48 protein-coding genes (1 of these 48 running past the window's edge) are annotated in these 57,671 nt (G+C 72.4%); 16 read left to right on the top strand and 32 right to left on the bottom strand.

Annotated elements, in window-relative coordinates:
* Positions 1-1,046, top strand: the final stretch of a protein-coding gene (locus FLV34_RS11470) for a DUF6596 domain-containing protein (RefSeq protein WP_260617375.1). 1,135 nt of this gene lie to the left of the window's left edge; the window shows 1,046 of its 2,181 coding nt (coding positions 1,136-2,181); its start codon lies beyond the left edge, outside the window; it ends in the stop codon at positions 1,044-1,046.
* Here the strand turns inward: FLV34_RS11470 and FLV34_RS11465 are convergent.
* From FLV34_RS11465 to leuA, 4 genes are all read right to left on the bottom strand, one after another.
* Entirely contained in the window at positions 976-1,653 is a 678-nt protein-coding gene (locus FLV34_RS11465) for a phosphatase PAP2 family protein (RefSeq protein ID WP_142649413.1), read from the bottom strand. The two genes, FLV34_RS11470 and FLV34_RS11465, sit on opposite strands and share 71 nt — an antisense overlap.
* A 108-nt stretch (positions 1,654-1,761) precedes the next feature.
* On the bottom strand, positions 1,762-3,084 hold the full coding sequence (locus FLV34_RS11460; protein ID WP_142649414.1) for an APC family permease: 1,323 nt from the start codon (positions 3,082-3,084) through the stop codon (positions 1,762-1,764).
* Positions 3,085-3,155: 71 nt separating this feature from the next.
* Complete coding sequence (locus FLV34_RS11455) at positions 3,156-5,954, bottom strand: LuxR family transcriptional regulator (RefSeq protein ID WP_142649415.1); 2,799 nt, start codon at positions 5,952-5,954, stop codon at positions 3,156-3,158.
* 102 nt (positions 5,955-6,056) lie between these two features.
* Positions 6,057-7,790, bottom strand: a complete 1,734-nt coding sequence (gene leuA, locus FLV34_RS11450; RefSeq protein ID WP_187280609.1) for a 2-isopropylmalate synthase — start codon at positions 7,788-7,790, stop codon at positions 6,057-6,059.
* Between the two features lie 357 nt (positions 7,791-8,147).
* On the opposite strand from leuA, the gene FLV34_RS11445 reads away from it, so the two are divergent.
* From FLV34_RS11445 to FLV34_RS11435, 3 genes are read left to right on the top strand one after another with little or no spacing between them, the layout of a single operon-like run.
* Positions 8,148-9,035, top strand: coding sequence for a UbiA family prenyltransferase (locus FLV34_RS11445; RefSeq protein ID WP_187280608.1), 888 nt, complete (start codon positions 8,148-8,150; stop codon positions 9,033-9,035).
* A gap of 42 nt (positions 9,036-9,077) precedes the next feature.
* Complete coding sequence (locus FLV34_RS11440; RefSeq protein ID WP_168066190.1) at positions 9,078-10,166, top strand: sensor histidine kinase; 1,089 nt, start codon at positions 9,078-9,080, stop codon at positions 10,164-10,166.
* On the top strand, positions 10,163-10,873 hold the full coding sequence (locus FLV34_RS11435) for a response regulator transcription factor (RefSeq protein WP_147943044.1): 711 nt from the start codon (positions 10,163-10,165) through the stop codon (positions 10,871-10,873). Before FLV34_RS11440 ends, FLV34_RS11435 begins: the two co-directional genes overlap by 4 nt.
* Before the next feature lie 123 nt (positions 10,874-10,996).
* On the opposite strand, the gene FLV34_RS11430 is transcribed toward FLV34_RS11435, so the two are convergent.
* The 12 genes from FLV34_RS11430 to FLV34_RS11375 all read right to left on the bottom strand — a co-directional run bounded on the left by FLV34_RS11430 (position 10,997) and on the right by FLV34_RS11375 (position 27,520).
* Positions 10,997-11,959, bottom strand: coding sequence for an aldo/keto reductase (locus FLV34_RS11430; RefSeq protein WP_147943043.1), 963 nt, complete (start codon positions 11,957-11,959; stop codon positions 10,997-10,999).
* A 183-nt stretch (positions 11,960-12,142) separates the two neighbouring features.
* Positions 12,143-12,961, bottom strand: a complete 819-nt coding sequence (locus FLV34_RS41360; RefSeq protein WP_222709473.1) for a cupin domain-containing protein — start codon at positions 12,959-12,961, stop codon at positions 12,143-12,145.
* A 13-nt stretch (positions 12,962-12,974) separates the two neighbouring features.
* Entirely contained in the window at positions 12,975-14,282 is a 1,308-nt protein-coding gene (locus FLV34_RS11420) for an MFS transporter (protein WP_205830592.1), read from the bottom strand.
* Positions 14,279-15,499: an ATP-grasp domain-containing protein gene (locus FLV34_RS11415; protein WP_147943042.1), complete on the bottom strand. Its 1,221-nt coding sequence runs from the start codon at positions 15,497-15,499 to the stop codon at positions 14,279-14,281. The genes FLV34_RS11420 and FLV34_RS11415 overlap by 4 nt, the downstream gene beginning before the upstream one ends.
* Positions 15,500-15,804: 305 nt before the next feature.
* Positions 15,805-17,298 carry an MFS transporter gene (locus tag FLV34_RS11410; protein ID WP_147943041.1) on the bottom strand — a complete coding sequence of 498 codons (1,494 nt, stop codon included), beginning with the start codon at positions 17,296-17,298 and terminating at the stop codon, positions 15,805-15,807.
* Positions 17,299-17,331: 33 nt separating this feature from the next.
* Positions 17,332-18,810, bottom strand: a complete 1,479-nt coding sequence (locus FLV34_RS11405) for an FAD-dependent oxidoreductase (protein WP_142649423.1) — start codon at positions 18,808-18,810, stop codon at positions 17,332-17,334.
* A complete protein-coding gene (locus FLV34_RS11400) occupies positions 18,807-20,984 on the bottom strand; it encodes a molybdopterin oxidoreductase family protein (protein ID WP_147943040.1) in 2,178 nt (725 codons plus the stop codon). Before FLV34_RS11400 ends, FLV34_RS11405 begins: the two co-directional genes overlap by 4 nt.
* 33 nt (positions 20,985-21,017) lie before the next feature.
* Positions 21,018-22,100 carry a 3-deoxy-7-phosphoheptulonate synthase gene (gene aroF / locus FLV34_RS11395; protein ID WP_142649425.1) on the bottom strand — a complete coding sequence of 361 codons (1,083 nt, stop codon included), beginning with the start codon at positions 22,098-22,100 and terminating at the stop codon, positions 21,018-21,020.
* A gap of 189 nt (positions 22,101-22,289) precedes the next feature.
* On the bottom strand, positions 22,290-23,981 hold the full coding sequence (locus FLV34_RS11390) for a class I adenylate-forming enzyme family protein (protein WP_142649426.1): 1,692 nt from the start codon (positions 23,979-23,981) through the stop codon (positions 22,290-22,292).
* Positions 23,982-23,986: 5 nt separating this feature from the next.
* Entirely contained in the window at positions 23,987-25,078 is a 1,092-nt protein-coding gene (locus tag FLV34_RS11385) for a prephenate dehydrogenase/arogenate dehydrogenase family protein (protein ID WP_147943039.1), read from the bottom strand.
* Between the two features lie 2 nt (positions 25,079-25,080).
* Positions 25,081-27,156, bottom strand: coding sequence for an aminodeoxychorismate synthase component I (pabB, locus tag FLV34_RS11380; RefSeq protein WP_142649428.1), 2,076 nt, complete (start codon positions 27,154-27,156; stop codon positions 25,081-25,083).
* Between the two features lie 55 nt (positions 27,157-27,211).
* A complete protein-coding gene (locus tag FLV34_RS11375; protein ID WP_142621117.1) occupies positions 27,212-27,520 on the bottom strand; it encodes a chorismate mutase family protein in 309 nt (102 codons plus the stop codon).
* 350 nt (positions 27,521-27,870) lie between these two features.
* Between FLV34_RS11375 and FLV34_RS11370 the strand changes: the two genes are divergently transcribed.
* Complete coding sequence (locus FLV34_RS11370; protein WP_222709472.1) at positions 27,871-29,151, top strand: acetyl-CoA carboxylase biotin carboxylase subunit family protein; 1,281 nt, start codon at positions 27,871-27,873, stop codon at positions 29,149-29,151.
* A 93-nt stretch (positions 29,152-29,244) separates the two neighbouring features.
* Here FLV34_RS11370 and FLV34_RS11365 read toward each other — a convergent pair whose 3' ends face one another.
* A complete protein-coding gene (locus FLV34_RS11365) occupies positions 29,245-31,881 on the bottom strand; it encodes a discoidin domain-containing protein (RefSeq protein ID WP_147943038.1) in 2,637 nt (878 codons plus the stop codon).
* Between the two features lie 439 nt (positions 31,882-32,320).
* On the bottom strand, positions 32,321-33,505 hold the full coding sequence (locus FLV34_RS11360) for an ROK family protein (RefSeq protein WP_147943037.1): 1,185 nt from the start codon (positions 33,503-33,505) through the stop codon (positions 32,321-32,323).
* A 187-nt stretch (positions 33,506-33,692) separates the two neighbouring features.
* Here FLV34_RS11360 and FLV34_RS40360 point away from each other — a divergent pair, with 187 nt between their 5' ends.
* Entirely contained in the window at positions 33,693-33,845 is a 153-nt protein-coding gene (locus FLV34_RS40360) for a hypothetical protein (protein WP_187280607.1), read from the top strand.
* Positions 33,846-33,881: 36 nt separating this feature from the next.
* On the opposite strand, the gene FLV34_RS11355 is transcribed toward FLV34_RS40360, so the two are convergent.
* The gene (locus FLV34_RS11355; RefSeq protein ID WP_147943036.1) at positions 33,882-34,451 is read right to left on the bottom strand and encodes a TetR/AcrR family transcriptional regulator; all 570 of its coding nucleotides are present in this window, start codon (positions 34,449-34,451) and stop codon (positions 33,882-33,884) included.
* 81 nt (positions 34,452-34,532) lie between these two features.
* Between FLV34_RS11355 and FLV34_RS11350 the strand changes: the two genes are divergently transcribed.
* Positions 34,533-35,468, top strand: a complete 936-nt coding sequence (locus FLV34_RS11350) for an NADP-dependent oxidoreductase (protein ID WP_147943035.1) — start codon at positions 34,533-34,535, stop codon at positions 35,466-35,468.
* 9 nt (positions 35,469-35,477) lie between these two features.
* Here the strand turns inward: FLV34_RS11350 and FLV34_RS11345 are convergent, their stop codons facing one another.
* The 3 genes from FLV34_RS11345 to FLV34_RS11335 are packed head-to-tail and all read right to left on the bottom strand — an operon-like array spanning position 35,478 to position 39,961.
* The gene (locus FLV34_RS11345; protein ID WP_261985735.1) at positions 35,478-36,554 is read right to left on the bottom strand and encodes a nitronate monooxygenase; all 1,077 of its coding nucleotides are present in this window, start codon (positions 36,552-36,554) and stop codon (positions 35,478-35,480) included.
* Positions 36,555-36,563: 9 nt separating this feature from the next.
* Positions 36,564-37,943, bottom strand: coding sequence for a 3-carboxy-cis,cis-muconate cycloisomerase (gene pcaB, locus FLV34_RS11340; RefSeq protein WP_142649433.1), 1,380 nt, complete (start codon positions 37,941-37,943; stop codon positions 36,564-36,566).
* Complete coding sequence (locus FLV34_RS11335; protein ID WP_147943034.1) at positions 37,943-39,961, bottom strand: FAD/NAD(P)-binding domain-containing protein; 2,019 nt, start codon at positions 39,959-39,961, stop codon at positions 37,943-37,945. Before FLV34_RS11335 ends, pcaB begins: the two co-directional genes overlap by 1 nt.
* A 109-nt stretch (positions 39,962-40,070) precedes the next feature.
* Here FLV34_RS11335 and FLV34_RS11330 point away from each other — a divergent pair, with 109 nt between their 5' ends.
* Positions 40,071-41,009 (top strand): LysR family transcriptional regulator, encoded by a 939-nt coding sequence (locus FLV34_RS11330; protein WP_142649435.1) that lies wholly within the window; start codon positions 40,071-40,073, stop codon positions 41,007-41,009.
* 7 nt (positions 41,010-41,016) lie between these two features.
* Here the strand turns inward: FLV34_RS11330 and FLV34_RS11325 are convergent, their stop codons facing one another.
* On the bottom strand, positions 41,017-41,664 hold the full coding sequence (locus FLV34_RS11325) for a DsbA family protein (protein WP_142649436.1): 648 nt from the start codon (positions 41,662-41,664) through the stop codon (positions 41,017-41,019).
* 163 nt (positions 41,665-41,827) lie between these two features.
* Here FLV34_RS11325 and FLV34_RS11320 point away from each other — a divergent pair, with 163 nt between their 5' ends.
* Positions 41,828-42,604: an isocitrate lyase/phosphoenolpyruvate mutase family protein gene (locus tag FLV34_RS11320; RefSeq protein WP_147943033.1), complete on the top strand. Its 777-nt coding sequence runs from the start codon at positions 41,828-41,830 to the stop codon at positions 42,602-42,604.
* A 14-nt stretch (positions 42,605-42,618) separates the two neighbouring features.
* Here FLV34_RS11320 and FLV34_RS11315 read toward each other — a convergent pair whose 3' ends face one another.
* Positions 42,619-43,053 (bottom strand): TIGR03668 family PPOX class F420-dependent oxidoreductase, encoded by a 435-nt coding sequence (locus FLV34_RS11315; RefSeq protein ID WP_142649438.1) that lies wholly within the window; start codon positions 43,051-43,053, stop codon positions 42,619-42,621.
* A 71-nt stretch (positions 43,054-43,124) separates the two neighbouring features.
* Between FLV34_RS11315 and FLV34_RS11310 the strand changes: the two genes are divergently transcribed.
* Positions 43,125-43,544 carry a ClpX C4-type zinc finger protein gene (locus FLV34_RS11310; RefSeq protein ID WP_168066194.1) on the top strand — a complete coding sequence of 140 codons (420 nt, stop codon included), beginning with the start codon at positions 43,125-43,127 and terminating at the stop codon, positions 43,542-43,544.
* A gap of 9 nt (positions 43,545-43,553) precedes the next feature.
* Here the strand turns inward: FLV34_RS11310 and kynU are convergent, their stop codons facing one another.
* Positions 43,554-44,792 carry a kynureninase gene (gene kynU, locus FLV34_RS11305; RefSeq protein ID WP_142649440.1) on the bottom strand — a complete coding sequence of 413 codons (1,239 nt, stop codon included), beginning with the start codon at positions 44,790-44,792 and terminating at the stop codon, positions 43,554-43,556.
* Positions 44,793-45,054: 262 nt separating this feature from the next.
* Between kynU and FLV34_RS11300 the strand changes: the two genes are divergently transcribed.
* Together FLV34_RS11300 and FLV34_RS11295 are read left to right on the top strand one after the other, a co-directional pair.
* Positions 45,055-45,810 carry a GntR family transcriptional regulator gene (locus tag FLV34_RS11300; RefSeq protein WP_142649441.1) on the top strand — a complete coding sequence of 252 codons (756 nt, stop codon included), beginning with the start codon at positions 45,055-45,057 and terminating at the stop codon, positions 45,808-45,810.
* 124 nt (positions 45,811-45,934) lie between these two features.
* Entirely contained in the window at positions 45,935-46,147 is a 213-nt protein-coding gene (locus tag FLV34_RS11295) for a hypothetical protein (protein ID WP_079314365.1), read from the top strand.
* A gap of 101 nt (positions 46,148-46,248) precedes the next feature.
* On the opposite strand, the gene FLV34_RS40355 is transcribed toward FLV34_RS11295, so the two are convergent.
* Positions 46,249-47,442, bottom strand: coding sequence for a hypothetical protein (locus tag FLV34_RS40355; RefSeq protein WP_187280606.1), 1,194 nt, complete (start codon positions 47,440-47,442; stop codon positions 46,249-46,251).
* 154 nt (positions 47,443-47,596) lie between these two features.
* Between FLV34_RS40355 and FLV34_RS11285 the strand changes: the two genes are divergently transcribed.
* Positions 47,597-48,127, top strand: a complete 531-nt coding sequence (locus FLV34_RS11285; RefSeq protein ID WP_142649442.1) for a gamma carbonic anhydrase family protein — start codon at positions 47,597-47,599, stop codon at positions 48,125-48,127.
* Here the strand turns inward: FLV34_RS11285 and FLV34_RS11280 are convergent.
* Positions 48,033-48,992, bottom strand: coding sequence for an endonuclease/exonuclease/phosphatase family protein (locus tag FLV34_RS11280; protein ID WP_222709471.1), 960 nt, complete (start codon positions 48,990-48,992; stop codon positions 48,033-48,035). The genes FLV34_RS11285 and FLV34_RS11280 overlap by 95 nt on opposite strands.
* A gap of 47 nt (positions 48,993-49,039) precedes the next feature.
* Positions 49,040-50,284 (bottom strand): mannosyltransferase family protein, encoded by a 1,245-nt coding sequence (locus FLV34_RS11275; RefSeq protein ID WP_142649444.1) that lies wholly within the window; start codon positions 50,282-50,284, stop codon positions 49,040-49,042.
* A gap of 338 nt (positions 50,285-50,622) precedes the next feature.
* Between FLV34_RS11275 and FLV34_RS11270 the strand changes: the two genes are divergently transcribed.
* Positions 50,623-52,071 (top strand): hypothetical protein, encoded by a 1,449-nt coding sequence (locus FLV34_RS11270; RefSeq protein WP_187280605.1) that lies wholly within the window; start codon positions 50,623-50,625, stop codon positions 52,069-52,071.
* 803 nt (positions 52,072-52,874) lie between these two features.
* Here FLV34_RS11270 and FLV34_RS11265 read toward each other — a convergent pair.
* Entirely contained in the window at positions 52,875-53,156 is a 282-nt protein-coding gene (locus FLV34_RS11265) for a metal-sensitive transcriptional regulator (RefSeq protein WP_142649445.1), read from the bottom strand.
* Between the two features lie 75 nt (positions 53,157-53,231).
* Here FLV34_RS11265 and FLV34_RS11260 point away from each other — a divergent pair, with 75 nt between their 5' ends.
* Positions 53,232-54,308: a PP2C family protein-serine/threonine phosphatase gene (locus FLV34_RS11260; RefSeq protein WP_205830594.1), complete on the top strand. Its 1,077-nt coding sequence runs from the start codon at positions 53,232-53,234 to the stop codon at positions 54,306-54,308.
* A gap of 109 nt (positions 54,309-54,417) precedes the next feature.
* Positions 54,418-54,810 carry an STAS domain-containing protein gene (locus FLV34_RS11255; RefSeq protein ID WP_221889957.1) on the top strand — a complete coding sequence of 131 codons (393 nt, stop codon included), beginning with the start codon at positions 54,418-54,420 and terminating at the stop codon, positions 54,808-54,810.
* On the opposite strand, the gene FLV34_RS11250 is transcribed toward FLV34_RS11255, so the two are convergent.
* The 3 genes from FLV34_RS11250 to FLV34_RS11240 all read right to left on the bottom strand — a co-directional run bounded on the left by FLV34_RS11250 (position 54,722) and on the right by FLV34_RS11240 (position 57,395).
* Positions 54,722-55,285, bottom strand: a complete 564-nt coding sequence (locus FLV34_RS11250; RefSeq protein WP_142649447.1) for a hypothetical protein — start codon at positions 55,283-55,285, stop codon at positions 54,722-54,724. The genes FLV34_RS11255 and FLV34_RS11250 overlap by 89 nt on opposite strands.
* A gap of 149 nt (positions 55,286-55,434) precedes the next feature.
* Positions 55,435-56,514, bottom strand: a complete 1,080-nt coding sequence (locus FLV34_RS11245; RefSeq protein ID WP_142649448.1) for a glycosyltransferase — start codon at positions 56,512-56,514, stop codon at positions 55,435-55,437.
* Positions 56,511-57,395: a hypothetical protein gene (locus FLV34_RS11240; RefSeq protein WP_142649449.1), complete on the bottom strand. Its 885-nt coding sequence runs from the start codon at positions 57,393-57,395 to the stop codon at positions 56,511-56,513. The genes FLV34_RS11245 and FLV34_RS11240 overlap by 4 nt, the downstream gene beginning before the upstream one ends.
* Positions 57,396-57,671 lie beyond the last annotated feature (276 nt).

Raw genomic sequence — 57,671 nt, 5'->3', positions numbered from 1 at the left:
CCGTACGCGGGGACCTGCTGGCCCGGCTCGGCCGGCACGACGAAGCCCGTGCGGAGTTCGAACGCGCCGCGTCCCTCACCCGCAACACCGCCGAACGGGCGGTGCTGCTGCGCCGCGCCGCGACGTGCGCCGAGAACGCCGAACCCGCGAATTCACTGTCCGCAAGGGCCGCAGGGCGGCAGACGGCGGGCGGGGACGTCACCCTCGGCGGGGCGATGACGCTCTTCCTCACCCGGCCAGGTCTGAGCGCCGACACCGTCCGGTCCTACAACCAGACTCTGACGCGGCTGTGCCGGCACCTCGGCGAAGACGTCCCGCTGCGCGACGTGACGTCCGACCGGATCACCGAGGTCTTCGCCGCGGCGTGGGGCACGGCGGCGGGCGCGACCTGGAACCGGCACCGCGCGGCGCTGCGGTCGTTCGCCGCGTGGGCGGCCGAGCGCGGCTGGGCCGCCGCGGACCTCGCCGCCCCGCTCGACCGGCGGCCCGAACCCCGTGGCCGCACCCGCCCCATCGACCGGTCGCGCCTGGAGAGCCTGTGGGAGCGGCAGGACCTCCCGCTGCGCGAGCGCACACTCTGGCTGCTGCTGTACGAGAGCGCGGCCCCGGCGGAATGGGCGCTCTCGCTCAACGTGGAGCACCTCGACCTGCCCGGCATGCGCGGCGAGGTGAAGGCCAGGGGTCACTGGCTGCGCTGGCAGTCCGGCACGGCCGCGCTCCTTCCCCTCCTCGTCGGCGACCGCCGCCGTGGCCCGCTGTTCCTCGCCGACCGCAGGCCGGGGCCGGGCCGCATGCCGGCGGCGGCCGACCTGTGCCCCCACACGGGCCGGGGCCGCCTGTCGTACGAGCGGGCGGAGTATCTGTTCAAACGGGCCACCGCGGAGCTCGACCCGGAGGGCGGCGGCTACACCCTCCACCGCCTGCGCCACTCGCGCCTGGCCCACCTCGGCGAGGACGGCTGGTCGGCGCCGATGCTCATGTCCCTGTCCGGCCACGCCAGCGCCCGCACCCTGCACGGGTTCGTCCGGGTGGCGGGCGGCCCGTAGCCACCAGCACCGCCAGCGCCGGGCGCCGCCGCATCGCGGAGATCAGCGCGGTCGCCGGGCTCCGCAGGGCCGGCAGGACCACCGGCGCGACCAGCGCGCCGAGCAGCAGCCCCGCCGCCACGTCGTGGGGATAGTGCACGCCGACGAAGACCCGGGAGAACGCCTCCAGCAGCGCGAGCACCGGCGCCACCACCGCCACAACGCCGCGCCACAGGACGGCCGGCCCGACGGCCGCCGCCGCGGCGAACGTCGCGTGGTTGCTCGGCAGCGACCAGTCGCCGTACGGCGGGCAGGTCGCCACCGTGACCACGTCGGTGAGGTCCCAGCAGGGGCGGTGCAGCCGCAGCACGCTCTTGACGCCCTCGCTCGCGAGGTAGGCCGTCACCACCGCGACCGGTGCGAGCAGGGCGAGCGCCATCGTGCGGTCGTCCCCGCGCCGCGCCCGCCACCAGCCGAAGACGAGGAGCGCGAAGAGGATCACGGGGACGGCGTCCGTCGCGACCGCCGCCGCGTCGCGCACCCACCCGGGGGTGTGCAGGGCGAACGCCGTGATCTCCCGGTACCACTCCGCGCTGATGTCCGGAACGTCCTCGATCTGGTTCCCCACCGGTTCCCTTTCGTGCCGCTGCCCGCCGTGCCGTCCGGCCCCTAGACCCTAGAGACCGGACGGCACGGCGGGCACTCTCGGAAGGTCGCCGGTGACCCTCCACTTTCGTCAATGGTCGGGCTGCTCACCCCCGGGTACGGCCTCCTCCCTGCGGACGAACCGCGCGTACGCCAGGGCGGCGCCGCCGACCAGCAGCGGCCAGACGAGGTAGACGCCCGACGCGGCGACCAGCAGGGCGACCGCCACGAGCGCGAGCAGGGCGGCGGCCCTGGCCCGGCCGCGCGGCAGCAGCCGGATCGCGGCCGCCACGCCGATCGCGTAGACCACCACGAACGACCCGTTGGTCATCAGCACCAGCGGCCGGATGCCCGTCCCCGCCGCGTACACGACGGCGAGCGCCAGGAAGGACAGCACGGCGACGACCGTGAGGCTGCGCCGGGGCACCTCCCCCGCGACGCTGCCGCGGGACAGCCAGCCGGGCAGGGCGCCGTCGCGCCCGAGGGCGGCGCCGAGCTTGGCCGCACCGGCCCAGTACGCGTTCATCGCGCCGAGCGTCAGCAGCAGCGCGGCGGCGGCGGCCAGCAGCCGGGCGTTGCCGCCGAGGCCGAGGGCCAGCAGGTCGCCGAGGGGCGCCCGCGCACCTCCGGCGGCCGGGCCGAGGACCGCGACCGTGGCGAAGGCCACCGACAGGTACAGGACGCCGACGAGCACGACGGCCGCCGCGGCGGCCCTGGGCAGGTCCCTTGACGGCCTGCGGAAGTCGGCCGCGAGGTGCGTGATCGCCTCCCAGCCGGCGAAGCTCCACACGAGCAGGGCCGCCGCCGGGGCGATGGCCGTCCAGCCGTTCGGGGCGAACGGCCGCAGGTTGGCCAGGTCGGCGTGCGGGAGCGACAGCGCCACGGCGACGACGAGCAACGCGACGAGCAGCCCGGCCAGCCCGAGCTGGACCCGGCCGGTCACCCGCAGGCCGGAGGCGTTCGACACGGTCACGACCGCCATCAGGCCCGCCGCGGTCAGCGTCGCGGTGCCGGTTCCGCCGCCCACCGCCGCGGCGACGTACTCGCCGCCGAACAGGGCCGCGGCGGCGGCGCTCGGCGGGATCGCGAAGTAGAAGCACCAGCCGACGACGACCGCGGCCCGGTCGCCGAAGGCGAGGCGGGCGTAGGTGGAGACGCCGCCGGAGTCCGGGTGGCGCGCGCCGAGCGCGGCGAACGCCGCGGCCAGCGGGGCCGACAGCACGACCAGGCCGAGCCAGGCCAGCAGCGACGCCGGTCCGGCCGCCTGGGCGGCGAGCGCGGGCAGGGCGATGACGCCCGTGCCGAGCACCGCGCCGACGTACATCGCGGTGCCCTGGGCCGCAGTGAGACGGCCCGCCGGTGGGGCGGCCGATGTGGCGGCAGGGGTGACAGGTGTGACGCTCGTCTGAGTCATGCGCGTTCACCTTCCAGTCAGGGAAGTGGCCGGCCGGGGGTCTCCCGGCCGGCCGAGGGCGTGGAGCGGTCTCAGGCGGAGGTGCTGAACTCGAGGCTGGCGGGCAGGTCGGAGCGGCGGGTGACGTTGAGCTTGCGGTAGATCCGGGTCAGGTGCTGCTCGACCGTGCTGACCGTGATGTAGAGCTTGTCGGCGATCTCGCGGTTGGTGTATCCGACCGCGGCGAGCGCGGCCACCCGGCGCTCGGCCTCGCTGAGCGTGGACGGGCCGCTCTCCGTGCGGGGCGGCTCGGCCGGCTGCCCGGGGCTGCCCTGGGTGAGCGCGTTGACCAGCGGGATGGCCTCGCACTCCTCGGCGATCCGCTGCGCCTGCCTGGCGACCGTACGGGCGCGGCGCAGCTCCCCCACCGCCTGGTAGGCGTCGGCGAGGTCGGCCAGGGCGCGGGCCAGCTCGTACTGGTCGCCGCTCGCCTGGAGCATGTCGGCGGCGCGGCGCAGCAGCGGGGGACGCTGCCGGGGCTCGCTCGCGGCGGCGGTCAGCCGCAGGCCGGTGCCGCGGGCGCGGACCGGGCCGGGGGCGCAGCGCGCCACGTGCTCGTCCAGCAGCGGCCGGGCCCGCTCCGCGCGGCCCATGCCGATCAGCGCCTCGGCCGCGCCCGTACGCCAGGAGACCAGCCCCGGCGAGTCGAGGCTCCAGGAGCCCATCAGCTCGCCGCACGTCTGGAAGTCGCGCAGCGCCATGCCGAGGTCGCCCGTCGCGAGGTGGTAGCGGCCCCGCGCGTTCAGGTAGTGCAGGCCGTATCGGGTCTGCAGCATGGCCTCGGGCACGGGCTGGTTCACGAGCTGCACGGCCTCGTCGAGCCGGCCCATCGCGGTCACGGCCGTCAGCAGCACCGACAGCGGGGCGCCGACCGCGACCCCCCAGCTCGTCGGCGGGATGAGCCGTACGGCCGTCTGGGCGAGGCCCTCCGCGCCCTCGAGGTCGCCCTGCCGCAGGCTGATCTCGGCACGCAGCGCCGCGAGGCGGGCCTGCCTGCTGGGGGCGCGCCGGCTGGCGGCCTCCTCGAAGAACAGGTCGCACCAGGGAGCGGCCAGGTCGGGCCGCTCACCATAGATCAGCGCGAGCAGGGCGCACTCGACGGCGTCCATCGACATGTCGTCGAGGCGGGAGCTGCGCAGGATGCGCTCCACGTCGGCGAACGTCTGCGGGTGCGGGCCCTTGGTGAGCACCGACGCGAGCGCGGTGGCGGCCTCCAGCCGGCCGATGACCGGCGCGGACGGCGGCGCCTGCGTGCTCATGTCGGTGACCCTCGGGAGGTGCGCCAGGAACGGTGTGTAGGAGCAGCGCAGCCACGGCCGGGCGGCACGGATCTCGGCCACCGTCTCCGCGTCCATGATCGAGCCGATCCGGCCCAGGTGGTCGAGCACGTCGCGGGCGTCGTCGAACCTGCCGTGCCACAGCAGCGCCTTGGCCAGCACGACCGCGTCCGAGCCGCGCAGGTGGCCGCGGTGCATGGCGTCGGTGAGCTCATCGAGATGGGCGGCGGGGGCGCTGGGGTTGAGCCGCCACTCCGCCCGCACCAGCGTCGTCTTGATGGTGGCGCGGCGCTGGTCGTCGGTGCAGGCCCCGTCGGCCAGGCGCAGGTAGTCGACGGCGGGCTCGACGCGTCCCTCGCTGAGCGCCTGCCGGGCCGCCTCCTCCAGGATCGGTACGGCCCAGGGCCCCCCGTTGTGCTGGGCGGCCAGCAGGTGCTCGGCGATCACGGCGGCCGGGGCGCCCTGGCCGTAGGCCAGCTCGGCGGCCCTGCGGTGCAGGTCGGTCCGCTCGTGCCGGTCGAGGTCGGCGAGCACGGCGGCGCGCGCCTGGGGGTGGCGCAGGTGGAGGTCGGCGCCGACCAGTCCGGCGTTGTGCAGCGCGTTGAGCGCCTGGACGACGACGCCGGCGTCGAGGTCGAGCAGCCGGTCGAGGTGGCCGGGGTCGCCGGCGACGGCCAGGCCCCGGGCGACGCGGGCCGCGAGCGGATGGCCTCGGCGCAGGCACGACTGCACCGCCTGGCGATAGGCGTCGCCCGTGACGATCTCGTCGATCGCGGCGTCCGTCTCGCTCGGCGCCGGGGCTCCTCCGGCGTCGGCCGCGGCGAGGTGGTCCTCGATGAGCGCGCCCACGAGCAGCGGGTTGCCGCCGCTGACCGCGTGCCAGTCCGCGGCGAACCGCCGGGCGACGTCGTCGCCCACGATGTCGGCGGCCATGATCTCGACACCCTCGCGGGACAGGGCCGACAGCGGGAGGCGGCGGCAGTGCGGCTGGCGCAGCAGCTCGGTCTGGAACAGCGACGGGGCGTTCCACGTCTCCTCCGACTGGCTGAAGATCGCCAGGATGTGGGCGAAGCGCAGCCGGCGGGCGAGGTAGGCCAGGCAGAGCTGCGAGGCGCGGTCGGCGTGCTGGATGTCGTCCACCACGATCATGAGGGGGTGCCGCTCGGCGAGTTCGAGGAGCACCATGCACAGGGCGTGCACGATGTGGGCGTCCACCTGGTCGACGTAGTCGGCGAGCGGGTCGGCCGACATGGCGCAGCGGGCGCCCTCGCGCAGCAGGTTGCGGGTGCGCTCCTCCTCCTCGGGGGTGAGCGGCGCGTTGTGCAGGATCTGCGACAGCACGGCCAGCGCCAGTCCCGACTCCGACTGCGAGCAGGTCGCGGTCAGCGGCAGGGCGCCGTGCTCCAGCGCGTCCTCGACCAGCGTGTTGAGCAGTGCGGTCTTGCCCGTCGCGACGGGCCCGCCGACGATCGCGATCTTCCCTCTGCCGGTGACGGCGTCGGCCAGCATGTCCTCAAGGGAGGCCAACACCTCTTCCCGCTCAACCAGGGCCATAATGAGCCTCCCGAATTTCGTTCGTTTCCCGGCCGCACGGCCGGGTTTCACAATTGCCGTGACTTGCTGTTAACCTTCTATATTTGGTCTAGATTTGGCCGATCAGCCGACCAGCGTCATTCGAGCGGAAACGCTCTCGCCGGCCCGCTCCGCCGCGCCTTCCGCGTTCGATTCGCCCGCGCGGGCCAGTGCCGAGCGGACGGCCGCGAAGGACGCGGCGACCACGTCGTGGTCGAGGCCCACACCCCAGACCTGCCGTCCGTCGATCACGCACTCGGCGTAGACCGCGACCTCCCGGTCCTCCGCGCTGCCGGCCGCGGCCTCCACGCCGGTGCGGTGGACCATCTGCACGTCCACGTTCCAGACCGCCAGCCGGGCGCCCAGGGTGCGGATCGCGTCGGCCCGCGACCCGGCGATGTCGAAGCGCGCGCCGTCGATGTAGAGCGTGGTCTGCAGCGGCCGTCCGCCGAGCCCGAGCGGCACGGTGATCTCGGTCCGCGACAGGTACTCCTGGTCGAACAGGTCGCGCACGACGGCCGGGGTGATCTCGCCGCCCGTGCCGTCCGCGTGGGCCTGCACGACGCGGGCGAACTCCGCCTGCAGGCTCTTGGGCAGGTTCAGCCCGTGCCAGGCGCTCAGGATGTAGGCCACGCCGCCCTTGCCCGACTGGCTGTTGATGCGCACCACGGCCTCGTACGTGCGGCCGACGTCCTTGGGGTCGATCGGCAGGTACGGCATGCGCCACGGCAGGTCGTCGACGCTGACGCCGGCCTCGGCGGCCTCCACGGCCAGTGCGTCGAAGCCCTTCTTGATGGCGTCCTGGTGGGAGCCGGAGAAGGCGGTGTAGACGAGGTCGCCGCCGTACGGGTGGCGGGGGCTGACCTGCATCTCGTTGCAGTATTCGACCGTGCGCCGGATCTCGGTGATGTCGGAGAAGTCGATGCCGGGGTCGACCCCGTGCGTGTACATGTTCAGGCCGAGCGTGACCAGGCAGACGTTGCCGGCCCGCTCGCCGTTGCCGAACAGGCAGCCCTCGATCCGCTGGGCGCCGGCCAGCAGGGCCAGCTCGGAGGCGGCCACGCCGGTGCCCCGGTCGTTGTGCGGGTGGATCGACAGGCAGACGTGCTCGCGGCGCGACAGGTTGCGGTCGAGCCACTCGATCTGGTCGGCGAAGACGTGCGGGAGCGACCGCTCCACCGTCGTCGGGAAGTTGAGGATGATCTCCCGGCCCTCCTCCGGCTGCCAGACGTCCATGACCGCCTCGCAGACCTCGAGGGCGAACTCGGGCTCGGTCTCGTTGAACAGCTCCGGCGAATACTGGAACCCCAGGTCGCAGTCGCCCAGGGTGGCCTCGGCGTACTTCATCATCAGGCGGGTGCCCTCGACGGCGAGGTCGCGGCACTCGTCACGCGTCATGCCGAAGACCACCCGGCGGAAGAGCGGGGCCGTCGCGTTGTAGAGGTGGATGTTGGCCCGGGGCGCGCCGGCCAGGCTCTCCACGGTCCGCCGGATCAGCTCGTCGCGCGCCTGCACCAGGACCGAGATCCGCACGTCGTCGGGGATCCGGTCCTGCTCGATCAGCATGCGCACGAAGTCGTGGTCGTCCTGGCTCGCGACCGGGAACCCGACCTCGATCTCCTTGTAACCCATCCGTACGAGCAGGTCGAACATCGCGAGCTTGCGCTCCGGGCTCATCGGGTTGACGAGCGACTGGTTGCCGTCGCGCAGGTCGGTGGACAGCCATCGCGGGGCGGCCTCGATCGTCCGGTCCGGCCAGCGCCGGTCCGCCAGGCGGACGGGGGTGAAGGCCGAGTAACGGGAAGGAGAGCTGCTCATGAGGAATTCCTTTCTCATCCGGCGACTTGCCACCGAATTCGCGACCGACCGTTTATCCGAAAGCTGTCCGCGAATCGCGTCTACTTCCTTCCGGAAGCCCGTCCAAATTGCCGGTGATTCGCTGACCGGTACGCTGCCGAAGCTACAAGCGCCCTGGTCAAGGGGCAAGAGAGAAGCAACTAGAGTGCGCCCCGGATCACCCGTACGATCGGTAGGGGTATCGAAAGTTGTAGTCCCGGTACAACCTCCCGGGCAGCCCTCTTAACGACCCCCTGAATCGGACACATACTCCGGGACATGTCGATCAGCAGAGCAGCATTCCCGGCCATTTCGATTTCGCCTTTCCGAATCCTCGGAATGTGTCTGACCGAGGCGCGCCCGTCCGTTCTGGCGATCTTCTTCCTGCGGTTCGCCGCCGGCGCGGCCCTGGACGCCGGGCTCGCCCCCGCCGACCCGTTCCGCCTCGTGGCGGGGGCCCTGGTGTGGCAGTTCGCGATCTTCTTCGTCTACCTGTTCAACGGCGTGATGGACGTGCGGGAGGACCGTGTCAACGGCTCGCGCCGGCCGATCGCGCGCGGCGACCTCGACCCCGCCCAGGCCCGGGTCATCGCCTGGGCCGCCGCCGCGGCCGCCCTGCTCGGCGCGCTGCTGCTCGGCGGGCCGATGATCTGGCTGGTCACGGCGGTGCTCGTGCTCGGCTACCTCTACTCGGCGCCGCCCTTCCAGTTGAAGAAGTGGTCCAGCGCCACGGCGGTGATCGGCGGGGGGGCCGGGGTGCTCTCCTACTGCGCCGGCTACACCTCGTGCGGGGCCGGCCCCTCCGGGCGGGAGGCGATCGCGCTGCCCGCGTTCGCCGTCGCGGCCTCGCTGTGGATGGGTCTGGTCGGCTCGCCGGCGAAGGACCTGCCCGACATCGCGGGCGACCGCTCCGCCGGGCGCGTGACGTTCGCGGTGAGCCGCGGAGAATGGCCGGTCAGGCTGCTGCTGTCGGCGGTCGCCGCGTCTGTCGCGCTCGCTTTCTGCGCGGTCGCGCTGCTGTTGCGAGTGCCACTCGGCTTCGCGCCCGTCGCGATGCTCACCGGCGCCTCACTGCTCGTCGTGGTGACGCTTACTCCGCTTTCCCAGGGGTCCCGGATGCGCCGCCGCCTGCCGTACCGGGCGTTCATGACAACGCAATACGCCGTGCATTTGGCCGTCCTTCTCCCACTGGTGTCACAATTCTTATTGTCTGGGCGTGCGGCTTAGTCCAGGATGGAGGCACTCGTCCGCTTCCTCTCGGAGGGTCCATTGGCGGGAGACGGAGAACTCGGACCGGCGGTCCCGGACTTCGAGGCATTCCTTGAAGCGCATCGCTCCGAGATTCTGGAAGCGTACGCACGGAACCTCGCGGCCCTGGACAGCCCGATCAGCCGCGACCCGATCGCGCTGCGGCAGGCGATGGCGAACGCGGAGCAGATCCTCGACGACGTGGCGGAGACGCTGCGGGCCGGCACCATCAAGGTGGGCGACTCCCACAAGATGATCGCGTGGGAGGTGGGTGCGACCAGGGCGGCGAGCGGGGTCCACCCGGACGAGTCGCTCCGCGCGGCGTCGGTATGGTTCCAGGCGGTCGTGACCTGCCTGATGGAGCGGATGCCCGGCGACGCCGAGTCGATGCGGCTGCTCACGCTGGTCGTCCTCGGGCTGGAACGCAGCATCACGACCCGGATCAGGGAGGCGTCGGCCAGCTACTCCAGCTTTCTGCTCGACAAGGTCCACGAGGCCCAGGTCGAGGAGCGCCGCCGGATCGCCAGGGAGCTGCACGACCGGCTCGGGCACGGCCTCAGCGTCGCCCACCGGCAACTGGAGCTGTACGATCTGCACCGGGCGACCAAGCCGGCGACGGCGACCGCCAAAGTGGAGACCGCCCACCAGGCCATCCTGGAGACCATGCAGAACCTGCGTGCGGTCACCAGCGAACTGCACCCGCAGGAGCCGCTCAACAGCCTCGAGAAGGCCCTGCTGTACTACCTCGAGACCGTGGACATGGACGAGGTGGACATCCGGCTGCGGGTCAGCGGGGACGAGACATGGGCCTCCCCCACGGTGCGCGACGAGTCCTTCCTCATCCTGCGTGAGGCGACGAGGAACGCGCTCAACCACGGCAACCCCACCAAGGTGCTGATCCGGGTCGCCTTCGCCCCTCACGAGCTGCGGGCGTCGGTGGAGGACAACGGACTGGGCTTCGACGAAGGAGGCCGCCGCTCCGACGGGGTGGGCCTGATGTCGATGCAGGAACGGGCCGCGATCATCGGAGGGACGACCACCATCACCAGCAGGCCGGGCCACGGCACGCACGTCGAGCTGTACGTGCCCTTCTCGGGGCTAGGCACATGAGCGAATCGGACAAAATGATCAGCATCGCCATCATCGACGACCACGCGCTGTTCAGGGAGGGTCTACGCGAGATCCTGGAGACCCAGGAGGACTTCGAGGTCGTCGGCGAAGCGGGCGACTCCGAGGGAGCGGTGGCCCTGGTCGAGCGGGAGCACCCCGACGTGGTCCTCCTCGACGTCGAGATCCCCGGCGACGACGCCACGCAGACCGTGACCCGCATGCGCGCGATCTCGCCCGAGTCGCAGATCATCATCCTCAGCATGTACGACGGCCCGCAGCTGCTGAGCCGGCTGCTGTCGGCGGGCATCCGCGGCTACCTGCTCAAGAGCGTGCACCGCCAGGAGCTGATCTCGGCCGTCAGGAGCGTCAGGGACGAGCCCGACCGGCTCGTGCTCGCCGTCTCGCGCGACTCCTTCGCCCAGGGGCAGGGGGGCGGATCGAAGGTGGTGCTGACCGACAGGGAGCGGGAGATCCTCGAACTCGCCGCCCAGGCGCTGAGCAACTACCAGATCGCCACCCGGCTCACGCTCACCGAGGCGACGATCAAGAGGCACCTGCACAACATCTTCACCAAGCTCGGCGCGGTCTCCCGGATCGACGCGGTCAACAAGGCGCTCGCCGCCTCGCTCATCTCGCCGCGCCGCGACCAGCCCGCGCCCCGCCCCCGTCCGAACACCCCCGTACGGGGACAGCGCTCGTTCCCCTGAGTCTTTGAACCCCTGAGCCTCTGAACCCCTGAGTCCCTGAGCCTCTGAGCCCCTGCGCCACGGCCCCCGCCGCGGCCCCGGCAGGGGGTGACCTGTCCCTGAGGTGAGCTGACAGGGGCGAGCTCACTCCTCCCGCAGCGGATACGTCCCTGCGAGGCGGGCCTTGACCGGCTCGGGCAGCAGGATGCCGGTCGCGGTGAGGTTCATCTCCAGATGGACCAGGTCGCGCGTGCTCGGCACCGGAACGATGTCGTCGCCGCGCGCCAGCAGCCAGGCGATGGCCAGCCGCCCGATGCCGATGTCCATGTCGGCCGCCACCCCCTGGGCGTCGCGCAGCCGCTGCAGCTCCGCCTCCAGGTTCTCCTGGGAGAAACGCGGGTCGAGGCGGCGTACGTCTCCGGGGCCGAGCTGCACCGGCGAGGTGATCCGGCCGGTCAGGAAGCCCCGGCCGAGCGGCCGGCCGGCGACGACGCCCATCCCCAGCTCGCGCGCCACCGGCAGCACCTCCAGCTCCGCCCGGCGCTGCCACAGGGAGTACTCCACTGCGACGGCGGCGACGGGCCGCGCCGCGTGCGCGCGCCGCAACCGGTTTCCGTCGACGCCGCGAACGCCGATGTGCGCGATCTTCCCCGCGTCCTGGAGGCGGCCGGCCACGCCCATCGTCTCCTCGATCGGCGCGCCGGTGGCGCCGGGGTCCACCACGAACAGGTCGATCTGCTCCATCCCCAGGCGGGCCAGAGACGCGTCGCAGGCGCGGCCGAGGTCCTCGGGGCGGGACACGTGGTCTCGCCCCTCCCAGTGGCCGGCGCCGGTCCGTCCGGCCGCGCGGCCGTATCCGGGGCCATGGGGCGCCGCCGCGATCAGGGCCTCGTCGCGCCGGTGGGCGACGGCCTTGCCCACCAGGCGCTCGGCCTCGCCGTCGGCGTCGATCAGGTCGATCAGCGACACGCCGCCGTCGAGCGCGCGCATGACGACCCGCATCGCCTCATCGTGGTCGACCGGGCCGTACGCGCCGGTCAGCGCGGTGCAGCCGAGCCCGAGGCTCGTGGAGACCAGGCCCTGCCCGCCGAGGTTCACGCGTCGCATGACGCCGCCCGCGTGCCGGGTCGCGGTGACAGATTGATTGGTTTGGATATCGCTTGGTCATTCACGTGGACACCGTTGAAAATAATGGAGATTCGAGAAAGTCGATGATGCACCGGATACCACTCATATTGCGCGAGGCGGATTTTCCGCCCCCAGTTTTCCCTATCACTGCGACCGACCGCATCACAAATCCGGCACACCATCATGCAGATATGACGGCAATTCGGCCACGGAGCCGCCGAACACGACGAAGCGGCTGGCGAGGCGGCCCGTGTGGGGGTTGCGGGCTCCGTGCCGGACGCCCGGCGGCGCGAAGACGCCGTCGCCCGGCCCCAGCTCCACCCACCGGTCGTGCAGGTAGAACTGCCCCTCACCCTCGAAGACGAAGTACACGGTCTCGCTCTCCTCGTGCTGACGCACCCCGAGCGTCTCGCCCGGCAGCATGATCCCGCAACGCAGGCAGAGCCCCGCGCGACCGGCTCCCGGCCGGAACAGCACGCTCGCCACGGGCGGGGTCAGCCAGGTCTCGCCGTTCCAGAGCGAGCGGAACCGGGCCGGGCCCGCGGCGCCCGTGCCGCCTGAGGACGGCACGGCGCTCCAGACGTAGACGGTCATCTCCCGGTCGCCGGCCGACAGGGAGTAGGGGCTGCCCACGGGCGAATACAACGCCGAGGCGGCGCGCATCCGGCTGATCTCGTAGCCCACGGTGCCGACGCCCGCGCCGGCCAGCACGACCGCGACCTGCTCGGCCGCCGCCGCGCCGGGCGGCGACCACTGGCGGCCCGCGGGGATGCGGACCGCCTCGACCGTGGAGTGCCACGCGCCGATGTGCGGGCCGGCCACCGGGCTCACCCAGCAGTCGCCGTGCCGCCGATACTCCAGCTCCGCGCCCCGCAGCACCACGCCGGTCTCCTGCCGGGTCTCCTGCCGGGTCTCCTGCCGGGTGTCCTGCCGGGTGTCCTGCCGGGTCTCCTGCACGGCCTCTCGGACGGTGAGATTCATGGCGTCTCCCTGGTCACGCCCGCGCGAGCTGTTCGGCACGGGCGGCGGGGCGGGTGAGGATCGCGTGGTACTGCCAGATGATCACCAGGCCGAAGACGCCGTACATCGCGGCCATGCCCCACGGGGGAAGGACCGAGCCGATCGTGATGCACAGCGACGCGACCACCAGGGCCACCCGGATGTTGAGGTTGTAGACCGCCATGTAGCGGGTGCGGGACGCGGCCGGCACCATGTCGGCGAGCAGCGCCTGCCGCACCGGCACGTCCATCAGTTCGCCGATGGTGAGCACCAGCGCGGCCACGAGCAGCACCCAGCCGGTGTCGCTGACGGCCAGCACCATGTATCCGGCGGCGAACAGCCCCGCTCCGGCGTACAGCCGGACCCGGTCGGGCACCCGGCGCAGCACGACGTGGGCGACGAGCGCGAGCGCCACGACCAGCACGGTGTTCTCCGCGCGGAGGATGCCGAGCATCTCCACGCCGTCCACGCGGATCGACCACGAGCCGATCGACAGCAGGTCCTGCGCCGGCAGATCTCTGGCCAGCCGTACGCCGATGTAGTTGATCAGTTGCAGCTCGATGGACATGAACAGTGTGGCGGCGATCAGCAGCCGGCCGAAGGCCCGGTCCTGGAGCACCAGCCGGTAGCCGTTGGCGAAGTCCCGCAGGATCGACCCGCGCGGCCCGCTCTCCCCCGGCCCGCTCTCCCCCGGCCCGGTCGGCTCGGTGTCCTCGGGCTTGGTCTCCGCGATGAAGAAGTACGTCGCCGCGGCGATCGCGACCGTGCCCGTGGCCGCCAGGGCCAGCAGCAGCGTGAAGTGGCCGTTGTAGAGGAAGCCGCCGAGCAGCGCGCCGACGGCCAGCGCGAGGTTGATCGACCAGTAGTTGATCGTGTAGACGAGCTTGCGGCTCTCGGGGGTCGTGACGTCGAGGATCATCGCGTCGTTCGCCGGCATCGCGAAGCTCGCGGCGAACTTGTTGACGAGGTAGCCGCAGTAGACGATCGCCGGGTTGTGCCAGGAGGGCGAGTCGGCGACCGCCATGAGCGCGAACGTCAGGCAGACGCCGGTCTCGCCGAGCAGCAGCGTGCGCCGCCGCCCGCGGGCGTCGGACATGTGCCCGCCCGCCAGCGTGCCCACGACGCCGAGCACCATGACGGTCACGACCAGCACGCCCGCGACCGCCACGCCGTACTCGAAGGCGAGATAGATGGCCATGAACGACATGACCATCGAGTCGAGCAGGCGCTGCAGGAAGCCGACCGCGATGCGGATGCGCAGGTTGGGATGAAGCACTGCCGGGTGGAGTGCGGCCAGGTTCACGACGTCACACCCGCTCCGACGGGCTCGCCCGCCTCGACCCGGACGAGCGAGTGGACGTGCCGCGCCCGCGCGACGGCCTGCTCCTCGGTCTCCCCGGTCACGACGACGAAGCCGTGGCGGGTGCGCCAGTCCACCGTCTCCGGGATCCGGTCGCCCGGCCGGAACGGGAACTCCAGCATGTCGACGTAGTCGAGCGCCCTGGCCTCCTCCACGCCGGAGACGGCGCGGACCTCGCCGGGGGTCAGGCTGAAGTAGGAGATGTGGGCGACCGCACGGCGCTCCACCGTGCCCGGCGCCTTTCCGCCGAGGATCCGGAACACGGCCCGCTCGATGTCGAGCCCGGTGGCGAGCTGCACCAGGCGCGGGATCTGGTCGCCGCCGAGCCGCGCCTGTGACTCGACGATCCGGGGACCGGCCGCGGTCCAGATGATCTCGGTGTGGGCCGGGCCGGTCTGGTATCCGGTCAGCCGCAGCATCTCGATCGTCAGCTCGGCCATCGCCTCGGTGTCCGGCCCGGCGGGCGCGGGGTGCACGTGCCCGGCCTCCACGAACAGCGGCGGCGGGCCGAGCACCTTGCGGGTGACGCCCACCACCTGGTGGCGGCCGTGGTCGCTGAGCGACTCCACGCTGAATTCGGGGCCGCGCAGATACTCCTCCACCAGCACCGGGCCGGCGTAGCCGTACGAGTCGAGCAGCGCGCCCCACTCGGCGACCTGGCCGGGCTCGCGCAGCAGGTAGACGCCCCGGCTGCCGGCCAGCTCCGTCGGCTTGACGACCACGGGCAGCTCGAAGCCGTCGAGCAGGGCGGGCACGTCCTGCCAGCGCGCCGCGTGGGCGAAGCGCACCGGCGACAGGCCGTGCCCGGCGAGCAGCCACCGGAGCTGGAGCTTGTCGTTGAGCAGTTCGATCGAGCGTGCGGGGTTGACCGCCTTGCCGAGGTCCTCCGCGATGCGGTAGGTCGCGAGCATGCTCTCCTCGGCGCCGATGTGGTAGACGAAATCGGGGTCGAAGTCGCGCACCGCCTGCCGTACGGTCCGGTCGAACGCGACGGGGTCGGAGAAGTCCGTCAGCACGAAGGCGTCGGCCAGGTCGGCGATGCCGGCCAGGTAGTCCGGCGTCTGCAGGGTGGGATCCCAGACCGCGCAGATCCGGTGCCCCTCCTCACGGGCCTTGATGACGAACGCCCGGTAGGGCATGACCATGACGAGGTCGCTCACCGGGTCCCTCCCTTCTTTCTCCTGGATGCGGGTGATCAGCGGTCAGTAGGGCAGCCGGCGGCCCGACGGGGTGCGCAGGTCGGGCGCGGCGTTCGACTGGGGCTTCCTGGTCGGCTTGCCGACTTGAATGCGACGTGCCATCGAAATCCCTCCACATCCCTGGTGAACCGTTTCGCGTGCCCTCTGACCAGCACGCTGGCACGCGCCCATGGCCGCCACAACGGCCGCGCACCCTAATGACCAGGCCGGATGACGTAAGGGGCAGACGGCCTACAACTTTGGTTACGCCGGGGTGCTACGAAAATTCACACCCGGGCGTAGGCGAAGCTCGGCGCGCGGCTCGGCCCGCGCCGCAGGTAGGTCCACCACGTGAGCCCGGCGAGCAGCACGTAGGAACCGACGAAGATCCACAGGGCGGGCAGCGACCAGCCCGCGTGCTCCTGTGCGACACGAGCCGCCGCGGCGCCGGTCACGCCCTTCATCGCGCTCGCCGCGTCGGTGCTCGCCACGCGGAACACCTGCTGGATCAGGAACCCGCCGAACGCGCCGATCGCCCCGGCGATGCCGATCACGGCCGCCGCCTTGCGCTTGTAGTCCGGCGCGGTCGCCGCCGGGTCGAGGCCGCGCCTGGCCGCCTCCCTGCGCCCCAGCTCGCCGAAGATCACCGGGATCATCCGGTACGTCGAGCCGTTGCCCACCCCGGAGCAGGCGAAGACCACCAGGTAGGAGCAGAAGAACAGGCCGAAGTCGTGGCGGATGACCCCGCCCGCCGCCGCGACCGTCGCCACCACCATCCCGGCGAAGACGGCCAGCGTGACCCGGGCCCCGCCGTACCGGTCGGACAGCCTGCCCCCGAAGGGCCGGGCGACGGAGCCGACCAGCGCCCCGACGAAGCCCAGCCCGGCGAGGTAGTCGCGGATGAACGGATGCTGCGCCAGGAACTCCGGGAACGTCGTCCTGATCACCAGCGGCAGCGCGAAGGAGAACCCGATGAACGAGCCGAACGTGCCGATGTAGAGCAGCGACACGATCCAGGTCTGCCCGTGCCGCAGCGCCGCGGCGTACGACCGGGGGTCGGCCTTGGCCTCGGCCAGGCTGTCCATGAACAACCAGGCGCCGAGCGCGGCGACCACGATGAACGGCATCCAGATGAGCCCGGCGTACGCGAGGTGGACCTGTGTGCCCGACGCCGCCACGGGCACGCCCGCGACGACCACCAGCGGCACCAGGAGCTGGACGACCGCGACGCCGAGGTTGCCGCCGGCCGCGTTGAGGCCGAGCGCGAAGCCCTTGCGCCGCTCCGGATAGAAGAACGAGATGTTCGCCATCGAGGAGGAGAAGTTGCCGCCGCCGACGCCCGCCGTGGCGGAGCAGGCGAGCAGGACCCAGAACGTCGTGTCGTGGTCCTGCGCGGCCAGCCACCCGCTCGGCACGACGAACGCCAGCAGCGCCGACGGCACCAGCAGCAGCGCCGCCGATATCACCGTCCACAACCGGCCGCCGAGGCGCGGCACCGCGAACGTGTACGGGATCCGGATCGCCGAGCCGACCAGGTTGGGCACGGAGACGAGCCAGAACGACTCCGACACGCTCATCGGCAGCCCGGCGGCGGGCAGGCTCAGCACCACCACCGACCACAGCACCCAGATAGCGAAGCCCAGGTGCTCGGTGAACACCGAGAAGATCAGGTTGCGCCGGGCCACCCGGCGGCCGGTGGTCTCCCAGAACTCCTCGTCCTCCGGGTTCCAGTGTTCGATCCAGCCGCGGCCGCGCCGGGCGGCCGCCGTCGTTTCGCTCATGCGGGTCTCCTTGTCAGCGTGGTCGTAGGGATCTCATTGGGCATGCGCCACCCCCGCGGCGTCCTCCTTGTCGGCCCGGGCGAGCCAGCGGGCGATGCCGCAGACCGTGTCGGTGCAGGTGCCGCAGCCGGTGGTCGCCCGGGTGGCCGAGGCGAGGGCGGTCAGGTCGCGGGCTCCGGACCGCCACGCGGCGACCAGCGTGTTCTTGCTGACCGCGTTGCAGCGGCACACGACGCTCGTCCCCGGCAGCGCCGCCGCGTCCGTGCCGCCGGGCGCCCCGCCCTCGCCGTACGGCATGGCCCGGCCGAGCAGCAGCGCGAGCCGGTCGGGCGGCACGGGCAGGCCGCGGTCGTAGAACTGGGTGATCGTGGCGGCTGCGTCGGGCACGCCGAGCGCGATGGCCCCCGCGACCCGCTCGTCGCGGACGACGAGCTTGGCGTAGCGGCCCCGGGCCGGCTCGCTGAGCCACAGCACCTCGGCGCGCGGGTCGTCCGGCCCGGCGTGCACGTCGCCGAGCGAGGCCAGGTCCACCCCGCTCGCCTTGAGCCGGGTCACCACCTTCGTGCCGCGGTAGGGCGAGCGCGTGCCGGTGAGCAGCGCGGCCAGCGCGGCGGCCTGCTCCCAGGCGGGCTGCACCAGGCCGGGCACCGTGCCGGGATGCCGGGCGCAGTCGCCGATGGCGTGGATCAGCGGGTCGTTCGTGCGCAGGTCGTCGTCCACCAGCACGCCGCCGTCGACGGCGAGCCCGGCCGCCGACGCCTGCGCGGTCTGCGGGCGGACCCCCGCCGCCACGACGACGAGGTCGGCCTCGACCAGCCGTCCGTCGTCCAGCTTCAGCCCGTCGCCGGGCAGATAGCGGGCCGCGCGCGAGTTCACCAGCACCCGCACGCCGAGGCCGCGCAGGACCTGGGCGAGCACCTCGCCCGCGCCGTCGTCGAGCTGGCGCTCCATCAGGTGGCGGCGCGGATGGACGACGGTGACCGCGTTGCCGCGCTCGGCCAGGCCGCGCGCCGCCTCCAGGCCGAGCAGGCCGCCGCCGAGCACGGCCACCCGCACGCCGCCGCGGGTTCCGGCGGTGATCGCGGCGCAGTCGTCCAGCGTGCGGAACGTGGCCACGCCGGGGGCGAGACCGCCGTCGTCGCCGGTCAGCCCCTCCACCGGCGGCACCCACGCACGCGCGCCGGTCGCCAGCACGAGCACGTCGTAGCCGATCCGTGTGCCGTCGTCGAGCGTGACACCGCGCCCCTCGCGGTCGATCGAGACGACCTCGCGGCCCCGATGCACCTCCACGCCGTGCGCGGCGGCCCAGCCCTCGTCCTGCAGCCGCACCGACGCCGGGGACATCGCGCCCGCCAGCACGTTCGACAGCAGGACCCGGTTGTACGGCGGGTGCGGCTCGTCGCCGATCGCGACGATGGCGACGCGCTCTCCCGCCGGATCACGGCGGCGGATCTCCTCCGCCAGCCGGGCGCCGGCCATGCCATAGCCGGCGATCACGACCCTGGTAGTCACTGCGCCTCCCGTTCGCCCGCCGGCGTCAGCCGTACGGCGCAGACCTTGAATTCGGGCATCCGGCTGACGGGATCGAGCGCCGGATTCGTCACGAGGTTGGCGCGCTGGGCGCCCGGGAAGTGGAACGGCAGGAAGACCACGTCGGGCCGCATCGACGGCACGCAGCGCACCGGGACGACGACCCGCCCGCGCCTGCCGACGACCGCCGCCGCCGCGCCGTCGCTCAGCCCGGCCCGCCGCGCGGTGTCCGGGTGCACCTCGACGTACGCCTCGGGCACGGCCGCGCGCAGCTCCTCCACACGCCGGGTCTGCGCGCCCGACTGGTAGTGCTGGAGCACCCGCCCGGTGATCGCGTACAGGGGGAACTCCTCGTCCGGCGGCTCGGCCGGCCCCTTGTGGTCCACCGCGGCGAACCTGGCCCGCCCGTCGGGGTGGGCGAACCGGTCCAGGAACAGCCGCGGCGTCCCCGGATGCCCCGGCTTGTCGTGCTCCGGCTTGTCGTGCCCCGGCTTGTCGCGCTCCGGCTGCCCGTGCTCGGGCCGCCGGGGGACGGGCCAGTGGAGCCGCTCCCCTGCGCGCAGCCGGTCCCAGGTCACGCCCGAATAGTCGGCGGGGCCGCCCTCCGACGCCGCCCGCAGCTCGGTGAAGACCGTCTCGGGGGCGGCGGGGAAGCGCTCGGGCGGCTGCCCGAGCAGTACGGCCAGGTCGTGCAGGACCTCCAGGTCGGTGCGCACCCCGGGCGGCGGGGCCAGCGCGCGGCGGCGCAGCAGCACGCGTCCTTCGAGGTTGGTCAGCGTGCCGTCCTCCTCGGCCCACTGCGTGATGGGCAGGACCACGTCGGCCATCCGGGCCGTCTCCGACAGCACGATGTCGGAGACCACGAGCAGGTCGAGCGCGGCCAGCCGGTCGGCCACCCGGGCCGAGTGCGGCGCCGACACGGCCGGGTTGCTGCCGAACACCAGCAGCGCGGACGGGCCGCCGCCGGTGCCGAGCGCGTCGAGCAGCTCGAACGCCGAGCGCCCCGGGCCGGGCAGCGCGGACGGCTCGATCCCCCACACCCGTGCCACGTGCGCGCGGGCCGCCGGATCGTCGATCTTCCGGTAGCCGGGAAGCTGGTCGGCCTTCTGCCCGTGCTCGCGCCCGCCCTGGCCGTTGCCCTGGCCGGTCAGGCAGCCCCAGCCCGAGCCGCGGCGGCCGGGCAGGCCCAGCGCGAGCGCCAGGTTGATCCAGGCCCCGGCCGTGTCCACGCCCGTGGCGTGCTGCTCCACCCCCCTGGCGGTCAGCACGTACGCGCTCGCGGCCTCGGACAGCATCGCGGCGGCCCTGCGCTGGTCGGCGGCGGCGACGCCGGTCACCCGCTCGACCCGCTCGGGCCACCAGGCGGCGGCCACCCGCCAGGTCTCCTCGAAGCCGGTCGTCCGCTCGGCGACGTACGCGTGGTCGAGCCGGCCGCCGGCCACGGCGGCGTGGAGGATGCCGAGCGCCAGCGCGAGGTCGGTGCCCGGGGCCGGCGCGAGGTGCAGCGCCGCACGCTCGGCCGTCGGGGTGCGCCGGGGATCGACCACGATCAGCCCCCCGGCGTCCATGGCGCGGCGCAGGTGGGACAGGAACGGCGGCATCGTCTCGGCCGGGTTGGCCCCGGCGAGCAGCACCGCGTCCGCGCCCTCCAGGTCGGTCAGGGGGAACGGCAGCCCCCGGTCGAGGCCGAAGGCGCGGTGCGCCGCGGCCGCCGCCGACGACATGCAGAACCTGCCGTTGTAGTCGACCTGCGAGGTGCCGAGCGCCACCCGGGCGAACTTGCCGAGCAGGTAGGCCTTCTCGTTGGTGAGTCCGCCGCCGCCGAAGACCGCGACGGCGTCGGGTCCGCGCTCCGCGGAGATCTCCTTGATCCTGCGGGCGACGAGGCCGAGCGCCTCGTCCCAGCTCGCCGGGCGCAGGGTGCCGCCGTCCCGGACGAGCGGCGTGGTGAGCCGGGCCGGCGAGCCGAGCAGGGCCGCGGAGGTCCAGCCCTTCTGGCACAGTCCGCCCGCGGACGGGTCGCGGGGCCGCACCCGCACCGAGGCGCGGCCCGCCGGGCTGAGAGTCATCCCGCACTGCAACGCACAATACGGACAGTGAGTGTCAACGGCGCCGACGTCGGCGTCCGCCAGGCGCGTGCTCGTCGCCGCGCGCATCGCTCCACCTCCTCGACCGGCACTCGTACGCGGCTAGACGACGTCGGAGGTGAGGGCGTCGTGGATCTCGGAGTAGTCGGCGGCCGGGGCCGGGGACAGCCGGCGGCCGACGCCGAGCGCGAGCATCTCCAGGCGGCCCATCAGCCGGGCGAAGTCCTCGGGGAGCAGCGCCTGCTTGCCGTCGCACAACGCCTGCTCGGGCTGAACGTGCACGTCGATCAGCAGGGCGTCCGCGCCCGCCGCGACGGCGGCCAGCGTGAGCGGCTCGATGAGGTCGGGGATGCCGAGGGAGTGGCTCGGGTCGACCATCACCGGCAGGTGGGTGCGCCGCTTGAGCAGCGCGACCGCCGACAGGTCGAGCGTGAAGCGGGTGGCCCCCTCGAACGTCCTGATCCCCCGCTCGCACAGCACGACCTGGTCGTTGCCCTCGGCGAGGAGATACTCGGCGGCGGTGAGCAGCTCGTCGACCGTGCAGCCGAAGCCGCGCTTGAGCACGGCCGGCATGCCGCTGCGGCCCACCTCGGTCAGCAGCTCGAAGTTCTGCATGTTGCGGGTGCCGATCTGGAAGCCGTCGACCACCTCGGCCATCCGCTCGACGTGCCGGGGATCGACCACCTCGGTGAGGATCGGCAGGCCGGTCTCCTCCCTGGCCCGCACCAGCAGGTCGAGGCCCGCCCACTTGAGGCCCTGGAAGGAGTAGGGCGTCGTGCGCGGCTTGAACGCGCCGCCGCGCAGGCCGACCGCGCCGTGCCGGGCGACGGCCCCGGCCGTGGACATCATCTGCCCGGGGTTCTCGACGGCGCAGGGCCCGGCGAAGACGGCGACGTCCCCGTCCCCGATCACCGCGGAGCCGATGGTCACGGCCGTGCCCGAGGGGAACAGCTCGCGCCGGCCGAGCCGGAAGCCGCCGCTCGCCCGCGTCGTCTGCCGGGGCCCGGGCAGGTCGGCCGGGAGGGGCAGCAGGGCGCCGGGCCCCTGGGCCACCATCACGTGCGCCCCGCCCAGCCGGTACGTCGTGGTCGTGGTGCCGGTGGAGTCGAAGTGCTGGGCCCACCCGGCGATGCCGGACGGATCGATCGTCGAGTCGAACACCAGCAACAGCTCGGCGTCGGTCATGGGAGTCCTCCACATCCGTGTGGTCGGGTCTTCGTGCTGTCGGGTCTGTGCGGGGTCGCGACGGGATGGTGTCCGCGTGTGCGCCGCCGGGCCGGTCCTGGGGGGGATGTCCGGCCCGGCGGCGCGGATCGGGTGCGGATCGCCGTTGATCCGCACGGGGATGGCGGGAATCGGGGGCGGCGGGCGGGATCAGACGAAGACGTCGTTGAGGATCGTGCCGAGCGTCTTGCCGCTGTTCTCACGGATGTAGGTGGACAGCGAGCTGTACTTCTCCCGCAGCCGGCGCTTGAGGACCTTGCCGGTGACGCCGACCGGGAAGTCCTCCTCGCTGCGCGCGACCTCCAGCATGGTCAGCTCGGGGTGACCGGCGGCCTTCAGCTTCTCGTTCGCCTCGTTGAGCAGCCGCTGCGCGTCCGGCCGCTCGGCGCTGGACGTCACGACCGCCACCGGGACCGTGCGGCCGCGGTGGATGCCCGCCACCACGGCGCAGTCGAGGACCTCGGGCAGCTCGTTGAGCAGCAGCTCCTCCATGAAGACCGAGTAGCCGGTGCCGGTCGGGGTCTCGATCGCGTCCACCGCCCGGTCGACCTGGAAGTAGTTGCCCGCCTCGTCGCGGTAGGCCATGTCGCCGGTCAGCCAGTAGCCCGACAGCTTGCTGCGGTAGGTCGTGTCGGAGTCGCTCCAGTATCCGGCGGTGATCGCCGGGCCCTTCGCGCCGAGCAGGCCGACCTCGTTGACGTCGGCGATCGTGCCGTCCCTGCGCAGCACCGCGACCTCGGCGACGCCGACCGGCTTGCCCACGCAGCGGTCGTTGCGCTCGTCGGCGAGCGTACGGACCTTCAGCAGCACGCCCCAGCCCAGCTCGGTGGTGCCGAGACGGTCGAAGAACGCGGCCGGCGGCAGCGAGGGGTCGCGCTTGGCCAGGATGCCCTTGATGTGCTTCTCGTGGACCGCGTCGCCGATGGAGATCCAGACGTTGACCGAGTCGATCGATCCGGCCGGCAGGTCCGCGGCGGCCAGCTCGGCGTACGCGTGGCCGAAGGCCATGACGGTCGTCGGGCGGTACTTCTCGACGGCCTTGGCCAGCTCGGGGCCGCTGGTGTCGAACCAGGGCACGATCGGCGTGCCGCCGAGCACGGCGTACGTCGTGTAGGCGATGCAGCCGAGGTGCGACTGCGGCAGCGCGGTCATCATGACGGCGCCCGGCTGCTCGTGGTGGTCCACGAGACGGAACCGCGGCCCGGCCACGCACGAGCGGTGGGTCTGGATGACCGGCTTGGGCCGCCCGGTGGTGCCGGAGGAGTGCAGGATCGAGACCGGGTCCTCGCCGACGTGGCGGAAGCGGGCCTCCTGCGGCAGCTTCGCCGCCGGGGGCGCGGGCAGCTCCTCGGCCACCTGCGTCCACCGCAGGCCGGGCAGCAGGTGGAACTCCTCACCGAGGATCTCCAGGTGGGCGAGGTCGGTGTACATGCCGACCGGGTTGGTCTGGCGGCACAGCTCGGTGGCGATGTAGCGCGAGGCCTTGCTGTTGACCAGCACCGCAACCGCGCCGATCTGGGCCAGCGCGTAGAAGTGCAGGGAGTAGGCGAAGGAGTCCTCCAGGTAGATGGCCACGCGGTCGCGGGGCCGCACGCCCTGGCGCAGGTACCACACCGACCAGCTCTGGGCCAGCTCGTCCAGCTCCAGCAGGCTCCACTCGGTCTGCTGCTCGCCCTTGGTGTTGGTCAGCGGCCTGCCCAGGTGGATGAACGGGAGCTCCGGGTGGGGGTTGGCCTCGATGGCCTTCGTCAGCAGGTTGCCGCCGCCGAGGTCGGGGTCCGCGGCGAGCCTGGCGCGCTGCTCCGTCGTGAGGACGGTCTCGTGGGAGATGGAGATGGTCATCGATCTCACCTTTCGGTAGTGACGGGAGATGAGGTGCTCGTGGTGGGGCCGGGCTGATAAGGGGGTTCGTAGGTGGGGAGTGCGCCGAACATCCCGGCGCACGTGTCGCGGTAGAAGCCGAGATCGGGGCCGAGGAGGTCGCGCAGCCCGCCCAGGGCCGCCGCGAACTCCGCCTCCCCGTCCGCGTGGCCGTCGAGGAGGCCGGCGAGGGTGCGTACGCCGTCGGCCAGCGCCGCGCGGGCGGCGGCGGCCTGCGGGTTGGCCGACTGGACGTCCCAGTAGACCTCCGGGGTGCCCGAGGCGATCCGGGCCAGCAGCGCGAGCATCGTGGCGTGGGGCGGCGGGGCGACGGCGGCCAGTTCGGCGACGCGGACGCCGAGGCCGGCCAGCGCCAGCCCGAACGACAGCACCGCCGCGTGGGTGAGCGCCTGTGTCGCCGCGGCCAGCCGGTCGTGCTCGTGCGCGCCGAGCCGTACGGCACGGCCGCCCCAGCTCTCGACCAGCCGCAGCAGCGCCCGGGTGCGCGGGCCGTCGTGGACCACGACGGCGGCGACCGGCCGCCCCGCGAAGCCGAGCGACGGGGCGAACATCGGGTTGAGACCGGCCGCCTCGACGTTCCCGGCGTGGGCCAGGATCTCGTCGGCGATCGGGCCCTTGACCGAGAGCGTGTCGGCGAGCAGCGCGCCCGGCCGCATCGCGGCGGCCACCTGCTTCACCGCCGCCAGCGCCACCTGCTCGGGCACCGCGAGCAGGACCAGGTCGGCCCGCCCGAGCTCCTCGGCGAGCTCGAGCCCGATGTCCGTGATGTCGCCCCGCAGGACCCTCGCCTCACCGGCCGGGGGAGCCCCTGCCGTGGATTCCTGCGAGGCGACGTTCACGGCCGGCGCGGACCGGGTGGCGCCTTCCCCGGTGGCGGCGCCGGGCGCGGGGTCGACGACGAGCACCTCGGCGCCGGACCGCAGCAGGTGCCCGGCGAACAGGCCGCCCACGGCGCCCGCGCCGCCGACGACGACGCAGCGCCGCAGCAGGTCCGTGTCTCCGTGGTCCGCCGTCCGGCGGTCCCCGTGATCCGTCGTCGTGTGGTCCCCGCGGGTCATCGTCAGGCCCCCACGGTCTGGGCCGCGGTCTCCAGCACCGCGGTGATCATGGCGCGGGACTTGACGACCGTCTCCTCGAACTCCTCCTCGGGGTCCGACAGCGCCACGATCGCGCCGCCGACCCCGAAGCTGACCCGGTCGCGGGTGGCGACGAGGGTGCGGATGATGATGCTGAGGTCGGTGGCCCCGCCGAGGGAGAACCAGCCGAGCGCGCCGGAGTAGGCGCCGCGCGGGCCCTCCTCCAGGCGGTCGATGATCTCCATCGTGCGGATCTTCGGGGCGCCGGTCATCGAACCGCCGGGGAAGGCGGCCCGCACACAGGTCACCACCGACTCCTCCGGCCGCAGCGTGCCGCGGATCGTGGAGACGAGCTGGTGCACCGGCGCGTACGTCTCGACGTGGAAGAGCCGGGGCACGTGCACCGACCCGACCTCGCAGACCGTGTTCAGGTCGTTGCGGATCAAGTCGACGATCATGAGGTTCTCGGCGCGGTCCTTCTCCCGGCTGAGCAGGTCGTGGCGGAGCGCCTCGTCCTCCTCGGGCGTCGCGCCGCGCGGCCGGGTGCCCTTGATCGGCTTGGACTCGGCGACCCGGTCGGGGCCGATCGTCATGAACCGCTCGGGCGAGGCGCTCAGCACCGCGACGTCGGGGAAGTCGAGCAGCGCGCCGTACGGCACCGGGCTGATCTTCCGCAGGTGGCTGTAGGTCCGCAGCGGGTCGATCTCGGCGCGGACGGTGACCGCGTTGGTGAGGCAGATCTCGTAGGACTCGCCGTGGTAGATCTCCTCCAGGCACTCGCCGATCCGGCTGAGGTAGCCCTGCTTGTCGTGCCGCATCTCCACCACGCCGGCGATCGCCGGGTCGGTCATGCCGATCCCCGCGAACGCGACCGGCTCGGGCGGCTCGTGCCGCGGCAGGGAGAACAGCCGCGCCGCGGTCTCGTCCAGCCAGGCGAGCGCGCCGCCGTCGGTGTCCCCCTCCTCGTTCGTCGTCAGCGCGAGCAGGTAGGAGACCTTCTCCACGGCGTCGAGCACGAGCATCCGGTCGGCGAACAGCAGCGCCGCGTCGGGCTCCTCGGCCTGGTGCGCGGCCTGGCCGCCCGCCTCGGCCTTGAGCTCGTAGCCCAGATAGCCGACGTAGCCGAGGTTGAAGTCGAACGGCAGGCCCTCCGGCGCCGGCACGGCGCGCTCACGCAGCTGCTCGTCCAGGTAGTCGAAGAACGGCTGCTCGATGCGCTGCCGCGACCCGTCGGCCCGGCTGACGGTGACCGTCCGCTCCGGCACCCGGTAGGTGACGTACTCGGCGAGCGGGCCGGAGCCGTCGCCCATGAACGAGAACCGCGACAGCCCCTCGATCACCGAGCTGCTGTCGAGCCAGAAGCCGTGCTCCTTGCCCGCGAACAGCTCCCGGTAGGCGCTCTCCGCGTCCGGCAGCAGCGGCAGCCTGCGCACGTGCACCCGGTACGGCGAGCGGGCGGCGGCGGCGCGCTCCTCCCTCGCCCGGCGGTGGGCCAGCGCGAGGTCGCGGAAGTTGGCCAGCAGCTCGCGGCCGTGCTCGCTGCTGATCGACTCGGGGTGGAACTGGACGCCCCAGATGGGCTCGGTGCGGTGCCGCACCCCCATGACCACGCCGTCGTCGGTCCAGGCCACGGCCTCCAGCTCGTCCGGCAGGTCGGTGGCGGCCAGCGAGTGGTAGCGCACGACCGAGAACGGCGAGGGCAGGCCGGCGAAGATGTCGGCCCCGGTGTGGCGCACCTGCGAGACGCGGCCGTGCATCGGCTGCGGCGCGTGGGTGACGGTGCCGCCGAACAGGTGGCAGATGCCCTGGTGGCCGAGGCAGACGCCGAGCACGGGCAGCCCGCTCTCACGGATGGCCCGCGCGCTCACACCGAAGTCGCGGGCCCGCTCGGGCCGGCCGGGACCCGGGGAGATCACGACGCTGTCGAACTCGTGGATCGGCACCTGGGACCAGTCGGCGTCGTTGCGCACCACGACCGGCGGCTGTCCGTTCACCTCACCCAGGAGCTGGTAGAGGTTGTAGGTGAACGAGTCGTAATTGTCGATCAGGATCGTTCTCATGCCGGGGTTCCTCCAAGCCGTGTCGAAATAGCCGGGTGAGTCGCCGGCGCCGCGCTCACCGAGCGGCGACATCGCCGATCACCAGGTCCTCGACCCTGCAGGTCTCCGCGATGACGAGGTCGTAGAGGCGGCGCAGGAAGTCGGGGTCGATTCCGTGGTCCTGCGCGTATCGGGCGGCCCGCCGCTGCACGATGCCGATGCGGTGGGGCTGCATCATCGGGACGTTGTGCTCGCGCTTGAAATGCGCGATTTCCACACAGCACTCGATACGCCTGCGCAGTGTGTCGAGCAGCGACTCGTCGATACGGTCGAGCGAGGCCCGCAGCGTCTCCAGACCGTCTTCTCCGGCGCCGTTGCCAGCCATTGAACAGCCCTCCAATCGGGGGTTCACGGATGTTCCGGCCCTATCGGAACGAATTCAGGATTCGGTCGGGCGCGCATTTCTCACAACCCCTAACGGCCCCACAGCGCGGCCGGACAATCCAGGACGACCTCGGACTTCTCGGAACCCCGAGGCAGGGCGGGCGTGAGGCGGCCGGCGACCCCGGTCCACCCCTATCGGGAAACCGGTCATCCCGAATGATCGGGAAATTTCATTGACCGTCCGAAAATGGCGGAACTAATGTCCGTTCGCGAAGTGCCTGTGAGCACGTGCGAGAAACGGCGGTGGCGAAAGTGAAACCTCGAGCATTCGTACTTACCGGATCATTCCTGGTGATCTGCCGGGCCCCTCTTTATCTGCGCGAACTGTCCCGCCGGGGGCTCAAGATCCTGGTGGTCACGCCGGCCTCCTGGCGGGAGAAGGCCCTGGCCCAGATGCGCGACCCCGCGCACCCGGCCTCGGTCATCGAGGAGATCGCCTTCACCGACGGCGACGTCAACACCGACAACTCGTTCACGGCCGGCGTGATCTCCGGCGTACGGGCATGGCGGGACCGCTACGACATCACCCGCGTCTACGCGGTCGGCGAGACCCTGGTCGAGCCGACCGGCCTGGTCGCCGACGCTCTCGGGCTGCCCTCTCCCGGCCTGCGGGCCACCCGCGCCTGCCGCAGCAAGTATCTGCAGCGGTGGTATCTGCCGGAGTTCAGCCCGGCCTCGGTGGTCGTCCCCGCGGCCGGGCGCGCCGCGTTCACCGGCGAGGGCGTGTCGTTCCCCGCCGTGGTCAAGCCCGCGAGCCGGCACTCCAGCTCGGGTGTGGAGACCGTGCACAACGCCGCCGAGCTGCGCGCCCAGCTCGACGCGTATCTGCCGCACGAGACGGTGCTGGTGGAGGAGAAGGTGACCGGCCAGGAGTTCTCCGTGGAGAGCCTGGTGCAGGACGGCCGGGTCCTGTTCGCCTCGGTGACCCGCAAGGAGACGACCGAGTCGGGCGCCCGCACCTTCGTCGAGCTGTCCCACTCGGTGCCGAACGAGCTGGACGGCGTGAACCAGATCATCCTCGACGCCAACCGGCGCATGCTCGAACGGCTGGCCTTCGCCGACGGCATCGCGCACGCCGAATGGCGGGTGGACGGCGAGGGCCGCCCCTATCTGATGGAGGTGGCCGCGCGCACTCCCGGCGACGGCCTGTCGATCCTCTACTCGCTCGCGACCGGCGCCCCGATGGAGCCGGAGATCATCCGCATCGCCCTCGGCGAGCCCGCGGCCTATCCCGCGCCGCGCCGGTACGCCCGCCAGGTCTACCTGGAGCACGAGCCCGGGCGGCTCGGCGACGTCACGGTGGACTGGCCGGGCGTCTCACCGGCCTGGGTCGGCGAGGGCGGCCTGTGGCCCGAGGTCGAGCCGGGCGCCCCGGACGACCCGCCCACGCTGCGCGCCGTGCTCGTGCTCAAGGACCGCGGCGCCGAGCTCGGGCCGCTGCACAGCTCCGACGACCGCGCGGTGACGTTCCTCATCGACGCCGCCACCCCGGCCGAGCTGGACGAGCTGGAGATACGCGTGCGGGACGCCGTACGGATCCACCTGCTGGAGACCGCCGGCGTCCGGATGTAGTCGTGGACGCGCGGAGCGCGGCGGGAGGCGATGCGCCTCCCGCCGCGCCCGGCTTTTCAGGTCGCCTACATCAAGGGTCGCCTACACCAGGGGTCAGGGGTAGCTGACCACGTTGACCGGGACGGTGGCCGTGCCCTGGGCCGCGCCGCCCGTGTTGTTGATGACGTGGGCGATCGTTCCGACGCCGCCCAGCGACACCGTGAGCAGGTCATGGAACTTCACACCCGTCTTGTCGGGCACCTCGAAGCCGCGATCGGCGACGATCGAGGGGTCGGTGCTGAAGTTGCAGTAGCTGCCCATGCCCCAGGCCTCGTGCGTGTTCACGTTGTCGGCCACCTTGTAGGCGGCGTAGCCCCGGGTCGAGCCGTTCATCCAGGACGCCTGGTTCGGCGGGTCGTAGGGCAGCTCGTTCTGGAAGAAGATCGTCCTGCCGCCCTCGCCGTTCCAGATCACCTCGTACTTCTTGTAGTGCTCGACGAACAGGCCGTACGCGATGACGTTGTCGCCGTTGACGATCACGCCGGTGTCCGCCGGGTTGGTGTTCCAGCCCACGCCCGCGCCGTGGTCGGCCCGCCACGCCCAGATGTGGTCGATGATCGTGTTGTCGCTGTTCACGACCAGGCTCGTCGTGGCCGAGCCGGGTCCCGCGCCGCCGATCCGGAAGAACACGTCCTGCACCGAGATCGGGTTGGCGGCGTGGCTCCCCGAGGCGCCGTCGGGGCCGATCCGCAGCAGCACCGGCGAGTTGACCGTGCCGGCGTCGAAGAGCAGACCGGCGATCTTCACGCCGTCGACGTCCGCGACATTCATCGCGACGACCCCGTTGTCCGGGATCAGGGTGGCGTAGCCGAGCCCGAGCACCACCGTGTTCGCCCTGGTCACGTTGAGCGTCTGGTTGAGGTGATAGACGCCAGGCGTGAACAGCAGGTTGAGGCCCTGGCTCAGCGCCTGGTTGAGGGTGGCGGCGCTGTCGGACGGCTTGGCGACGTAGAACTGCGTCAGCGGGATCGACGAGCCCGGGGTCGGGCCGTTCGCCCAGGTCACGCCGCTCGAGTTCGTCCGCGGCGACGGGACGAACACGCGGTAGGCGCCGCCCGAGTCCACGTACAGGTACGGCTTCTCCCGGGTGACGGGGCTGGTCGCCAGCGTCGTGTAGGGCGGGTTGGGGAAGCTCTGCGCCGGAGCGCCGACGACGCCGGAGAACACCATGTTCCACACCGCGTTGGTCCAGCCGCCGATGGTGCTGTCGCGGGTGAACCACTGCTGCTGGGAGTACGGGCCGACCGTGCCGTCGATCTTGCTGTCGGCGATGTAGCCGCCGCTGGCCCAGCCGTACCCGTTGGGGGCGAGGTTCAGCCCGCCGCGCACGTGGATCCGCCGGAACGGCGCGGCCTGGGCCACGGCCCAGCGGTCGGTGCCGTTGACCGGCACGACGGCCAGGTTCTCCGCCGACCGCCAGAAGTTCTGGGTGGCGTTGCCGTTGAACCATCCGGCGTCGACGGTGATGTCACCGTTGATCGTCACGTCGTCGGGCGACTGGCCGAGGCCGGAGATCGAGGTGTAGAAGCCGATCTGGGCGTTGAGGCCGCTGTAGGTGCCCGGCTTGAACAGCAGCGCGTAGCGCTCGCTGCCGAACTGGTTCGACTCCTGCTGACTGAAGATCGTGTCGAGCGTGTTCTGGATGCTCGCGCTCGACATCGACGGGTCGAAGATCTTCACGTTCGGCCCGAGGTCGCCGCCACCCGGCAGGCCGGGACCGCCGTCGTCACCGCCGCCGGTGGTGTTGACGGCGAACTCCCAGAGCGAGTAGCCGTACGCCGTGGCCCTGGTCAGGCCGTACATCCGGACGTAGCGGCCGGTCGCCGACACGTCGAGCGACTGCGTCCCGGCGACGCCGTTGACCGTGGCGGTCGCGTCCGACCAGGTGGACCCGTCGGCCGAGACCTGGATCTTGAACGTCTGGGCGCGTGCGGTCTCCCAGTTGAGCACGACCCGGCAGATCTGCTGCGAACTGCCGAGATCCACCTGGATCCACTGCGGATCACTGAACGCGCTCGACCACCGGGTGCCGGCATCGCCGTCGAACGCCGCCGACGCCGGGGACGCGGCGTTCTCGGTCGAGGAGGCCGACGCGGTCTTGCCCTGCGCGACGTTGGTGGTGCCGCAGGTGGTCCCACCGCCACCCGTCTCCGTGTTGACGGCGAACTCCCAGAGCGAGTAGCCGTACGCCGTGGCGCGGGTGAGCCCGTACATCCGGACGTAGCGGCCGGTCGCCGACACGTCGAGCGACTGCGTCCCGGCGACGCCGTTGACCGTGGCGGTCGCGTCCGACCAAGTGGACCCGTCGGCCGAGACCTGGATCTTGAACGTCTGGGCGCGTGCGGTCTCCCAGTTGAGCACGACCCGGCAGATCTGCTGCGAACTGCCGAGATCCACCTGGATCCACTGCGGATCACTGAACGCGCTCGACCACCGGGTGCCGGCATCGCCGTCGAACGCCGCCGACGCCGGCGTCCCGGCGTTCTCGGTCGAGGAGGCCGACGCGGTCTTGCCCTGCGCGACGTTGGTGGTGCCGCAGGCCGCCGCCGCGGCGGTGTAGGTGGCGGGGACGACGCCGGTCACGGCCGCGAAGGTCGCCAGCGCCACGAGCCCGGCCGCGACCAGGCCGGAGCGCCCGCGCCGCCTGCGCGGCCGTCCGTGCGCGGGGTGAGGCGGGGAGGATGGAGGCATGTACGTCTCCTCGGTGCGGAGCCCCTCGGGCGAGGGTGCGGGGGATGAGAGAGGTCCAGCGGCATGAGCGTGCGCCCCCTGATCGCTTATGTCAAGGCTTAGTTCACGACCAGAATTATCGGTTGACTCCGGCGCCCCGGCGGATGTTAGTCTCCGGGAGAGCGCTCTCCAACGTCACGAGTCCGACCGATTCCCCGCCCGTTAACACTGCCGGATCACCCGCGGCCGCCGCTCCCCTTCCCCTCGCGCGGCGCCCGCCTCCGGGGCACTTCGGCGCGCGGCTCGGTCCCGGCATGCACAAGGAGGTCCCGTAAGGCGTGCCTCATCCCCCCGCCACGCGCGGGGTTTCCTACGTCGCCCGGCCGCGTGCGGGGTCGCATGAAGCCCGGCCAGCGCCCGGCCGCGTGCAGGGCCCTTCCGTGAAGCCCGGGCCGTGTCGTCAGCCGGCGGCGGTGATCCGCGCGACCTGCGGCGCGTTCAGGAACTCCTCCAGCACGAGCGTGGCGGCCCCGAGCGCGACCGCGTCGGGGCCGAGGCGGCCCAGCACGATCGACGTCGCGGCGTACGGCTCGGCCAGCGAGTTGGCGGCGGTGGCGCGGCGAATGTCGGGCAGCAGGCTCTCGCCGAGCTGGACCCCCACCCAGCCGCCTATCACGATCTTCTCGGGGTTGATCAGGTTGACCAGGTTGGCCAGGCCCACGCCCAGATAGGTGACGGTCTCCTCGACCACCGAAGAATTCGAGGCCAGTACGCCCGCGAGGTCCTCCTCCCAGTCGCCCCGCGAGGTGACTCCCGCCCGGTCGAGGATGGCCTCGATCCCGATGTACGCCTCCAGGCAGCCGCGGCCGCCGCAGCGGCAGGGCCGCCCGTTCGCCACGATCTTGGTGTGGCCCCACTCCCCGGCGCTGCTGCTGACCCCGCGGAACGTGGTGCCGTCGGCCACGATGGTCGCGCCCACCCCCACGCCGAGCAGCACGATGACCGCCTCCGAGGCGCCCCGGCCCGAGCCGAACCACAGCTCGGCCTGGCCCATCGTCTTGGCGCCGTTGTCCACGTACAGCGGGAGCGAGGTCCCCCGGCGCAGGAGCGCTCCAAGCGGCACGCCGTCCCAGCCGAAGGTCTTGGCGTGGATGACGCCGTCGGCGCCCGGCTCGACTATGCCGGGAACCCCCACGCCGATGCCGAGCACCTGCTCCGGGGACACCCCGGCGTCCGACAGCACGACGTCGACCCCGGCGAGGATGTGCCGGGCGATCAGCTCGGGATCGTGGCGGGCCGGCCGCAGCATGTAGTCCACCTTGGCCCGCTCGGTCATCTCCAGGTCGAACAGCCCGACCCGGACGTGCGTCTCCGCCACGTCGACGCCGACCGCGAAGCCGTACTCGGGGTTGACCCGCAGCAGCACGCGGGGCCGGCCGCCGTCCGACTCCACCTGGCCCGCCTCGATGACGATGTTCTCGCCCAGCAGGTCGGCGGTCATCGTGCTGACCGTGGCGGCGCTCAGCCCGGTGCGGGCGGTGAGGTCGTTTCTGCTGGTCGGGCCGGAGAAGTAGAGCGTGCGCAGCAACACGGCCCGGTTGCCCCTGCGGGTATCCCGAACCGTCCTGCGCTGAGGCCTCGCCATGACCACCCTCCCCGTCGCGACACGGTCATCTTAGTTCAGAGGCGAAAACAAGCACCTCCGCCCTTGTCCGACCTCTTCACCGTGCCATCTCCGGATTACCCGTCCATTACGACGCGGTGTCGTCCCCACCCTTCTTCCAGACCGTGAACTGACACCGCATGCGCCTCTCCGCGGCTACTCCGCTCCGGTGATCGGCTCCCACCCCGTCGCGGACGGCCGCATGGTCGAGGCGTTTCTGGCGAGCAGCGCCGGGACCTCGGACTCGGCGTTCGAGACCGACGTCACGGCAGCGCGAGAACGCCTCCGCGACGAGATGCGGAGCACGCGGCCCGACGCCTGACGGCGGCCACCGGGCGGCGTCAGCAGGAAGACGCGGTCAGCACAGGGTGCCGGCGGCGCGGAGCTCGATGATCGTCTGGCGGGCGAGCTCGCCGAAGTCGTCGCCGCCGGTCGTGGCGCTCCAGCGCTCGTAGGCGATTTTCATGGCCAGCGCGCCCAGTTGCGCGGCCACGGACGCGGTCAGGCCCGGCACTCCGCGCCGCGTGAGCGCGTCGGCCATCGACGCGGTGAGGCCGAGGCCCTTCAGCGCCTCGCGTTCCTGCAGTTCAGGGTGGGCGGCGATCACCGCCAGCCTGCGGGCGGCGAATTCGCGGCGGTCGGGGGTGAAGACCTCCTTCCCGACCACGTCGAGAGCGTGCGCCACCGCCTCCAACGGCGTGGCGGTCGCGGGCGCCTCGGCGATGCCCTTGGCGAGCAGGCCGCTCATCGTGTCTCCGCCGAAGAGCACTTCCCGCTTGTCCGGGAAGTGGCGGAAGAAGGTGCTCTTCGTCAGCCCGGCACGCTCCGCGATCTCGATGACGGTCGTGTTCTCGTAGCCCCGCTCCTCGAAGAGTTCGAGGGCGGCGAGGATCAGTCGTTCCGACGCGTTGGGCTGCCAGCGGGCCATGAGGCAAGTGTACGGGACTTGGTCCCATCACTCATGTATGGTGATGGGACCAAGTCCCATCAGTGCTGTCCGGAGGTCCCCATGAGCCGAGCCGTCGTTTACGAGACGTTCGGAGGTCCCGAGGTGCTGGAGCTGCGCGACGTCCCGGAGCCGCACGCCGGTCCGGGCGAGGTACGCGTCCGCGTGACGGCCGCCGGCCTGAACCCGATGGACTGGATCATCACCTCGACCCCCGAGGCGGCCAAGATGTTCGGTCTCACCCTGCCGTCCGGCTTCGGCTACGACTTCGCGGGCGTCGTCGACGAGGCCGGCGAAGGGGCCTGCGAAGGGGCCGGCGGTTTCGCCGTGGGCGACCGTGTCTACGGAGGCGCGATGGCGAGGGCCGCCGCCGACTTCCTGGTGATGAAGGCTCCGGCGCCCGGCGCGTTGTTCCATACGCCGGACGGCATCGGCGACGAGGTGGCGGCCACGCTCCCGGTGGCCGGTCTGACCGCCGTCGCCGCTCTGGACGCGATCGGCCTGCGATCCGGCGACACCCTCCTGGTCGGCGGCGCGGCCGGCGGCGTCGGCGTGTTCGCCGTACAGCTCGCGCGGCTCGCCGGCGCAAGGGTGATCGGGACCGCCGCGGAGGGCACGTTCGACTTCCTGCGATCACTGGGCGCGGAGCCCGTGACCTACGGACCGGGGCTCGCGGACCGGGTGCGGGCGCTGGCTCCCGGTGGTGTGACCGCCGCGACGGACCTGTTCGGCACCGAGACGGCCGAGGCGGCGCTCGCGCTCGGCGTGTCACGCGAGCGGATCTCCACGATCGCCGCGGGCCCGAACCCTCCCGGCGGCGTACGCGCGACCGGGGGCGAGCAGGCCACCCCTGCCGACCTGGAGCGGATCACCGACGCGATCCTCGCCGGCGCGATCACCGTGCCCATCGCCGCGACCTTCCCGATCGAGCGGATCCGCGACGCCGTGACGCTGCAGGCCGGACGCCACGTCCACGGCAAGATCGTGATCACGCTGTGACTCCGGCCGTCAGGCGCGGGCGGTCGCGAGTTCCTTCATGAGGGTGTCCACGAGGGCGGCGGCGGGGAGGTCGCGGCAGCGGCGGTAACCGTGGCCGCACCACAGCGCCATCGCCTCGGGGTCGCCGTGCTCGGCCGCCGCCCGGCGCAGGCCCTTCGTCAGGTGGTGCACCTGGGGGTAGTACGGGGGCGCCGACGCCTCGTGCTCGGCCATGAACCGGTTGGCCAGGCCGCGTGCCGTGCGTCCGGAAAATGCCCGGGTGAACGCGGTGCGGGTGAAGCGGGGGTCGGCGAGGGCGGCCCTGTGCACGGGATGCGTCCCGCTCTCCGGGGTGCGCAGGAACGCCGTGCCCAGTTGCGCGGCGACCGCGCCCGCGGCGAGGGCGGCGGCGACGTCCGCGCCGTCCATGATCCCCCCGGCCGCGACGAGCGGCACATCGGTCGTCTCACGCACGAGCCGCACGAGTTCCGGCAGGTCGTCGGGTGCCGTCCAGGAGTTCGGCCAGTCCGGCGGCGGGGTCAGGAAGGCCGCCTGGTGCCCGCCCGCTCCCGGGCCCTGCACCACCACCGCGTCGGCGCCGGCCTCGGCCGCCGCGACCGCCTCCCACGGGGTGTTGACCATGACCATGATCACGGCTCCGGTGTCGTGGAGACGGGCCGTCACCTCGGGCGGCGGGCAGCCGAAGGTGAAGGAGGCCACCGGCACGCGTTCGTCCACCAGCACGTCGATCTTGGCGTCCCACGCGTCGTCGTCCCAGGCGGGGGCCTCCGGCAGCGTCACGCCGTACCGCTCGGCCTCGGGGGCGAGCTCCTCGCGATAGCGGGCCACCGCCGCGTCGTCACCCGGCTCCCGCCGCGCCGCGAAGTCGGGGACGAAGACGTTCACCCCGAACGGCCGGTCCGTCCGCTCGCGCACCGCCGCGATGTCCCGGCGCACGTCCTCCGCCGTACGGTAACCCGCGGCGAGGAACCCGAGGCCGCCCGCCCCGGACACCGCCGCCACCAGAGCCGGGGTGGACGGGCCGCCCGCCATGGGCGCCTGGATGATCGGGCTCGACGGCCCGAAGGGAAGGGCGCGACCGGTCACGGTGCCTCCTCACTCGTCTGGACAGCAGCCTAGAACGCGGTCGACGAGCGCTCCGGCGGCCCCCGTGTAGTCGGCGGGGTCGAACAACCGGGCCAGGTCGAGCCCTTCGGGCACGGGCAGGAGCTCCTCCAGCACCTCGGCCACCGGACGCCCGGACGCGGCGGCCTCCGCGGACGCCTCCCCGAGCAGCCGCTTGGCGGCGACCTTCCCCAGCACCGGCGCGAGCACGGCCGCCGCCCGTTCGGTGACGGTCAGGCTGCCGGTGAGCGCGAGGTTGGCCCGCATGCGCTCGGGGAACGCGACCAGTCCCTCGGCCAGCTCGGCCGTCACGGCGGCGGCCCCGCCGACCAGGCGCAGGCACTCGCGCAGCGGCTGCCACTCGGCGTGCCAGGCGCCGGCGGGCCGTTCGTCCTCGGCGAGCAGGCACTGGTGGAGGCTCGCGGCGAGCGCGGGCACCTGGATCGCCGCCGACCGCACGAGGGTGGCGAGGACCGGGTTGCGCTTGTGGGGCATCGCCGACGACACGCCCCGGCCGGGGGCGGCAGGCTCCACGACCTCGGCCACCTCGGTGCGCGACAGCGACTGCACGTCAACCGCGATCTTCCCGAGCACCCCGGCGGCGAGGGCCAGCGCCCCGGCGAGGTCGGCGATCGGAATGCGCAGGACATGCCAGGGGACCACCGGCTCGGCCAGCCCCACCTCGGCCGCGAACGCCGCGATCAGCCGGTCCGGGTACGACTCCGGGCCGGGCACCCCCGCGATCCGCGCGTACTCCACGTAGCCCGCCAGCGTGCCGGCCGCGCCGCCGAGCTCGGCGGGCAGCTCCGCGCGCACCCGGCGCAGCCGGGCCGCGGCCTCGCGTACGGCGTGCAGCCACCCGGCCGCCTTCAGGCCGAAGGTTGTGGGCACCGCCTGCTGGGTCAGCGTGCGGCCCGGCATGAGCGTGTCGCGGTGCCGCGCCGCGAGCCCGGCGAGCGCGGTCGCGGCACGATCGAGGTCGGCGGTGATCAGATCGAGGGTCCGCGCGGCCACCAGCATGGCGGCCGTGTCCATGATGTCCTGGCTCGTCGAGCCGCGGTGCACATATTCGGCCGCGGCCGGATCCACCACCGCCACGGCCGCCGTCAGGTCCTCGACCAGCGCCACGACCGGGTTGGCCGCCTCGCGGGCGCGCAGGGCCAGGGCCGCGAGGTCGAGGCCGCCCGCCTCCGCCACCTTGCCGATGGTCTCCGCGGCCTCCATGGGGACGACCCCGAGCCGGGCCTGCGCGCGGACCAGGGCGGCCTCCGCGTCGAGCATCGCGCGCAGCCACGCGCCGTCGCCGGTCGCCCGCTCCGCCGCCGAACCCACCCGCACCGGGGCCAGCAGGCCCATATCCAGCTCGTTCATCACACACCCGCCCGGGTCGCGGCGCACGCGGAGGCGGCGAGAGCCGTACGGGGTCCGGGGGCCACGCGTGCGACGCGGCGGCGGTCCGGCAGGGCACGCGCGGGCGTCAGCGCGAGCACGCTGCGGGCGATGGCGTCGGAGTCGCCGAGGATCACGGAGTTCACCCCCGGCCGCACGCCCGCGGCCGTCACCCAGTGGACCGACTCGGTGGGCACGCCGTACGCGAACCGCCGCGGGTGGGCCCGCCCGTCCGCGTCGAGCAGCCGGTAGGGCCGGCGGGTCCCCGCGAGGCCGCCCGTCTCGTAGCCGGTGTCGCCGCGCCGCCCGCCGATCACGTACGCCCGGCACTGGCCGGTCCGCAGCAGGTGACGCAGCAGGGGGTCGGCCGTGCGCCGCAGGTCGATCTCGGGCAGCCGCGCCTCGACGAGCACCCTGGCCCGTACGGCGGAGCCCGGCACGGCGGCCGACTCGGCCTCGAAGACGCCGTCGCGGGCGTGCACCCGCATGCCGGGACCGATGACGGTGAGCACACCGGCCTCGATGAGCGCGATCATCTGCTCCACCCGCTCGGCCGGCGGCCCGATGGACAGGAACGCGTTGAGCGGCGTGTACCACCGGTCGAGGTCGTCGCGGTGGGAGCGCCCGGTGAGCCCGCCGTGGTCGACCACCTGCCTGACCTCGTTGCGCAGGTCGCGCAGCACGTCGAGGGCGGCCTTCAGCGGCCCGCTCACGTTGCCCGCGCGGGCCTGGGTCAGGTCGGTGCGCAGATAGGCGGTCAGCCACTCGCGCCAGTCGTCGGGCCCGGTGAAGCCGATGCCCCGGTAGGGCTCGGCGACGCGCTCCCAGTCCCACCGGACCGCCTCGCCGATGCCGAAGGCGTCGAGCGCCTTGGCCTCCCCGGGGTCGCCCCAGGAGAAGGCGAGGTAGGCGGCGCGGAAGCGATCGGCCACACACTCGCACTCCCGCCGCGCCAGCAGCGTGGCGTAGTAGACGGTCTCGACCTCCTTGGCGATCAGCGGCCACAGGTCGGCGCGGAAGTCGAGCCCGCCGCGGGCGGCCGAGCGCGCGGCCAGCGACGCGATCCTGCCCGGCGTGAGCAGCAGCGGCTCGTGCCTGCCCTCGACGCCCTTCTCGTTCTCGCCCCGCGACTGATACGGAATGCCGCGGCGCGATCCGGCGTACAGGCGGGGCTCCTGGCCGGAGGGCCGATAGACGAGGCGGCCCTCCTCACCCCGCTCGAACCGGCCGCCGCGCCCGATCGTCAGCAGCGCCATGTGGTCGAAGAAGTTGAGCCCGAGGCCGCGCAGCAGCACCGCCTCCCCGGGACGTACGTCGCCGAGGTCGACATCGGCGGGGTTTGCGGGCGGCACGTGGACCAGGTCGTGGGCGGCGGCGTACGCGGCGGCCTCCCGCTCGGCGTCCGTGGGCTCGACCGGCAGGTGCCCCTGCGCCAGGACCACCGCGTCGAGCGAGCCGAGCACGGTGCCGTCCTCCAGCACCACCCGCTGCGCGCCGGTGCCGGGCACGTCGTCGAGCGCGGTCGCCCGGGTGGCGTGCACCCGCACCTCCACCTGCCGGGGCGCCCGCGCGACCACCCGCTCGAACACCCAGCGCAGGTAGCGGCCGTAGAAGGCGCGGGTGGGGTAGGTGTCGGGCCCGAGCCGCCGCGCCTCGGCGAGCACGTGCTCCTCGACGCCGTCCGGGAAGAGCACCAGGTGGCGCGCCCACTCGTACAGGCTCGGGCCGGTCTCCAGCGGCCCCCGTATGTCGACGCTGGGGTCGGTGAAGAGCGTGACCTGCGAGGCGACGGTGTTCATCAGTAGCTGCCCCGGCTGGTCGGTGCGCCACACCTGGCCTGCCCCCGGCGGGTACGGATCGACGACGTGCACCAGGAGGCGTGCCCGCGGCGGCAGCCGGCGCGCGTTGGCGCACAGCCGCTCGATCACCGACATGCCGCGCGGCCCCGCTCCGATCACGCACACCTCGAACGGCCGGGTCGATCGTGTCGTCGTGTTCATCCGCTCCTCCGGTTCCCCTCAGTTCCGATCAGGTCGTGAGACGAGGATGCGGTAGCGAAGCCTTCGTGAGGTATGTCACATTTGGCGAGGCGGTGTTAAGCATTGCTTCATGCATGACGTGACGCGGCTGGCGGCGCTGGTGGCGGTCGCCGAAGCCGGTTCGATCACCCGGGCGGCGGCCCGCCTCGGTTACACGCCGCCCGCGCTGTCGCAGCAGATCGCCAAGCTGGAGCGGGAGGCGGGAGCCGCACTCGTGATCCGGCACCGCCGCGGCGCCACCCTCACGGCGGCGGGCGAGCTGCTGGTGGAGCACGCCCGGCGGGTGCTCGACGAGCTCGAACGGGCCCGCCACGGCCTGTCCGCGCTCGCCGGCCTGTCCGGCGGGCACATCACGATCGGCACCTTCACAACCGCAGGCATCCACCTGTTACCACCGGTGCTCGCGGCGTTCCGGCGGGCTCACCCCGCCGTGGAGGTGAATGTGAAGGAGTACGAACCGCCGTCGGGGCTGCCCGCGCTGGCCACCGGCGAGGCGGATCTCGTGCTCACCCACACCTACGAGCATCAGCCCGACCCCGCACTCCCCTCGGGGGTCACCGTCGAGGCGCTGCTGGTGGAGGAGCTGGTGCTGGTGGCCGCCCCCGGGCACGCGCTCACCGATCCGGCCGAGCCGCTGCCGTGGCCCGAGCTCGCCGGGCGACCGCTGATCAGCGGCTCCCGCGGGCTGGCCAACCGGGAGGCGCTCGAGGCGCTGTTTCGCCGCGAGGGGCTGGCGCCGCCCGTCGTGGCGTACGAGACGGGCAACTACGGCATGTCCTGCGCCCTCGCCAGCGGGGGCATGGGCCTCGCCCTCGTGCCGAGGACCGTGGCCGACCTGGCGGAAAACCCCCTCAGCGTACGGCGGCTCGCCCCGCCGGGCCTGCACCGGACGATCAGCCTGGCCTGGCGGTCCGACGACAGGTCTCCGGCGCTGGCGACCATGCGTTCGCTGTTCAGGAACACCGGCAAGACGACACCCCGGCGGCCCCACGAGGAGCCGCCGAGGTGAGGAGCGCTCAGTCGAACTCGGGGTCGGTGGTGCGGCTGCGCTTCATCTCGTAGAAGTACGGGAACTTCGCCATGGCCAGGGCGCCGTCGAAGATGCGGACGGCCTCCTCACCGCGCGGAATGCGGGTCATGACCGGGCCGAAGAACGCCACACCGTCGATGTGGATCGTGGGCGTGCCCACCTCGTCGCCGACCGGGTCCATGCCCTCGTGGTGCATGCGGCGCAGTGCCTCGTCGTACTCGTCGGTGCCGGCGGCGTCGGCCAGCTCGACCGGCAGGCCGACCTCGGCGAGCGCCTCCTTGGCGACGACTCCGTAGTCCTTGTTGTCCTGGTTGTGAATGCGGGTGCCCATCGCGGTGTAGAGGTCGCGCAGCACGCCCTCGCCGTGCTGCTGCGCGGCGGCGATGCACACGCGGACCGGGCCGCGCCACCGGGGCACCGCCTCGCGGTAGAAGTCGGACAGGTCCTCCTTGCCCTCGTTGAGCACGGAAAGACTCATCACCCGGAACCGCAGGTCGATATCGCGCTGCTTCTCGACCTCCAGAATCCACCGCGACGTGACCCACGCGAAGGGGCAGACGGGGTCGAAGTAGAAGTCCACTCGGGGACGGCTGCCCGCTCCGGCCTGGTCGGCGGCGCTGTCGATGTCGCTCATGAAAACACTCCTGACGAACGGGGTGGGGGGGCCGGTTTCGCGAGCGTATCCAATGACGGGAAGGCGACGACACCGGTCTCGACCCCTTAAAGCACGACCGGCTTCCCCCTATTTCCGGGCAGCCGGTGGCGTTCCCGCCCACCCTGCTCTCTAGGGTGGTTTCGTGACCGAGTTGCAGAAGAACGCGGCCGCCCTGCGGGCGCTGCACGTGCCCGGCGACCCCGTCGTGCTGCCCAACGCCTGGGACGCCGCGTCGGCACGCGCCGTCGAGGCGGCCGGGTTCCCCGCCGTCGCCACCGGTAGCGCCGCCGTCGCCGCAGTCCTGGGCTACGAGGACGGGCACGACGCTCCCGCCGACGAGATGTTCGCGGCCGTGGCCCGCATCAGCCGGGTCGTGACCGTCCCCGTCACCGCCGACGTGGAGCGCGGCTACGGCCTGAAGCCCGCCGAGCTCGTCGAACGGCTGGCCGCCGCGGGCGCCGCGGGCTGCAACCTGGAGGACTCCGACCCGGCGACCGGCGCGTTGATCGACGCCGCCGAGCAGGCGGACTTCCTGGCCGCCGTGCGGGCGGCGGCGGACGAGGCCGGCACCGGCCTGGTGATCAACGCCCGCGCGGACACCTTCATCCACGGCTCCGGAACCCCGGACGAGAGGCTCGCGGCGGCGATCGACCGGGGCCGCCGCTACCTCGCGGCCGGCGCCGACTGCGTCTATCCGATCCTCGCGGGCGATCCCGAGGTGATCGGCGCGCTCGCCCGGGAGATCGGCGGCCCGGTCAACGTGCTCATGCGGCCGGGCGTGCCGTCCATCCGCGACCTCGCCGCCCTCGGCGTGGCCAGGATCAGCTTCGGCCCCGGCATCCACCGGGCGACCCAGGCGCTCACCACCCGCATGCTGGACGCCATCGCCCGGGGAGACGACCCCTTCCCGTCCGCCTGACCACGCCGGCCCGCCTACGGCTCGCCGTACGACCAGCCCGACCAGCGCTCGACCCGGACGAGGATCGCGGGCCCGGCCGGGGGCCGATCGCGATACTGGGCGTACTTGCGCACCAGCCACGCCACGGCCCGCTCGCGTTCGTCGCCGCCCTCCACGACGCGGGCGTGCCCGTCGGCGCGCACCCACCACAGCCGTTCCCAGTCGTCCTCGTAGTGGTCGGCCAGCAGGCAGACGCGGGGATTGCCGCGGATGTCGCGCAGCCGTCGCAGGTCGGTGGTGGTCTTCGGCTTGTGGTCCACCGCCGTCACCACGGTGCCCTTCTCGCCGTCCGGCAGCACGGCGAACGTGACCGGGACGAGCCGCGGCGCGCCCCCGGCCCCGACGGTCGCGAGGCGGGCCACCCGGGCCTGCTCGAACAGCTCCCTGGCCCGCTCCTCGGGCACTCTCACCTGGCCAGCCTACGCACGGTGAACACGTACGTCGCTTGATCGTTTTTATGCGGCGGCCTATGGTGTCGGCCATGGAGGCATCTGAGTTACTCGAGCGGGCCCGCTCGCGCGCATCCGACCCCGAAGACCCTCTGGAAATCCTGTCCGCCGCGATCACCCTGTGCCGGGACCTGTCCGGCGAACCGGGTGGCGAGGTGGACGCCCTGCTCGATCTCGCGGTGTGCCGGGCCCGCGAGGCCGGCGCGTCCTGGACCGCCATCGGTGAGCGGTTCGGGTTCATCAGGCGAAGCTCGCGCAGGCGTTTCACGCCCGCCTTCGCCCACCGGCACCTGGTCAACCGCCGTATGAAGCGCGACGCCGCCTGCTCCTTCTGCCGCAGGCCGCCGGGTCCGCGCGTCCACATGGTCCACGGCGAGGGCGGGCGCATCTGCGACCGCTGCGTGGCACTGGCCGGAAACATCGTCGCCGGGCTGGCCCGCCGCGGCCGCTGACACACCCCGTCAGGTGACGGTGAGCCGCCGCGCGTAGCGCTCGTCCCGCCACAGCTCCTCGCGGAGCACCTCCGCCAGCGTCGTCGCCGCGTCGTGCACGTCGGCATAGCGCAGGTAGAGCGGGGCGAAGCCGAACCGGACGAAGTCCGGCTCGCGGTAGTCGCCCACCACCCCACGGTCCGCGAGCGCGCGCACCACGGGATAACCCTGCGGGTGACGGTAGCTGACCTGGCTTCCCCGCCGCTCCGGGTCGCGCGGGGAGGCCAGGGCGAGCCCGAGCCCCGGGTCCACGAGATCGTCCAGCAGGTCGATGAACAGCGAGGTCAGGGCCACGCTCTTGGCTCTGACCTCGTCCAGGTCCACCCGCTCCCAGATGTCGAGCGACGCGTTCAGCGCGGCGTACGACAGGATCGGCGGGCTGCCGGTGGCGAAACGCCGCACACCGGGCGCGGGGCGATAGTGCGGTTCGAAGTCGAACGGCGCGGCGTGCCCGTGCCACCCCGACAGCACGTTCTGGACGGCGTCCTGGTGACGCGGCGCGACGTAGAGGTACGCGGGGGCGCCGGGTCCTCCGTTGAGGTACTTGTAGGTGCAGCCGACGGCGAAGTCGGCCTCGCCCACCCGCACGGGCAGCGCCCCGGCGCTGTGGCACAGGTCCCAGACCATGAGCGCGCCGGCCGCCCGCACCAGCTCCGTCACCGCCGTCATGTCCCTGGCCGCGCCGGTCCGGTAGTCCACGTGCGACAGCAGCACGAGCGCCACGTCGTCGCCGAGGGCGTCCTCCAGCGAAGGGCCGCCCTCGCCGATGTCCCGGATCTCGTACGCGCCGAGCGCCCGGGCGGCGCCCTCCACGACGTACCGGTCCGTGGGGAAGTTGTCGAGGTCGGAGACGATCACGTGGCGGCCGGGCCGCAGCGGGAGGGCGGCCGTGACCACCTTGAAGATGTTCACCGAGGTCGAGTCGCCCGCCAGCACGTCGCCGGGACGCGCTCCGATCAGGGGCGCGATGCGGTCGCCGGTGCTCTGCGGCATGTCCCACCAGCCGGCCGTGTTCCAGCTCGCCCCGAGATGCACCCCCCACTCGGTCTCGACCGTGTGCGCCACCCGCTCCGGTGTACGCCTCGGCAGCGCGCCGAGCGAGTTGCCCAGCAGATAGACGACCCCGGGAGGCAGCGAGAACTCGTCCCGGAACTCCCGGAGCGGGTCCTTGGCGTCGAGGTCCTGGCATTCGGCCCGGCTGAGTACCATCGGCAACTCCTTCGTCACCGCATTATGTACCGAAATATCCGATCTTGTCGTAGTCATGATGACGGAGCGTTCCCGGCACCGGCAATAGCGGAAGGGACCGTTCCATGGATGCGGACGGCTATAACCCCCAGAGATCGCCACACCGGCACGATCAGCCAAAAGTAAGCACAAGACGCACCCAAGACTCTGTGCGATCGTGGACAAGACGGGGCAAGTTCTCTGGAGACGCCAAACCCCCGTTGGTGACAGAGGGTGATCAAACGTGACGGAGTCCCCGTCGGTGCATCACGAGTCCCCGATCTATCGCCGCATCGCCGACCGGCTGCGCGATCAGATCCTGTCCGGAGCGCTCGGTGACGGCGACCGGCTACCGGGCGAGAACGCACTCATGAAGGAGCACGGCATCGCCCGGGCCACGGCACGGCAGGCGCTCGCCGTGCTCATCAACGAAGGGCTCGCCGTGCCGAAGCGGGGATCGGGCGTCTACGTGCGGCTGTTCCGCCCTATCCGCCGCCACGGGTCGCGCCGGCTCTCCCGGGAGCAGTGGGCCCAGGGCCTGGCCATCTGGGACTCCGACACCCGTGGCCGGTCGTACGTCGTGGACGAGGTGACGATCCTGCGCGAACCGGCGAACGAGCAGGTCGCCCGCGTGCTCGGCACCGGCGAGGTATGGGTGCGCCGCCGCCGCTACTCGGTGGACGGCCGTCCGGTGCAGCTCGCGGCCTCCCACTTTCCCGCCGATCTCGTGGAGGGCACGGCCGTCGTCCTGCCCGACACGGGCCCGGGCGGGGTGTACGCCCGGCTTGGCGAGCTCGGCCGGCCTCCCGTCCACTTCAGCGAGGAGGTGCGGGCCCGGATGCCGCTGCCCGGGGAGGCCGAGTCGCTGAACCTCCCGGCCGGCACACCGGTGATCGCCGTCACCCGGGTCGCCTTCGCGGAGGGAGGCGTGCCCGTCGAGGTCAACGAGATGATCCTGGACGCGGCGTCGTATGTACTCCAGTACGACTTCGACGCCTAGGTCAAGAGGCAACGTTGACCTGTCTGTACCGATCATTGATTTCTCTAGAGATGTCCCGCACCTTGAGGTGGAGAGGTCAAGAGCACTAAGAGCACCCGGGCATGAGGCGAGGGAAGGTGTACGGATGTCCTTGGACCGACGCCTCGCCGAGATAGCCCGGGAGTTTCCGGAGTGGACGATCTGGCGGAGCGACGCGGGCCGGTGGTGGGCGACCCGGCACCACCCGCTCACCTCCGCGCAGCGGACGGCGGGATGCGCGATGACCATCGACGCCGACGAGCCCGACGGGCTGCGTGAGCTGCTGCGCGAACAGGAGGCGCGCGCCGCCGATCCATGAGCGCGGAAGCCCCCGACCCGATCGGGGGCGGGGGCTTCCGCTACCAGTCCGCTATCAGTCCTCACCCGCGTCACCGCAGCCGGGCCGGGCTCACGTCGCGCTTACTGACCGGCGACCGACTCGCCGTTCGGCGTGGCGCGGCGCACCCGGCCGAGGTTGACGTCGGTGTCCTCGGGCGACGACGGCATGCCGTGCCCGTTCTCGTGGTGCCCGTCGTGACCGTTGGCGTGGCGTCCGTCGTCCACGATCAGGACCGCGTCGTCCTCGTCGCCGTCCATCTGCCCCTCACCGGCGGCGGCGTCATGTGCCTCGGGCCCGGACGGCACGGCCTCCAGGGCCTGCTGCGGGTCATCGACCGGCGCGTGCGGCTGCTGCCCGTGCGCCTGCCCGTGCGCCTGGTCGTGCGGCTGCTGCTCGTGCGGCTGATCGGGCCGGTGCTGGTCGTGTCGCTGGTCGGGCGCGCCCGCGGGGATGGCGTGCACCTGCGGCGGGGGCGGCAGCACGGCGGCCTCGTCGATCAGCGGTCCCGCCGCGCTCTCGCGGTGCATCAGGTCGCCGAGCACCGAGCCGATCTCGTTGAGCCGGCGCACGACCTCCGCGTGGGTGTCGGTGAGGTAGGCCACCCGGCGGCCGGTGTGCTCGTCCAGCGCGTTCACCCGCTGCTGCGCCGCCGCCAGCATGGCCTCGGCCTGCCCGCGCGCCTCGGCGAGCAGCCGCTCCGCCTCCATCCGGGCGGCGGTGAGCTGCCGCTCCCCCTCCGCGCGGGCGGTGCGCAGCGTCTCCTCCGCCTCCGCACGGGCCGAGCCCAGCGTCTGCTCCGCCTCCGCGCCCGCCTGCGCCAGCAGCCGCTCCGACGTGGCGCTGGCGTCGGCGACACGGCGCTCGGCCTCCTCCTGCGCGGCGGCCCTGATCGCGTCGGCCTGCTCACGGGCCGACGTCACCAGCCGCTCGGCCTCGGCCATCGAGCTCTCGCGTACTCGCCTGGCCTCCGCCTCGGACGCCTCCTTGTTGGCCGCCGCCTCCTCCTGCGCCAGCTTGAGTATCTGGCTCAGCCGCTCCCCCAGCTCGTCGGGGTTCTGCGGCGACTCCGCCATCCTCCGCCGCGCGTCGGCCAGCTCCAGGCGGGTCTGCTCCGCCTGGTCGATCGTGCGGGCGAGCCGTTCCTCCAGGTCCCGGATCTGGTTGCGGGTCCGGACCATGTAGTCGTGGACCTGCCTGCGGCTGTAGCCGCGCATCACGACTTCGAAGGAGTCGTCACTCATCAGGTCGGGGAAGTTGTCGGTCTGATTCGTCATGAGAAACCCTGGGGTTGGAGATAACGACGGTAAACGCAGCCAGGACACGACTTTCCTGCTATCCGTCGCACATCGCAACCTGAACGCCCCGAGCGGTCAGCGAAACCGGGACACACGCCGGGCCCGGCCCGAGGGCCCGTGGAATCATAAGCCCATGCCGTACATCGCCGACCTGGACGACGACGCCACACCGATCATCCACCCCGAGGCGTGGGTGGCCCCGGGGGCGGTGATCGTCGGGAGGGTGCGGCTCGGACGCGGCGCGAACGTCTGGTACGGCTCGGTGCTGCGCGGCGACGACGAACGCATCGAGGTCGGCGACGAGGTCAACATCCAGGACCTGTGCTGCCTGCACGCCGATCCCGGGGAGCCCGCGATCCTGGAAGACCGGGTGAGCCTCGGTCACCGGGCGATGGTGCACGGCGCGCACGTCGAGACCGGCGCGCTGGTGGGCATCGGTGCGGTCGTGCTCGGCGGGGCGGTCGTCGGGGCCGGGTCCCTGATCGCGGCGGGGGCCGTCGTGCCGCCCGGCCGCCGCATCCCGGCGGGCGTGCTGGTCGCGGGCGTCCCGGGAAAGGTCGTCCGCGAGCTCACCGACGACGACCGCGCCTCCTTCGCTCGGACGCCGGATAACTACCTCGCCAAGGCCCGCCGTCACGCCGCGGCCTCGGTTCGGTCCCGATGAGCGTGCCGGTCAGCGCCAGGTGGTCCGACAGCTCCGGGTCGGTCCTGACGACCTCGGCGCCGCCCGGACGGTAGTCGGCCTCGCTCGCGAAGATGTAGTCGATCTTCCGGCCGCCGCGTGTGGTGTGCTCGCCGCCCCGGCGCGCGACCCCGCACGGCTCGGCGTCGACCTCGGTGTAGCCGCCCTGGCCGAGACCCATGCCGTACACGTCGGTGAGCTGGTTGTGGCCGGGCTCGCGGTTGAAGTCCCCGGTGAGGATCACCGGGGCGTCCCCGGCGTACGCCGACACCAGATCGACGACCTGACGCGGGGTCTCGGTGTCGGAGATGTGGGTCACGCAGCAGACCGACCGGCGCGGGCCGACCCGGCCGGTGGCGCACAGCAGGCCGCGCGGGTGGATCGTCTCACCCGGTGTGGACGGGGCGTGGTCGGCGCGCAGCAGCCGCCGCAGCGGCGGCGGGCCCTCGATGCCGTTCTTCAGCGCCAGCGCGATGCCGAAGGTCTTGCCGTCCGGCGGGACCGTGTCCGGGGTGAGGTCGCTCCACAGTGTGCGGCACCGGTCTTCGCGGCCCGGCCCGCCGCCCTTCGCGTAGCCGTACCAGACCAGCCGATAGCCGGGCAGCGCACGCTTGAGCAGGCCCACCTGGGCGTAGCACATCTCGGTGAACGAGGCGACGTCCACGTTCCTCGACCGGATCAGCGCGGAGACCTGACCTGCCCAGGTCTTTCGGCGCTCGGGGGTGAGGTCGCGTACGCAGGTGCCGGCGCTGTTGCCCGCCGCGCAGACGTTGTACGTGAGGACGTTCACCCGATAGGTGTCCGCCGCCGATGGAAGACCGGCCACCACAAGCGCAACAACCGCCACTCCTGCGATAAATACCCCCATACACGGAGAAGCTAGTCAGAGGTGGATCAACCCACCCAGGCACCTGTGGTGAAATTTCCGACATTGATTGCCCAGACGGGCGCGGCCACCGCGAGATAGGCCATCATGACCCAGGGCCTTCGGCTTCCGACGACGCCCACGGAGATGTAGAGCGGCCACCACAGCAGCGACGCCCGGCCCACCGACATGTAGAACGACGACATCGCCAGCAGCGCCACCGCCTGCGGCGCCAGATAGGCGAGATCGGGCCAGTTGCGCCGCACCAGCCGCGCGATGATCAGCAGAACCAGCACGAGCGCCGACAGGATCTCCTCGCGATACGACGTCGCCAGGACGGGCTCGTTGAGCGACCTGTGCCAGGTGTCGATGAAGACGTTCCACGGCAGCTCGGGATAGCGGCCCCAATACTGCGCCTCGGCCGACTTCCAGGCCATCAGGTCGCCCGTACGGTTCCAGAGGTAGATCATGTAGGCCAGCACCGGCACACCGGGCAGCAGCAGCCACGGCGCGTTCCGCCATCCGCGCGGGGCGCGCAGGCCGTCACGTGAGACGAGGAACATCACGAGCAGGCCGAAGGCGAGGAAGAGCCCGGAGATGCGCATCGACGCCGCGAAGGCGGCGCACACGGCGGCGGCCTCCCAGCGGCCCCGCCGGGCCAGCAGCCACGCGGGGATGGCCAGCGCGAGGAACGGCGCCTCCGTGTAGCCGGCCATCAGGAACACCGCGAACGGGCTGAGGAAGAACGCCAGCACGGTCCAGTGGCCGCTGCCCTCCCGGTAGGACTCGCTCAGCCGCGACAGCGCCACCGCCACGACGGCGGTCGCGACGAACGAGATCAGGACGAGGGCGAGCCTCATGTCCGGGATGACCAGGTGCAGCACGCGCAGCAGCAGCGGCAGGCCGGGGAAGAACGCGACGAGCCGCGGCGCGTCGGGGTCGTCCGGCCGGCCGTCGTAGCCGTACTGCGCGATGTCCATGAAGTTGTAGGAGTCGTACCGGTTGAACCGGTCGAGGATCGGGTCCTCCGTGCGGCCCGGCGCCGCGAGGATCAGGTAGATGTACGACGCGACCTGCCAGAAGAACCAGATGAGCAGGGCCGTGCGGTCGGACGACCGCATGAGCCACCACACCGCCCAGCGTTCCCTGCGCGCGTGCGGCCCCGTCTGCTCGCCGGTCGCCGCGCCGCCATAGGTGTCCACGGGCGCCATCTTCTCCGATGCCTCGTCCGCGTCCCGCTCTCGGGCTGCCCCGGCCTCCTGGATCTCCGTCACGAGCACCTATGGAACCCGTCACGGCTGCCCATGCCAAGTGGCGGGCGCTCCCGGAGATACCCTCCAACCCGGGGAAATACGCATATGTCCTGCTCACCGCCTCCCGGCGCGTGAAACTTTCACCGACGGCCTCCGCCCGCCGCTCCTCCACCCCACCGCGCTCCCGCCGCCTCCCGGACCGGGGGGCTACCATCGGATCCAGCGAGGGGACCGCCGGGTTCGTCCCGGCATCGTGTGCCCCGGAGGGCATCGGTCAGGGGCCTGGCCGCCGCCTGCTCCGGCCGCCTCATCCGGGATAAGCGAAAGCCGTCCTCTCCGAGGACGGAGGACACTGCCGCGTGCACTGGGACGGGTTCACCACGATGGAGCGCGACGTGCGCGCCGTCGTCGGCGACCCCCGGTGGACGCTGCTCCCCCCGGTCACCCGCGCGCACACGCTGGCCCAGCGGGCCCTGGTCACCCCCGACGGCGCCCGGTGGCTGTTCGGCGCGCACGCCCGCTGGTATCGCCTCGACCGCGTGGACGGCCGCTGGCACCTGTCCGCTCCCCCGGCCCATCCCGCCGTACGCGCCGCCGCGCGGCCGAGCCCGCCCGGCGTGGCCATCCCGCCCGTGCTGATCCCCACGGGCCCCGACTTCGCGTACGACCGCGGGTCCACCCAGGGGTTCGTCGGCCCGGACGTCCCGCACGAGATCACCGAACGGCTCCGCGCACTGCTGCTCGCCCACCGCGGGCTGCGCCGGGAGGACTTCCCTCTCGACGGCAGCGTCTACCAGCAGGTCTTCGCCCGCGACGTGGCCTCGACCGTGGCCGCCGTGTGGGGCACGATCATGTGGTGCGCCTACGCGCCCGCCTTCGACGGCAACGAGGTCATGCTGTCGATGTTCGGCGAGTTCCTGGCCCGGCCGCTGCCCGGGGACGACTGGGTGCGCTGGCTGCCCATGGGCTCGCTCGACGCGCTCGTGGGCCTCTACGCCGAGCGGATGCGCTCCGGCGCCGGGGAGGCGGGCCTGCGGCTGGCCGGGCTGATGGCCGAGACCGCCACCGTGCTGCGCGCCGACCCCCGGTTCCGCCCGCGCGCCGACGCGCTGATCGCGATGGCCGAGCCGCTGCTCGGCAGCCCCTGGCTGGACCAGCACGCCATGCCCAGTGGCGCCGTACGGCAGGCCTGGCTGGCGCGCTGCCCGCCGCACCTCGTGCCGGCCACGCTCCCCGAATGGGCGCCGGGCGAGCACTTCCGGCACACGCTGTACGACCTGGTGGAGGCCCTGGGCTACACGGCCGCGCGCGGGATGGATCCGCGGGCCGTGGCGGCCTCGCTGCTCGCCGCCGACGTGGCCGGCGTGTGCGGCGTGTCCGAGCCCGCCTGGGCGGCGCCGGGCAGCTCGTACACCGCACAGGTGGTCACCGCGCTCTATCCGTGGATGGACGACGAGCTCCGGCAGGCCCTCTATCTCGCGCTCGCCGAGCCTGCCCATCCGCTGCGGGGCTGCTGGCCGGCCGGCGGTGAGCTGCCGCCGGGGCTGATCCCACCCGATCGGGAGACGGCCGCCGCCCTGCTCGGCTCCGCGTACGCGGCCGGCCTGGCCTGGTGTGCCCTGACCGGCACGCCCGCGCCGTCCGAGGGCTTCGCGGTGTGCTCCGCGGTCGTGAAGTGCTTGATCCACCAGCGGGACGACCCGCGTCCGCAGGAGGCGGCGGATCGGCGCAGGCCCGACCTGGACGAGTCGGGCAGTTGGCTGTTCGAAACCTCCAATTCGGATATTTCGTCCTTACCTCCGCTTTAGCAATCCCTTCCCCCCATCACCGTCTTTTTCATCGAATTGTGATCTCAGTATCGGGGAAATGGTCCCGGAGGGACGAGGGGTGCGGGTCGGAATGGTCACGATGGGCCATGTCGCGGCAGGGTACCCGGACGTAACCTCGTGATGGGTGTGGGCTGCGGAAGGAAGGACGACGCGGTGGGGCACGATGACCTGGACTCTCGGGTCCACGACCGTGTCGCGTTGGACGAAATCGCGCTCTACGCCGAGGTGCTGGAGGCCGTGAACATCACGGAGAACCGACTGACCTTGGAAGAGCTCGACAACGCGCTCGGATTGCGGACTTCGGCGAGCCGCTGAAGGCACTGAGGGCACGGACCGTCCCGGGCATCTGGTGGGCCCGGGACGGTTTGCTCGACCGAAATGACCCGTCCAAGACGGCGGTCAGGGCGCCCAGTGCCGCCATGAGCAGGAGCCCGCTGCAGATGGTCACCGGGATCGGCGTGCCGGGGCGTAGGGGTCCTGGTGACCGGCGTCCTCGTCGTCCGCCCGCTCGTACGGGCGGTCGAAGCCGTCACGAACGGGCAACCGCCAATGGGTCGTCACACCGGCCGTCATCCACCCGCCGTCACGCACCGGCGGTCAGGCACACGGGGTCAGGCACACGGGGTCACGATCAAGCAGGGGCGAACCGACCGCGACGCGCCGGAGCGACACCCTGACGACCCGAAGCCATGACGTGACCCGGAATCATGACGTGACCCGGAATCATGACGTGACCCGGAATCATGACGTGACGACCGGGAGCCATGACCTGCGGGCCGGAATCATGACCTGACGAGCCGGGCGATGGCCGCCGAGGCCTCCTTCACCTTCTCGCTCGCCTCCGGGCCTCCGGTCTTGACGGCGTCGGCGACGCAATGGGCGATGTGGTCCTCCAGCAGCCCGAGCGCCACCGCCTGCAGAGCGCGGGTGGCCGCCGAGACCTGCGTGAGGATGTCGATGCAGTAGACGTCCTCGTCCACCATCCGCTGGAGCCCTCGGATCTGTCCCTCGATCCGGCGCAGGCGGGTGAGATAGGCCTGCTTGTCCCCGCTGTACCCGTGCATCCTTCAACGATACCCATAACCGGTATCGCGCGTCTCCATCCCGAGGGTAGGGCGGGCGGGCGCGGGAATGCATCCATGAACCGGCTCGTGGCGACGCTGGAGTCGCGGATGGGAACCCAGGCTGTCCTCCGTACGCTGCCGTTCGCCGCCATGGCGACGGTGGTGGTGGTCGACCTGCTCGCCGGGCCGTCCCTGGGCCTGCTGCCACTGCTGACCCTCGGGCCCGCGTTCGCCGCGGTGACGGGCGGGCCACGCCACACCGCACTGGCCGGGCTGGTCGCGCTCGTCCTGTCCGCGCCGCTGGCCTACCACGACCACCAGCTCAGTCATCCGCGGATCACCGTGACGCTGGTCGCGATCGTCGGGGTCACCGCGGCCGCCATGCTGGCCAGCCGGCTCCGGGCCGAGGGCCGGCGCAAGCTGGCGGACGTCCGCCTCGTCGCCGAGGCGGCCCAGCGCGTGCTGCTCCACCCGGTGCCCCGCCGCGCGGGCGACCTGCGCATCGCCCTCTCGTACACCTCCGCCGCGGTGGACGCCCGCATCGGCGGGGACCTGTTCGACATCGCCAGAGGGCCGGGCGGCATCCGGCTGATCGTCGCCGACGTGCAGGGCAAGGGGCTGGACGCGGTGGAGACGGCCGCCTCGGTGGTCGGCGCCTTCCGTGAGGCCGCCTACGACGAGCCGACGCTCGCCGACGTCGGCCGGCATCTGGAGGAGCACCTCGCGCGCGGGCTGGGCGGGGAGAAGTTCGTCACCGCCGTGCTCGCGGAGGTGCGCGAGCACGAGATCGCGCTGCTCAACTACGGCCACCCGCCGCCGCTGCTGCTCGGCCGCGACGGCCGTGTCCGGTGGCTCGAACCGACTCAGGAGGCGCCGCCGCTCGGCCTTGTCGCGCTCGCCCACGCCGGACCCGAGCCGTACGGATGCGAGTTCCGCAAGGGCGACGAGATCCTCTTCTACACCGACGGCGTGTACGAGGCACGCGACCGGAACGGGAACTTCTATCCCCTGGGCGACCGGGCGCCTCGCCTGCTGCGCGATCGCGAGCCGCAGGACGCCCTCGACATGCTCGAACGCGACCTGGTCGAGCACGTCGGCGGGCCCGTCCCGGACGACGCCGCCATGCTGCTCGTCCGCAGGGAACGGCCCTGACTGTCCGGCCCCGGCATCATTTGCCATATGCAATCATGGACGCACAGCAGCTCCGGCGGGCCGTGAGGCGACGGCCCGGCGGCAGGGCCAGTGGGCAGGGGCGAGCGCGGTGGAACCGGAAAGGCACGGACAGCCCGGCATCTTCTCCATGCTGACCGTCCTGGACCAGGACGTCGTCGTCATCCGGCTGTTCGGCGAGCTCGACCTGGGCTCCGCCGCCTCACTGCGCACCTGCCTGGCCGAGGCGGTCGGGCTGCGCACACCGCCACGGATCGTGGTCGACGCCGAAGGGCTCAAGTTCTGCGACTCGACCGGGCTGAGCGTCCTCATGGGAGGCCTGAGCGCCGTGAGGGCGGCCGGCGGGCGCCTGGCGCTGAGCGGCGCCCACGGACGCTTCGCCCGGATGCTCCGGATCACCGGCCTCGACACGGAACTGCCGATCCACGACTCCGTCGCCGCCGCCACCGCACATCTCGACCGGCCCGCCGACTGGCCCCGCTGACTGCCCCCTCCCACTGATCCCGCCGACTGGCCCCGCCGAGCAGGCGGGCGGCGGCGCGGTAGCGGTGCAGATCCCACGTGGCGGGCGCGACCGGCACGTCCTCCAGCCACATGACGAGCCGGTCGTCCCCCAGCCGATACATGCGGGGGAGCCGCAGCCCGTCGGGAAGCGGGTGACGGGCGAGGTGGACGTCCGCGTCGGCCCGCCAGGGGAACCGCGCCGACAGGACGGCCCGCATCTGCTCGGGCATGTTCTCGAGCCGGGCCGAGTGCTCGATCGAGTGGATCGACTTGACGAAGAACGACCAGCGCACGCCGCTGGTCGTCGTGCCGCGCACGCGATGGAGCCAGGCCGTCGACACGGCCCCGGAAGCGAGGTGGATGGGCTCGACGTGCTGCTCCGCGATCTCGGCCAGGGGATCGCCGAGGATCTCGCGGACCAGATCCGTCACATCGGTGGCCGGTCTCAGGATCATGGGCCCAGCCTGCCACCCGGAAATCGTCCTCGCATGAGCACGGCCTACTCAACTACGCTCGCGCCCGTGACAGCCTCCTGGCCGTTCGCCTCGCCGCCCTCCTGGACGGGCCGGGGGACAGCACGGGGGCATCCGTCCGCCGACGCTCGTCAGGGGCGGGAGCGCAGGCCGTACATGAGCTCTTCCCAGCGGACGGCGACGGCCGTCGCGGCGTGGGCGGACGCGGTCTCCAGCGCCCCGGCCGCCAGCTTCATGCGGCGGCGTTCGTCGTCGACGAGGGTGAGCAGCGCACAGGCGAGCGGCTCGACGTCGCCGCTCTCCCCCTCCTGGACCAGCACGCTGTCGTGGCCCGGCCGGAGAAACTCGGCGGGCCCGCGCGATCCGTCGAAGCCCACGATCGGCACTCCGCAGCTCAGCGCCTCGATCACGGTCATGCCCAGCACCTCGTGGCGCGCCGGCACGGCGACGATGGACGCCTTGGCGAACTCGCCGGGCAGGTCGGGAGTGGTGCCCATGAAGTACACGTGGTTGTGCAGGTCGAGGTCGCGGACGAGGGCGCGCAGCCGCCGCTCCTCCGGGCCCCCGCCGTACAACCGCAGCCGCCAGTCGGGCCGCTTGTCTGCGACGATCGCGAAGGCCCGCACGAGCTGGTCGTACGACTTGCCGGGCACCAGCCTGCCCCCGGCGCTGACGATCCGGTTGTCCATGCGGGAGCGCGGCCAGGGCGTCGCGGGCAGGGCGTCGGGGATGGCGTGCACCGACAGGTCGTCGTCGAGCAGCCGCGCCCACTCGTCACGCCGGCCGGTCGTGCTCGCCACCACGGCGTCGAGACGGGGATAGAACCGGCGCACCGGGCCGGGCACCGACGGTCTGCTCCACTCCCGCGCGATGCGGACGACGTCTCGTGGCGCATATCGGGCGGCCTGGACGCTCAGCGACGGCCGGGTGGTGACCAGGACGTCGGCCTGCAGGCCCCGCAGCATGCGCCAGAGCGCGACCTCCGTGCGCACCTGTCCCCGGGGCAGCAGGTGATGGACACCCGGCCGGGTGTCCACGAGCCAGCGCAGCGTCACCCGGCGGTCGACCGGGAAGAACGGCGTCTCCCTGGTGCGCCGGATGCTCACCACCTCGACCTCGTGGCGTGCGGCCAGCCCGCCCGCGAGGTTGAGCATCGCCCGCACGTCGCCCCGCATGCCGTACGCCGACGGGAGCAGGAACGCGATTTTCACGCGCCCACCTCCAGCAGCAGCTCGTCGGCGGGCGTGAAGCTGGGCCGGATCTGCACGCCGTCCACGAGCGCGTGGGGATAGTGGACGCGGCGGCGCTTGCCCTCGACGTCGTCGAGCCTCGCGCCCAGCGGCAGCGCGCGGTCGACGCCGTCCACCTCAAGGTAGGGCTCCCAGGAGCCCTGCGAGTCGGGGGTGGCGGCAAGCACGTCGCACAGCGAGAGCGCGGCGTGGAACCGGACCCCCTGGACGGTGGCGGCGAACCGCACGGTCGCGGCCGGATCGTCGTTCCCCGGATCGCCGTGCCCCGGCTCGTTGTCACCGCTGTCACCGAGAACCGCGGCATCGACGTCCGGATCGCCGTGGCCCGAGTGGCTGTGCCGCAGCGCGAGCGTGGCGTGGCGGTGCTGGTCGTCGTCGTCCAGGCCGGTGTAGGCCAGCAGCCCGGTCACCTCGAAGCGCCCCTCGCGGAACCACACCGCGCGGACGTCGGCGACCGGCTCCGCCGGATCGATCTTCAGGGCCAGGAATCCGTTGCGCGTGCGGTAGGCCCGGTAGGCGAGCGTCCGCCGGCCCAGCGCGTACGCGTCGAGACGGTCGAGCGAGAACCCGGGGTCGGCGCTCTGGATGCGGGTGCGGACGCCGCCCCTTTCGAGGTAGGTGTCCCAGCGGCCGGGACCGAGGTCGAGGGGCGCGAGGGAGACCGCGACGCTGGCGTCCCTCGTGCGCCCGCCCGATGCGCCGAGCGGCACCTGCCGTTCCTCACCCGTGCCGCGTTGCCGCAGGACCAGGTGGGTGCCGTCCGCCAGCGACTCGGCGATGGACAGGCGCAGGGAGAGGACGTCCGCCAGGGTGACCTCCGCGTCGATGACGACCACGCCCACCGTCCAGCCCCCTCCCCGTCGATTGAGCCAACGTTGAGGTTACCGTGATTTTCCTGTTATGTGGAGAAAGCCTTTGTCACTCTTCCATGAAACACGGATCATTCCATCGCCTTGACTGGTGTTTTCCACAAAAAGTTCACGATCATGGCAAGGATGCTTTACCCCTGCTTGATGGATTTGATGAGGAGCTGGGCGACGTCCACGACCTCCAGCGACTCCTTGGCCTGACCGGCGTTCTTCTTCTCGTTGATCGCGTCGCCGAGCATCACGAGGCAG

Source organism: Microbispora sp. CSR-4, assembly GCF_008033685.1.
Taxonomy (GTDB): domain Bacteria; phylum Actinomycetota; class Actinomycetes; order Streptosporangiales; family Streptosporangiaceae; genus Microbispora.
This window is presented reverse-complemented; position numbering and strand designations above follow the sequence as displayed.

What these genes read in the sequence shown, in the direction of transcription:
- FLV34_RS11460 (WP_142649414.1), bottom strand. Translation starts at nt 3,084, where the DNA reads ATGACTCAGACGAGCGTCACACCTGTCACCCCTGCCGCCACATCGGCC.
- FLV34_RS11455 (WP_142649415.1), bottom strand. Translation starts at nt 5,954, where the DNA reads ATGGCCCTGGTTGAGCGGGAAGAGGTGTTGGCCTCCCTTGAGGACATG.
- leuA (WP_187280609.1), bottom strand. Translation starts at nt 7,790, where the DNA reads ATGAGCAGCTCTCCTTCCCGTTACTCGGCCTTCACCCCCGTCCGCCTG.
- FLV34_RS11445 (WP_187280608.1), top strand. Translation starts at nt 8,148, where the DNA reads ATGTGTCTGACCGAGGCGCGCCCGTCCGTTCTGGCGATCTTCTTCCTG.
- FLV34_RS11435 (WP_147943044.1), top strand. Translation starts at nt 10,163, where the DNA reads ATGAGCGAATCGGACAAAATGATCAGCATCGCCATCATCGACGACCAC.
- FLV34_RS11430 (WP_147943043.1), bottom strand. Translation starts at nt 11,959, where the DNA reads ATGCGACGCGTGAACCTCGGCGGGCAGGGCCTGGTCTCCACGAGCCTC.
- FLV34_RS41360 (WP_222709473.1), bottom strand. Translation starts at nt 12,961, where the DNA reads ATGAATCTCACCGTCCGAGAGGCCGTGCAGGAGACCCGGCAGGACACC.
- FLV34_RS11410 (WP_147943041.1), bottom strand. Translation starts at nt 17,298, where the DNA reads ATGAGCGAAACGACGGCGGCCGCCCGGCGCGGCCGCGGCTGGATCGAA.
- FLV34_RS11400 (WP_147943040.1), bottom strand. Translation starts at nt 20,984, where the DNA reads ATGCGCGCGGCGACGAGCACGCGCCTGGCGGACGCCGACGTCGGCGCC.
- aroF (WP_142649425.1), bottom strand. Translation starts at nt 22,100, where the DNA reads ATGACCGACGCCGAGCTGTTGCTGGTGTTCGACTCGACGATCGATCCG.
- FLV34_RS11390 (WP_142649426.1), bottom strand. Translation starts at nt 23,981, where the DNA reads ATGACCATCTCCATCTCCCACGAGACCGTCCTCACGACGGAGCAGCGC.
- FLV34_RS11385 (WP_147943039.1), bottom strand. Translation starts at nt 25,078, where the DNA reads ATGACCCGCGGGGACCACACGACGACGGATCACGGGGACCGCCGGACG.
- pabB (WP_142649428.1), bottom strand. Translation starts at nt 27,156, where the DNA reads ATGAGAACGATCCTGATCGACAATTACGACTCGTTCACCTACAACCTC.
- FLV34_RS11375 (WP_142621117.1), bottom strand. Translation starts at nt 27,520, where the DNA reads ATGGCTGGCAACGGCGCCGGAGAAGACGGTCTGGAGACGCTGCGGGCC.
- FLV34_RS11365 (WP_147943038.1), bottom strand. Translation starts at nt 31,881, where the DNA reads ATGCCTCCATCCTCCCCGCCTCACCCCGCGCACGGACGGCCGCGCAGG.
- FLV34_RS11360 (WP_147943037.1), bottom strand. Translation starts at nt 33,505, where the DNA reads ATGGCGAGGCCTCAGCGCAGGACGGTTCGGGATACCCGCAGGGGCAAC.
- FLV34_RS11355 (WP_147943036.1), bottom strand. Translation starts at nt 34,451, where the DNA reads ATGGCCCGCTGGCAGCCCAACGCGTCGGAACGACTGATCCTCGCCGCC.
- FLV34_RS11350 (WP_147943035.1), top strand. Translation starts at nt 34,533, where the DNA reads ATGAGCCGAGCCGTCGTTTACGAGACGTTCGGAGGTCCCGAGGTGCTG.
- pcaB (WP_142649433.1), bottom strand. Translation starts at nt 37,943, where the DNA reads ATGAACGAGCTGGATATGGGCCTGCTGGCCCCGGTGCGGGTGGGTTCG.
- FLV34_RS11335 (WP_147943034.1), bottom strand. Translation starts at nt 39,961, where the DNA reads ATGAACACGACGACACGATCGACCCGGCCGTTCGAGGTGTGCGTGATC.
- FLV34_RS11330 (WP_142649435.1), top strand. Translation starts at nt 40,071, where the DNA reads ATGCATGACGTGACGCGGCTGGCGGCGCTGGTGGCGGTCGCCGAAGCC.
- FLV34_RS11325 (WP_142649436.1), bottom strand. Translation starts at nt 41,664, where the DNA reads ATGAGCGACATCGACAGCGCCGCCGACCAGGCCGGAGCGGGCAGCCGT.
- FLV34_RS11310 (WP_168066194.1), top strand. Translation starts at nt 43,125, where the DNA reads ATGGAGGCATCTGAGTTACTCGAGCGGGCCCGCTCGCGCGCATCCGAC.
- kynU (WP_142649440.1), bottom strand. Translation starts at nt 44,792, where the DNA reads ATGGTACTCAGCCGGGCCGAATGCCAGGACCTCGACGCCAAGGACCCG.
- FLV34_RS11295 (WP_079314365.1), top strand. Translation starts at nt 45,935, where the DNA reads ATGTCCTTGGACCGACGCCTCGCCGAGATAGCCCGGGAGTTTCCGGAG.
- FLV34_RS40355 (WP_187280606.1), bottom strand. Translation starts at nt 47,442, where the DNA reads ATGACGAATCAGACCGACAACTTCCCCGACCTGATGAGTGACGACTCC.
- FLV34_RS11285 (WP_142649442.1), top strand. Translation starts at nt 47,597, where the DNA reads ATGCCGTACATCGCCGACCTGGACGACGACGCCACACCGATCATCCAC.
- FLV34_RS11265 (WP_142649445.1), bottom strand. Translation starts at nt 53,156, where the DNA reads ATGCACGGGTACAGCGGGGACAAGCAGGCCTATCTCACCCGCCTGCGC.
- FLV34_RS11260 (WP_205830594.1), top strand. Translation starts at nt 53,232, where the DNA reads ATGAACCGGCTCGTGGCGACGCTGGAGTCGCGGATGGGAACCCAGGCT.
- FLV34_RS11250 (WP_142649447.1), bottom strand. Translation starts at nt 55,285, where the DNA reads ATGATCCTGAGACCGGCCACCGATGTGACGGATCTGGTCCGCGAGATC.